This window comes from Nocardia yamanashiensis NBRC 100130 (assembly GCF_001613325.1).
Taxonomy (GTDB): Bacteria; Actinomycetota; Actinomycetes; order Mycobacteriales; family Mycobacteriaceae; genus Nocardia; species Nocardia yamanashiensis.
Genome location: NZ_BDCD01000002.1, coordinates 573216 through 629664, shown reverse-complemented (window position 1 = coordinate 629664; position 56449 = coordinate 573216). Strand labels below are relative to the sequence as shown.

Sequence of the window (56449 nt, the reverse complement as noted above, 5' to 3'; positions counted from 1 at the left end):
GGGTCCGGGCGAGTCGCCGCCGGTCGCGGCGGTCAGCCGAAGCGTTTGGCCTTGGTGGCCAGGGCGGATCTGCCGCGCGGGGTGATGCGCCAGCGGTTGCCGGGGGCGGTGGCGGTGATCAGGCCGCGCGCGGCGAGATGGGCGACGGCGTTCCGGGCGCGCCAGGTGGTGAGGGTGGCGGACTGCTGGATCTCGCGGATGGTCTGGGCGGCGCCGGGGCGCAGGGTGTACAGGACGGCGATCTCGACGGGAGTCATCGGCGGGAATGCGCTTTCGCTCGGAGGGGACGGTGACGGCCGGGTGCTTGCTCGGCGAGGCGGGGGATCTCGAGATGCCCGCCGTTGAGCAGGGGTAGGTGCAGTACCGGCGATTCGGTGGAGTGCGCGTCGCGGTAGAAGTCCCACCACGACTTGACGATGACCATCGAGCACAGCGCGATGATCAACAGAAGTGCCCATGCATCCCAAGACATTTCGATGCCTCCTCGCCGAAATCCTTTGTGGCAAATACTCGGTATCTGTCATTATTGGATTCGCCGGATTGTCATGGAAGATCCCGCGAGAAACTGGCTGGAAGTCCATTTTGAACCGGTCCGTGGTACCTCCTCCCCAGATAGCGAGGCTAAGAAATGGTCGGGTCCACAGTCCCTCGCAGAGCGTTCGGTCGGTATCTTCGCGGGCTTCGCGAACAAGCCGGAGTGACTCTCATGTCCGCCGGATTGGAAATAGACACTTCCAAGCAAACCATCCTCCGCATGGAGGACGGGCAACCGACCAAAGTCTCTACGCCCCAACTCAAAACACTGCTCGACCGTTATCGCGTCCGGCCGGAAGTCCGCGCCGAAGCGCTCCAGTTGTGGGACGAGGTACGGCAGCAAGCCAAGGCCGCACAGCTACAGGGCACCTACAAGGGCTGGTGGCAGGCATACGCCGACCAGTACGCACCGCACTTCGATCACTATCTGCGACTCGAGGATTCCGCGAACCGCATGACCACCCACCAGCTCGTGCTGGTCCACGGCCTGTTACAGACACCCGACTACCGGCGCGCGATCATCCAGGCCAGCATCCCGGATATCTCCCCCACCGACCTCGATCGGCGACTCGAGGTCGCGGCGCATCGACAGGAGCGGCTGACAGAGACCGGTTTTCGCTTCGAAGCCCTGCTCTCCGAGGCGGTGCCCCGGCATCTACCCGGCGGACCTGCGGTGATGATCGGTCAACTGCGGCGCCTGATCGAGATCGGCGAACAGGACAACATCTCGATCCGGATCGTGCCCTTCGCAGCGGGCATGCACGGCGGCCTGGTGGCCCTGTCCTTCACCCTGCTCGAATTTCCGCCGCTCGCAAGCCGTTTGGTCGAACCACCGGTCGCGTACATCGACGGCTCGGAAGGAGCGTTGTATCTCGAACACGCCGACGCGCTCGCCCGCTTCCGGCGCGCGATCACCGATATGCGCCACGTAGCATTGGACGAGGACGACACCAGAGATCTGATGGTGGCGCTAATCAAGGAGTACTCGGCATGATCGACAATCCGTCGGAAGCCCAGTGGTTCAAATCCTCCCGATCCGCCAATGCGTCGGAGTGCGTCGAGGTCGCCTTCCTCGACTCGGATGCCACGCGGGTCGGGGTGCGGGACTCGAAGGACCCCGGCGGCCCGGCGCTGGTGTTCTCCGGCGCGGACTGGGATCGGTTCCTCCGCCTCATCTGACCCTCCTGGGTGCGGCTACTTCGCAGCCGTCAGCGAGACCGCGTCGGCTGGGATCGTCTTGACCGAATGCACCGTCACGGTTTTCGCGGCGGGGTCCGGGAGCTGGAGCCGCCAGTCGTCGGCGGACCAGACGACCGTGGTGTCGGTGGCGGTGATGCTCGCGTCGGAGTACGTGGCGTAGACGGTCAATGCGGTGCGCGCCGGGTCGTAGGCGGTGATCTTGTACGCCGTGATGTGCGGGGCCACGGTCGGGTCGGTGGCGGCGGTGAGGGAGACCTGGACCCGGGCCAGGACCCACGCGTCCTTGCCGGGGCCCGGCAGCAGCGCGTTGGCGGCCAGGGTGGGCCAGACCGAGTCGGGGGCCAGGGACAGGCGGGCGCTGTGGTTGATGGCGGCGAGGGCCGCGCCCTGCGGAGTGTGGGCGTAGCCGAGGGGGACGGCGGCCAGCTTGTTGGGACCGTCCTCGCCGCCCAAAGGTAACTGGACGCCCTGATAGTTCTCCCAGCGCAGGTTCGCCGGGGCGCGCGCCGGATCCGGCGGCGGGGTCGTCGTGGCCACCTCGGCGGGATCGTTGCCGCCGCAGGCGGTCAGGGCGACGGCGGCGAGAACCGTAACGAGCAGTTGCTTGAAGTGTGCTGCGCGGGCGCGCATCGGATTCACTCCTCGGGAAACGCGTGCGGGCGAGACATATTGGGGCGCAGTATGGTTCCCCGGCGTGCGGTTGATCTTACGAGGGCTTAAGTGCCGTTCTTAAGAATTCGTGCCGACTGGCTCGTATCAGGTTGTCGGAAGACGGGTTACGAGTAAGATCTGGACCGCAAGATGATCATCGCACGGTTGTGGGGATTCATCATGGGTCATTTCGAGCATATTCGGGTGAACCACTTGCGATGCGGGCCGGTGGTGTGGAATGCCATGGGGTCAGGGGGGTTTCGGGCGAAGCGGCCCGCCGCTGTCCATTCGGGGAACGGGAATGGGAAATGACGAAGAGATTAACTTCCGTCGCGTTGTCGATGCTGCCGATCGCGCTGGTGATGAGTCAAGGCGTGAGCGCCGCCGCCCCCGGGCAACCGGGACTGGCGGTGCCCGGTGAGGGGCAACCCGGGCTGACCACGGAAAACCAGCCGGCGGCGAATACGCCCAGCCCGGCGGATTACATTCCGGACCCGCCGATTCCGGCGCCCTCACGGCCCCGGCCGAGCCAGCAGACGAATCCGCAGATGGATACGTATGTGCAGCCCAAGCAGCCGGAGCAGTCGGCGGGGGAAGAGACGCAGCCGGAAGCGCCCGCGGAGAACGCGCCCGCGGTGTTGTCGACCGATCCGCACAAGCTGCGGGTGGGGACGAACTCGGTCGAGTTGCCGGACTTCGTGGACAAGAAGACCCGCGACAAGGCGCAGGCGTACGTCGACATGGCGGAGTGGCAGATCGCTGCCGCCTACGACAGGATGGGCTTCTCGCAGAACGAGTCCGATCGGCTGGCCGCCTCGAGCTTCGGCGGCGCGGGCCTCGGTCTGGCTGCCGGTGGCATCGCGACCGTCGCGCTGGTTCCGATCGGGTGCGGGGTGGGTGCAGCGGTCGGCGCGGTCGCGGGCGGCCTGATCGGGGGAATTCCGACGGCCGGCGTAGGCGCTCCAGCTGGTGCGTTGATCGGCGGCGTGACCGGATGTCTGACGGGTGCTGCCGTGGTGGGCATTCCGGCGGTCGGCATCACCGGAACCTTCGGCGCGATCTTGGCAGGTGCTCTCGGCGGTGGCGACGCGACCAAACCTCAGCCCGCCAACCCGGAATCGATCGATCACCCGGGGGTTGTCAATGCCTCCGCCACGATCAACCCTGCGCCCGCACAGGTTTCGGCCCCCATCGTCGAAGCCGTCGCGCAGCTCGCCCCAGCTCCCGTCGCCCAGGTCATCGAACCCGTCGCGGAGCAGGTCTACACCGCGGTCGACAATTTCGCCACGCAGGTCAATCAAGTGGTCGAGCAGCAGGTCGTCCCCGTGGTGCAGCAGGCGGTGCAGGACGCGTCCGCGACCGTCGACTCCTTCCGCACGGCGGTGGAGAACATGCCCGCGCTGACCCCCGAAGCTTTCCTGGCCGCGATCGCACCCGCGCCGGGTGCGTGACCGGAACGGCACGGGAGACGCCGTGATCGAACAGGACGATGGCCTAGCCGCGCGCCCGCCGCTGCCCGCACTCGACCCGATAGCGGGCGAATCGGACAGCCCGGCGGCGGCTCCCGGCTGGGCGCAATGGCTGAACGAGGGCGCCGCACCGGTCGAATCGGCGGCGGATCGGGAATCCCGGCTCAGCGCAACCGAACTGCTGGCCGAGGATCCGATGGCCCCGCTGGTCCTGGAAGCCCGGCGGCGCGCCGCGCAGACCCAGCGCCGGCGGCAGCTGCGCGACCGCTTCCTCCTCGCGGGCGGGGCGCTGCTGACCCTGGTGGTGCTCGGCGTCGCGGTGTGGCTGACCTTCACCCCCGAAGCCGACGAACCCGTCGCCGCTCCCCCGCCGAGCCCCCAGACCTCCGCCACGGACGCCCAGCCGGGATTGAACGTGTGGTGCCCGGCGGTCAACACCCCGGACCGGGTGATCGGTTCCGGCGCGGGCGATCCCGGCACCGGGCCCGGTGCGATCATGCGGCTCGAATACGCCTGGTACGTGCAGCGCGATCCGGCGGCCGTGCGCGCACTGCTCGCCCCGGGCGCGCAGGCCGCCAGCGAAGAGGCCACGCGCACCGCCATTTCGGCGACCCCGGCGGGCACCCAGCATTGCGTGACCATCACGCCGCTGGGGTCGGATCGCTGGAACGTGAACGTCGACGAGCTGCGGCCGGACGGCTCCCGGCCCTCCTGGCAGCAGATCATGATCACCACCGTGTCCGGTGGGCAGGCTCGGATCAGCGCCATTCTGGCGGGAGGCAACTGATGAGCGCCCGCCGCCGCGTCACACCACCCGGAGCGGGAGGTGACTGATGACGCAGATCCACGATTTCCTGCGGGGCCTCGACGAACCCGGCCGGCCGGAGGAACCGGCGGTACTGTCGCGGCCCGCCGCCGCCGGATCACCCACGGACCCGGTGCCTTTGCGCGGCGGGCAAGGGCGGCTGCTCCGCGCGGCGCTGCCGTCGGCGCTGGTGCTGGGCGGCTCCGGATCGTCGGGGGCCACCACCACGGCGATGGGGCTCGCGGCCGCGGCGGCGGTCGACAGCGAAGGTGAGGTGTGGCCGGTCGCGGTCGATGCCACGCTCGGCGGCGGGGACCTCGCACTGCGCGGCTGCGATGCGGCGGCGCCGCCCGGGACGCTCCAGAAGTGGCTGGACGCACCGCATCCCGAACTCGCTTCCACGGTGGGGGCGTACGCGGGGCGGACCACTACCGGAGTGCGGATATTGAGCCGCAGCCCGGAAGCCCTGCCGCGCCGGGAATCGCTCGTCTCGGTGGCGCGGCACCTCGAAACCGCGGGGCTGCTGGCGGTTTTCGACGCGGGCGCGCCGGTGACCAGCCGGTTGGCCGCGCCGCTGCTCGCCGATCCGCGGGTCGGGCTGGTGCTGACCGTGGCGGCGCGGCCGGATGCCATCAACCGGCTGCAACCGGCCCTGCAATGGCTGGACGAGAACTACAGCGAATTCGTGGTCGGGGACGCGGTGATCGTGCTGACCGAGCAGGTGCCGGGATCGGCGGCCGCGGTGGTCGAACACGTGCGCACCCATCTCGGGTCGTGGGTACGCGAAGTGGTGAAGGTGCCGTTCGACATTCACCTCGCCGGGGGCGGGATGGTGTCGTGGCATCGGCTCGCCGCCGAGACCCGGGACGCGTACCTCGCCCTGCTGGGGGCGCTGCGATGACCACCTTCCGGGAACGGCCCGCCTCGCCGTATGCCGAGGACTACCAGGAACTCTCGTCAGCACCTACGCGCGCGACGCCGGATCCGGTCCTCCCCCAACCCAGTCCGGTCCTCCCCCAACCCAGTCCGGTCCTCCCCCACCCCGATCCGCTCCTCTCTCAACCGGGTCCCGTCCTCTCTCAACCGGGTCCGGTCCCACAACTGGATCCGGTCCTTCTGCACTCGGACATGTCCGCGCGTCATCAACCGGACCTGCCCCCTCGTCATCCCGGCGTGCTTCCAGCCGGGGTGCCCGCGGTCGCCGCGCCGCCGGTGCCGATGTGGCATCGGGCCGTGCCCAATCCCACCGGGCCGCCGCCGCTGCTGTGGCTGGTCGGGGTGCACGGCGGGGCCGGGGTGAGCAGTCTGGCGGCGAGCATGAGCTGGGCCGGGGATGCGGGGCAGCGCTGGCCGGCGCGGATCGGGCTCGGGGCCGATATGGATTCGCCGCTCGTGGTTCTGGTGGCACGGTCGCATATGCGAGGAATCAACACCTTGCAGCGGGCGCTGCTGGCGCATCAGCAGCGCGCCACCCCCGCGGGGTCCGAGGTGGTGGGAATTCTCACGGTCTCGGACTCCGCGCGGCCACTGCCCGCGCCCGTCGCCACCCGGCGCGAGGAAGCCGAACGGCTCGCGCACGAACTCGGCGCGCGCACCTGGCGGCTCGGCTGGCTGGAACCCTGGCGCGCCCTCGAACCGCACGAACTGGCGGCGTGGACGCCCGCGCAAGGCTTTTCGCCGCTCGACGACGGGGACCCCACCCGCACCCCACCGCAACCGGTTCGGCTGCTCGCCGAACAGATCCTCATCGCCGCCCGGCAGGCCGGCGCCCGGATCACCGCCCGCGTCACCGCCGACGCACCCGAGTCCCCGAGCTGAACGAGGTGCGAAATGCATCGGAAACTGTTGTCCGCGGGAACCATCCGGAACTCGGCGCTGCTCACGGCGGTCGTGTGCGCCGTCGCGGCGGTGGCCGTGGGCGGGGCGCGCGCGGACGCGCCCAGTACCCAGATCAATCTCGACAAATGCCCGGCGCTGTTCGCGTTCGGGATTCAAGGCACCGGCGAATCCTCGCCGGACGCGGCCATCACCACCGATACCGGAATGCTGTCCACGGTGTTCCGGCCCATGATGGCCGACGCCACCGAACTGGTGGCACGCGCGTACGTGCCCTATGACGCCACCTTCGGCGGGGCTACGACCAGCGGCACCACGCCGTATCTGCAATCGGTGGCCAAGGGCAAGACCACCCTCGAGTCGATGGTGAAGCAGGTGGTCGAACGGTGCCCCAGCACCCGCATCGCCCTCACCGGGTATTCGCAAGGCGCGCACGTGGCTTCGCTGTTCGCGCAGGAGGTCGGGGCGGGCAAGGGGGTGGTGTCCGCCGACAAGGTGGTGGCGGTGGCGCTGTTCGGCGACCCGACCCGCAATACCGCCGCGGGGCTGTTCCCCAGTTCGCCCGGCAAGACCAAGCCCGATGCCGCGCCCGGGACCAGCGGGAAAGCGGTGGCGGCGCTGGAGGATCCGCCGCAGTACTCGATGGGCGCGACCGGCGCGGGCATGGGCAACGACAAGAACGCGTCGGTCAGCTTCGGCAAGCTCGCCGGGCGGGTCGCCAGCTTCTGCTCCAGCGGGGACCTGGCCTGCGACGCGCCCAGTGGCGCGCCGATCGTGCGGGCGGTGGCCAATATCGCCGGGCAGGTGGAGGTTTCGGGCGGGGATCCCATCGCCTCGCTGAAATCGGTGGCGGAGGCGCTGGCCTACACCTCGATCAAGACCTTCACCAATGTGGTGAACAACGACGTCAAGGGCGAGTCGCTGGCGAATCTGTCCTACGAGCCGAAGAAGTCGATCTCCGAGCGGATCGCCGAGGCATCCTCGCCGACCACCTCGCTGGATCTGGGGTCGGCGTTCCAGGCGCTGATCAAGGTGGGGACCATCGCCATCAATTCGGTGGTGTCGGTGGTGAAGTCGGTGCTGACCGCCACCAATATCGCCGAGATCGCCACGGCCGGGCTGGCCAATCCGATCGCGGGGCTGGCCGTGCTGGGGACCAAACTGGTCAGCGCCGTCACCACGCTGGTGCCGCCGACGACGGTGAGCACGCTGGTGCAGCAGGCGTTCACGGCGGTGTCGACCAACATCACCGACAACAAGGATCTCCTGGACGTGACCACCTGGTCGCGATACTGGAACATGGCGCAGAAGCACGATTACACGGTCGCGCCGGGCGCCGATTTCGGGGAGAGCGCGACGCAGTACGCGGGACGGTGGTTCGCGGCCATCGCGCAGGATCTGTCGAGCGCCGTCGAGAGCGGGACGGTGCCGAGCGGGGGTAGCGACAAGCCCACCGGCGGGTTCGATTTCACGGGCGGGTCGACGGTCACCACCAGTGTGATGCCGGGGTTCCCGCTCGGGGGCGGGGCGACGACCTCGAGCAGCGCGCCGGATCTGTTCGGGACCACCACGCCGGGCGCGCCGTCCAGCGGGCTGCCGTTCTTCCAGAGCTCGGGCGTGCCGACGACCAGCGGGCAGCCGGCCATCATTCCGGGCACCCAGCCGCAAGCCGTGCGATGAGGCCGCGCGGGGGCGCCCGGCGGGAAAGACAGGGGGCGCGATGAGCACGCGAGAATCCGATCCGCCCGAACCCACGGGCGGCGGGGCGTACAGCGGGAGCTGGGCCGATTGGATCGAGCCCGCGCCGGAACCCGTTGCGGCGCGCGAGGATCGGTACGAGAGCCGGTACCGCGACGACGACTACGACGATTACGACGACGAGTACTACGACGACGAACCCGCGCCCGCGCGGCGGCTGGGGCGGGCCGGGGTGCATCGGCAGGCCCCGTCCGGGCGGGCGTGGGTGGCGCCGCTGCTGGGGGTGCTGGCCGTGCTCGCGGTGGTGGCGGCGGTGGCGGTGCAGGTGTCGAAAGTCACCGGGACGCAGGAGCATCCGACGGCGGTCGCCACGATTCCGGCGGGGACCTCGGCGACCACCACGACCTCGGCGGAGCCCGCGGCCGCGGCGGCCGGGAGCTGTGCCAGCGAGGTCAATGGCGGGCATGTGCGCGGGAACGGGCCGGGCAGTACGAAATCGGGGACGGATGTGATTCTCGCCCTGCAGAACCGGTACTACGTGGACCGGTCCGGGGCGAAGGTGCGGGAGATGTACGCGCCGGACGCGGCCGCGCCGAGCGTGGCGCAGATCCAGGCCGGGATCGACTCCATTCCGGCCGGGACCACCTACTGCGTGCAGATCCTGCCGGGGCCGCTGGACGGGCAGCACATCATGGTGGTGAACGAGACGCATCCCGATTCGACCCGCAAGACCTGGCCGCCGCAGCTGGTGCTGACGGTGGCGAGCGGGGACCGGACCTTGATCAGCGCCATCGTGCCGTACGAGGACGGCACGCCGCGGTGACGCGCCGCAGGGCCGGAGAAACGGCCGTTACGCTGGCGTTTTGGAACTTCCGCGGGTCGTCGGCTAATGTTCTCTCTCGCAAGCCACGGACGGAAACGCCCAGGTGAGCGGTTTGCGGATGTAGCGCAGCTGGTAGCGCATCACCTTGCCAAGGTGAGGGTCGCGAGTTCGAATCTCGTCATCCGCTCTTTCGAAGCCCCGGAACGGCCATCAGGCCGGACCGGGGTTTCGCCGTTTCGGACACGGGCATACCGGGCAATCCGACACGCGGTGAAACCACCAGGGGCACAGCACAACTCACAGAGGTTCCCGCGCGGGCATCATCGATTTGGCGGTACCTTCGTGTGGTGACGATCATGCTCAGCGCTCTCCACGACACTGTGCTCCTCCACGGCTCCGGGCTCGGTGACACCCTGGCCCAGCAGATGGGCAACCCCACGCCCGAAACCCCGCCGGTGGCCGACAAGCTGATGAAGCTCGTCCGCTACTTCACCTGGTTCGTGCTGCTGTCCGGCATCATGGCCATCACCTACGCGGGCGGCCGGTTCGCCTGGGAGAAATGGTCCGGCGGCGGCCTGGCCTCGCCGAAGATGGTGGCCGGGGCGATGATCGGCGGCATCATCGCGACCAGCGCCGGAACCATCATGAACGCGGCCATCGGAACCTAGTTTCCGGTCGCGGTTGCGCCGAGCTGTCGGTGCGCGGCGTTAGGCTCGTCGAACAGACTGGCGAACGAAGTAGGGGCCGCCTTGACGAGCAGTGATACGCGCACCGATCTCTACGGCGACCTGGGCGACGGCGTGAGCTTCGGCTTCGAGGACGTCAACCAGGTGGTCGCGGAACTGGTGGCGGAACAAGCCGTGGAACGGCCGCGCGACGGGGAGCTCATCACCTGCCGGCTGGGGCTGGACGGGGAAGCGCCCGAAACGCTCACCGTGCTCGGCTCGCGGTTCGGGGTGTCCCGTGATCGCGCCCGCCAGCTCTACACCCGGGCCGTCGGCAATCTGGTGCGCCAAACCCAGCTGACCGGTCACCCCGATCTCGACGTGTTCGGGACGCGGTACCCCGTAGGACGCGGAGACGAGTGGCTGGTTCGCACGCTGCTCGCCGAAACCTATGCCACCGATACCGATATCGCCGCCCAGGATTGGGCGTACCTGAAATTGCGCCTGGCGGGTCACGACCTTCAAGAGTGCAAGCGCATCGCCGGGTTCGTCTTCCAGCGCATCGCGGGCTGGCAGCAGAAGGGCCGCTGGCATCTGCTTCCGCCGCAGCAGCCCGAGGAAGTGCCTGCGGGCGTGTGGAATCCGTGGCTGCACCGTGTGGAGTGGGGGGCGGGCGCACCCGATGAACTGCCCGACGGCCCCGCCCGCACCGTCGATCTCACCGATGACGGCCGCGGCCGCATGTACTCCGAAAAACTCTCCCGCGAAGTAACTTTCGACACCGGCCTGCAAGCCCGCCTGTTCCGCCTGCTGGACGCCAGCGAGCGCGTGGAAACCTTCCAGGAGTTCCCCGCCCCCGTCACCTACGACATCGACTCCAGCGAACGCCTGCACCACCCCACCGTCGCCGTCCGCTTCACCGACGCCCGCACCGTCCTCATCGACGTGATCCCCCTCCCCCACACCGCCTTTCACGTCAACCGCGCGAAAGCCACCGCCGGCCGCGCCTACGCCCACACCCACGGCTGGGGCTGGCTGGTCTGGACCGGCTCCCGCCACGGCGTCACCGACCTCGCCACCCGCGAAGTCGACGCCCACACCGAGAACATCCTCCGCAACCGCCTTGCCTCCGGCCCCCTCGCCTGGCCGGAGCTACGCACCCTCCGAACCGACATCGGCCTCGACCCCCTCGACCTGGCCGGCCTCACCCTGCGCCACCAATGGCGTTGGGACCGCGGGCCGTTCCGCCTGTCCCGCTGAATCGCCGGTTGCGGCAGGCGGAGCCGGTGCGCCCGCAGTGCGCACCGGCTCCGATAGGCACCGCCTAGCGGCGGTGCGAGTCCTTTCTGGGCGGTTCGACCTTGGGGGGCTTCGGCTTGTCGGGTTGCTTACCCAGGGTGGCCAGCGAACCGTGGATGTGGTTGCCGGAGGTGATCACCGCGGTGCGGCCGTAGGTGAGGCCCAGGGCGGAGGGATTCATGTTGAAGAGCGAGGGTTCCTGCAACCAGTCGCTGGGGGAATACACGGCCTGCAGGACTTCGAGGGCTTTGCCGGGAGCGGCGCCGTGACGGCCCAGGACTATGTAGCAGGCCGAGCCGCCCTTGTCGGGGTAGCCGACGAATTTCTTCCAGGCGGCCATGGTGGCGCCGATGCTCATCAACCAGTGCGAGAAATCCTGGGAGGGATAGTTCAGCAGGTCGATGGCGAAACCGCTTACGGCGGCGATATATCCGCGGCTGCCGACACTATTGAGATCGTTCATCATGGCGGTGTAGATGGACGGATCGGGGACCAGGGAATGGGGTTCGTAGGTTTGGTAATACAGGTGCGACATGACGGGTTCGAAACTGACCGGATCGTATAGTGCGATCTGATAGCCGCCTACCGGGGCCGCTTGACCGGGGGCGATGACGGTGGGAGCGGGCGGAGTCACCGGCGGATTCGGGGTCGCCACATTGCCATTGGTGATGATGCCCCACGAAGTGCTCACATTGCCGCCGCCGGGAGCGCCGTTGGGGGTGTAGTCGGTGTTGGCGTAGCAGAGGATCGCGCCATTGGTGTATGCCTCGAGGGCTTGCGCCACCGCTACCGCTTGATTGCCGTGGAAGAGGTTGTTCAGCGGGCTGAGTGAGAACTCCACCACGGAGGGGTTCTTCATCACCTGCGAGGACCACTGCTCGAATATGCCGGAGTGGTTGTCGCCATAGCTGGGATTGAGGGAGTTCAGCAGGCCGTTGTCGCCGCCGGTGGCGTCCACCGTGACGATGCGGCTGTCGGACCAGGTGCGGCCGAGTTCGTCCCATTGGGTCTTGGATTCGGCCTTGGCGGAGGTGAACACCGCCTTGTACTCGAGCTGGATATTGGCGCTGACCTGCTGCTGGTTCATCGAGTACGAGGTCTGCACGGCCTCGTAGTAGTCGAGGCTGCCGCCCACCACGACCTGGCCGACGTAATGCGTACCCCACTTGCGGAACACCGCGAAGAATTGTTCTTGATTCTGCGGAGTGAAGGAGCTCGGGAGGTTCTTGATGTCGGGATCGTCGCGGAAATCGCTGCTCAGCCATTCGTCCGATGAATGGTGCAGATTCAGTTGCCACGCAGTGAAATCCGACTCGTAAATGCCGTAATAGTATGACTGGTCGGTATTTACGGTGCGACTGTACGCGACATTGAACTGCCCGCTGAACGCGCCGTACGAGGCCGAAGCACTGGCCTTCGTCGCGAAATGCGACTGGAACTGCTCGACGGTACTGTAAACGAAAGAGGAGACGGTGGTGTTGGTGTACTCGATCGGCTGGACATTCGTCGGCACCGAGTAGGTGATACCCGTGGGCGGATACTCCCAGTTCTTGCCGTCGGGACCTAGATCGATGATTTGCTGCGTCAGTGATCGAATACTGTAGTCGCCCAGGATATTGAATCCTGATCCGATCGCGCCAGCACCGGGAATCTGCTGCATCGTAATTATCCTTCCGGTTGCCGTCCCCGCGCCAATCGTACGAGCAGAATCCGGGCAATCCGCCGGATATTCCCTACCATAAGCGAATTCGAAGGTTTCGCGACAGTCGCCTCATCGAATGTTCACGTGTCCATTCGCGGCCGCCGAGACCGAATCCGGCGGCGTGGAGATCATTTCGCCGCCGCGTGTCCGCGTTTGCGACGCGCGTCCCGGGGCAGGTCCAACACGTCGACCTACCTCCAACTTCCGGGGAACGATCATGGGTATTGCAGAGGGCACGGCGAACGAATCATCGAGTGGGACGACGGAGCGGACCGGCGAGGTGCGGGGATGACGCCGTCGTTGCGTGGACTTGTGCTGGCGCCGGTGCGGCTTCCGTTGCTCGCGGCCGCGGTGGTGGCCGAGAAGGGGACGGATGTGGTGCGGGCCGTCGCGCCTGAGCCGGTCATCGAGCTTGTCGACGGGTTCGGGCGTGAGGCGGCGGCGTTGTTCGATCCTCGGGCGCAGCGGTGGCAGCGGCGAATCTCGGTGCGGGGAGACCGGATTCATGCCGAGGTCAAGGGGTTGCGGGGCGAGCGGGCGGCGGAAATCGGGGAGCTGTTGAGTGAGCGGCTCGGTGGGCACCACGCGGTCCGGTGGTTGCGGGTGAACGCGGTCAATGGGCGGGTGACGGTGCAGACCGAACCGGATCGGCTCGACGCCGGTGAATTGGATGACGCGCTCAGTGAACTCGAACGTAAGGCGGGCACCGAGGACATTCCGTGGAGCCGCCATCTGACCGATCCCTCCGATCAGGAACCGGTGTTCACCAGCGCCGCGCAGCTGGCGGGCGATGTCATCGGCATCGGGCTCGCTGTGGCGGGCAAGGTGATTCCGACTTCACCGGTCGCCGATTTCGTGCGCTCCACCGTCAGTCTCGTCGACGGTCAGCCCCAGCTGCGCAGAATGCTCGAGCGGCAGCTCGGCGTCCACCGCGCCGATACCGTTCTGGCCCTCGGCAATGCCGTCGGCCAAGCCTTGGACTCCCAGCTCAGCGCCCTGCTCGCCGACACCCTGCAACGCACGGTGCGCCTCGTGGAAGCCACCGCGCGCTACAGCCAATGGCGACGCTGGGACAGCCTGCTCGCCACCCCCGACCAGCCCGGTGTGGCCGAATACCACTCCCCCGCACCACGACCCGTGATCCTGCCCGCCGGACCCATCGAACAAACGGCGTCCCAGATCGGCGCCGCGGCCGCAGCCGCCTCCCTGGCCACCCTCACCGGCCGTCGCGGCACCTCCGACGCCGCCGACGCCCTGGCCGCGGGCGTGCCGCGCGCCGCCCGCGCCGGGCGCGAAACCTTCGCCGGCGTCCTGTCCACCCTCATGACCCGGCACGGCGTCCTCACCATCGACCCGCGTCTCTGGCGACGCCTGGACCGCGCCTCCGCACTGGTAGTGGACCGTCACGCCCTCCGCGGCGACCGCCCCGTCGTCCTGTCCGCCGAACCTCTCGACCCCACCTGGACCGTCGAACACGTGTGGAGCGCCTCCCAGCGCCTGTTGCGGCCCAACGGATCCGAACTCCCCATCCCACCCCCACCCGGCCGCCACCGCGAAACCCTCCGCCTCGAACCCGAAGGTTCGGATGAGGCGCACGCGGACGGCAACGCCGCGGGGGAACCAAACGAAACACCCACTGGCGACAACACTTCAGTCGGCGAGAAACGCGGCCGACGCAGCGCAGGCGGAGAACACGCGGTCCGCGTCGCGCGCGCATCCGACAACTCCGGTGTGGCGGAGGGAGATCCCGCGTGGCACCGGCTGTATGAGGGAGACGAAGTCGTCGGTCGCGCGCTGATCGGGCGGGAAGCGCATCCCGAAGCGCTGGGGCTGCTCGCGGCGGCGCGGCGAGCGGGACTGCGAGTGGTGTTGCTGGGCGACGAATCGATGAGTGAATTGCGGCGCAGCGCTGACGAGTTCGTCACGGGCGGTGGGTCGGAGACGGCGCTGGTGCGGCGATTGCAGAAGCAGGGGCATGTGGTCGCGGTGCTGAGTGGCCGGGCGCACAAGGCTTTGGGGGCAGCGGATCTGGGGATCGGCTTGGTAGAGCGCGAGGGCGGGCAAGTGCGGGTGCCTTGGCAGGCCGATGTGGTGTGCCCGGATTTGGAATGTGCGCGGCGGATTATCGCGGCGGTGGGGCCGGCGCGGGCGGTGAGTGAGCGGGGGCGGGTGCTGGCGCTGTCGGCGGCTACGTTGACCGGATTGCTGTTGGCGTCGGGGCCCGCGGGGGCTCGGCCGGTGGCGGCGACCGCGCCGTTGTCGAGTGCGACGGGGCTGAGTTCGGTGAGCGGGATGCTGGCTGGGCGCAGTGCGGCGCGGGCGAGCGATGTCACGGCCGTGCCGTTGGTGCCGTGGCATGCGTTGGAGGCCGATGAGGTGCTGGCGCGGCTGCCCCCGCCTCCGGAGGTTAGCGCCGCGCACGGTGCTGTCGCTTCCGGTGCTATCAGAACCGCGCGGTGGTTCGCTACTCCTGCAACTACTTTGGGTGAGCTGGCTACTCAAGTGCGGCGTGAGCTCGCCGATCCGCTGACCCCGTTGCTGGCGGTGGGCGCGGTGGCTTCGGCACTCCTGGGTTCGCCGACCGATGCCGTGCTGGTGGGGTCGGTGCTCGGGCTCAATGCCGTCGTCTCCGCATTGCAGCGCCGCCGCGCAGGGCAATCACTGCATCGGCTGCTGGTCGGTGAACGGCTGCTCGCGCGCCGCGTCGAGAACCCCCGGGAACGTCGCGCCGTCGAATCGGGCGGCGAGGCAGAGGAACTCGGACACGGCAGCGATCAGGGAAACCTGGACGGCGGATCGGGTGCGGTCGGTTCGATCGGGGAGCGGGAGGGGGAGGTTGCGGCGGATGGGTTGCGGGTGGGGGATGTGATCGTGCTGCGGGCGGGGGCTGTGGTGCCGGCTGATGCTCGGTTGCTGGCGGCGGAGGGGCTGGAGGTGGACGAGTCGGGGTTGACGGGTGAGTCGGTGACGGTGGAGAAGGAGGTGGGGGCGACTCCCGGGGCGGCGCTGGGGGATCGGAGTTGCATGGTGTTCGAAGGGGGCGTGGTGGTGAACGGTCAGGCGCGGGCCGTGGTGGTCGCGGTGGGGGCGGGGACCGAGGCGGGGCGGGCGTTGGCGGCGGCGGGGGCGCCGCGGGGCGGCGGGGTGCAGGCGCAGTTGAAATCGCTTTCGTCGCAGGTGCTTCCGCTGACGTTGGGTGGCGGGAGCGTGGTGGCGGCTGCCAGTTTCCTGCGCGGATTGCCATTGCGGCCCGCGCTGGCGGACGGGCTCGCGGTGGCGGTGGCGGCCGTGCCCGAGGGATTGCCGTTGGTGGCCACGGTGGCGCAACTGGCCGCCACCCGGCGATTGTCGCGGCACGGGGTGCTGGTGCGGTCGAGCCGGACCATCGAGGCATTGGGGCGGTTGGATACCGTGTGCTTCGACAAGACCGGGACGCTCACCGCCGGGCGATTGCATCTGGACGCGCTGGCCGACGCGGACGAGACGTGGGATACCGAGAACGCTTCGGGCTCACCGCAATCCCGCCGGTTGCTGCGCGCGGCGGCGCGCGCCTGCCCGCACGAGGACGACGGGCCGACCCACGCCACCGACCGGGCCGTGGTCGATGCGGCGGACCGCCTGCTCGGGGCGAAGGCGGCGCACACCTGGGATCCGATCGAGGAGGTCCCGTTCGAGAGCAATCGCGGGTATGCGGCGGCCGTGGGGCACACCGCCCACCACATCCGCCTCGCGGTGAAGGGCGCGCCCGAAGTGCTGCTCCCCCGCTGCACCCAGGTATTGCGCGCCAATGGCGAAGGCGACCGGGTGATCACCGCGTTCGACGCCGAGCAGCGCGCCGACGCCGAAGCGGCCGTGCAACGCCTGGCCGAACGCGGCCTGCGCGTACTGGTGGTGGCGCGCCGCGATTTCCCGCGCGCGCCGGCCGAAGTCGCCGAGGAGATCGAGCAATTGACGCTGCTGGGATTCATCGGTCTCGCCGATACGCCGCGTCCGCAGACCCCGGATCTGGTGGGGCAGCTGGCGCGCAACGACATCAGCGTGCGCATGATCACCGGGGATCATCCGGTCACCGCTCGCGCCGTGGCCCGCCAGCTCGGCATTCCCGCCGATGAGGTGGCGACGGGCGCGGACATCGACGCGCTCGATGAAGACGAGCAGACCGAATTTATCGACCGGGCAACCGTTTTCGCTCGGGTTACGCCCGAGCACAAGGTGCGCATCGTCACCGCGTTGCAGCGCCGAGGGCATGTGGTCGCGATGACCGGCGACGGGAGCAATGACGCGGCGGCCATTCGCAGCGCGGATATCGGTATCGGTCTCGCGGCGCGGGGTTCGGTGGCGGCACGCGAGGCGGCGGATCTCATCATCACCGGTACGCCCGTCAGTGATGCGGACCGCGGCGGCGAATCCGCCGATCCGGCAGACGATCTCGACCTCACCGTATTGCTCACCGCGCTCGTCGAAGGCCGCGGCATGTGGCAGCGCGTGCGGGACGCCATCGGAGTCCTGGTGGGCGGCAATGCGGGCGAGGTGACCTTCACCGTGCTGGGCACCCTGCTGTCCGGGAAGGCGCCGATCGGCACCCGGCAGTTCCTGCTGGTGAACCTGCTGACCGACCTCGGCCCCGCCATGGCGGTCGCGCTGTCCAGCACTCGAACCAGTGCGGACGCCGCCGAACCCGCCGACACCGGCAGCGAATTGGGCGAACTGCCCCGCCCGGAACTCGGCGGCGATTTCCTGCGCACGGTCGCCGTACGCGGAGCCTGTACGACGGCGGGGGCGGGTGCGGCCTGGCTGCTGGGCCGCGCGACCGGCACGCAGCGCCGCGCCGCCACCATGGCGCTGGCGGCGCTCGTCTCCACGCAGCTCGGCCAAACCCTGGTGATCGGCCGCCACAGTCCCCTGGTGTGGGTGACCGCGGCCGGGAGCACCGCGCTGCTGGCCGAAATCATCATGACGCCGGGCGTGAATCGATTCTTCGGGTGCGTAGCGCTGGATCCGGTGGCGTGGGCGATCGTCACCGGTTGCGCGGTCGGCGGCACCATCGGCGCGGTCTACGCGGGACACGCGCTGGCGGCGTGATGGTGCGCGCCGGCCTCGCGGGCGCTACGCGGACGGGCTCGCGATCAGGCACCACAGGCCGATCAGCGGGTCGAGGTCGCACCAGCCGCCGGCGACGGGTTCGCTCGTCACCGGCTCGGCCGCGGGGGTTTCGAGGGGGACGGGGGCGGCCGCGGCGGTGGTGGCGCCAGCGACGAGGGCCGCGCCGATCGTGCAGGCGGCGAGGGAAACGCGAATAGTGTTGCGAACTGCCATTATCTGAAATCCTCACTAGGTCGAACAGCCGGGAATCGATCTTCGGCTCGAACGCTCCCACCGTAGGAGCGGGAGTCGGGGATGGGTATCGGGCGGATGCCCTATCGAGATCAGTCCGGAGAGGCGCGTCAGGTCAACCGCCCGGCACATAGTTTCATTTTGTTGAAAACCATTGCACTCTAACTGATTCCATCGCCGCGATCGGGAACACGCGCGAATGCGGGCGGGTTGCCACCGGCATGACTATCGGAATTGCGCTCGCCCCCGCGAACGCCGGCAACTATGTCGATGCCACCGTGACCCAGGCGCGCACGGTGCACGAACTCGGCGTCGGATCGGTCTGGTTCGGGCAGCGGATGGACTACGACTCCCCCGTCCTGGCCGCGATCGTCGGCCGCGAAATCCCCGGACTCCAGGTCGGCACCTCCGCCATCCCCGTCGTCGGCCGCCACCCCCTGATAGTCGCCTCGCAAGCCCAGACCGCCCAAGCCGCCACCCACGGCCGCTACCACCTAGGCCTGGCCGTCGGCTCGGCGCTCGTCGCCGGAGCCTTCGGCACGCCGTTCGACCATCCCATCGCCCGCCTGCGCGAATTCCTCACCGCGATAACGCAACTCCTCGACGCCGGAACCGCCGACTTCCACGGCGAACTGCTCACCGCCACCCCGACGCTGCCCACAGCGGTCCCCGGTGCCAGCCCCCGCACCCCCGTCCTGGTAGCGGCGATGGGCCCGCAAGCATTGCGCGTCACCGGCGAACTGGCCGACGGCATCCTCCCCTACCTGGCCGGCCCGAAAACCCTGTCCGAGCACATCATTCCCGCCATCACCCGCGCATCGGCCACCACCCCGCGCGTAATCGCCTTCGTACCCGCCGTGGTCACCGCCGACGCCGAAGCCGTCCGCGCACAGGCCATCGACAAACTCGCGTTCTACGAACAGGTCCCGTCCTACCGCCGAGTCATCGACCTCGAAGGCGCAACCCGCGCAGCCGAACTCGCCCTCATCGGCGACGAGGAAACCGTAGCGGCAGGCATCCAGCACTACTTCGACGCCGGAGCCACCGAAGTAGTCTTCACCAGCACCAACCTGAGCACCCCCGAAGACGAACACCGAACCTGGGCCCTGGCAGGTCAACTCGCCGCCGACCGCACCGCCGCGACAGCATCCGCCTGAGGACGCTCGTCACGGAGCCTCAAGTCAGGCGGCGGGTGGCGAGTTCGGCGTGGGAGATGCGGCGCAGGGCGGCGAGGATCGGTTCGTAGAGGGCGGTGCCCAGGACCGCGTATTCGATTGCTTCCGAAGGGGTTTCGACGGGGAGGTGGTCTATGTCGTAGACGGCTATGGACATGATGTGGGGGGCGTAGACGTGCAGGCGGGCTTCATCGAGGGGGAGGCCGGCGGCTTCGGCGGCGGCCAGGCCTAGTTCGAGTTGGGCTACCGCGGGGTAGTCGTCGGGGACGGAGTAGCCGAGGGAGGTCAGGATCGCCCGGGCTCGGGGGTAGACGGGGTCGGGGGTGGATTCGACGGCGGGCGGGAGGGAGGCGGTGGCGACGGCCAGGGCGTCGAGGAGCGGGAGGTCCTGCTGGTCGATCACCTCGGTGATGGATTTGATGCGGGTCATCGGGACGCCGAGGTGGGAGAGGGCCTTGATGAGGGCGATGCGGCGGAGGTGGGGCTCGCCGTAGACGGCGCGGGTGGCGCTGGTGGCTTCACCGGGCATGAGCACGCCGGTGCGCAGGTAGAACTTCACCGTCGGTAGCGGGACGCCGGATTGCGCGGCGAGTTCCGAGATCTGCATCGGCGGGCTCCTTCTTCGACGGGTCTTGACATTGGATACTAGTACTATCCAATATTGGATAGCAGCACTATCCAATGCTTTCCGGACCCTCGGGGGAACCATGTACGCCTCACTCATCGACGCGAAAATGACCATCGCCCTGGGCGCGACGATCATCTCGGTCGCCACCATCGCCTTCGGCGGAACCTTCCTGCTACGGGTGGTCACCGGCGGGCAGGAAGCCAACGACCTGCAGAAATCGTTCTTCCGCGCCGGCCACGCACATGCGGGCGTGCTGGTCATCCTCGGACTGCTGCTGACCGTGGTGGGCAATGCGGCGGGCGCGAGCCCGGGCTGGGCCAACGGCGGCGCGCTCGCCGTCCTGGTCGCCGCCATCCTCATGCCCGTCGGATTCTTCCTCTCGGTCCTGGGCCGGAACCCGGTGCGGCCCAATCGAATGATCGTCAGCCTCTGGGCCGGTGCGGCACTACTCGTAACCGGCGTGCTGACCTCGGGAATCACGATCCTGGCGGCGGGGATCGACCGGATGTGACCGCCGGCCGCGCCTACCATCGAAGTTCATGAGCATTCATGCCGATCGCCCGAATTCCGGTGTCCTCGTCGTCGACGCCCAGAACGGCGTGGTCGGCAACGCTCACCAGCGCGATCTCGTCGTCGCGGCCATCGGCCGACTGGTGGACAAGGCGCGCGACGCAGGGGTTCCTGTCGTCTGGATCCAGGACATCGGCGAGGACCGCGCTCCCGGCACCGATCCGTGGCGCATAGTCCCGGAATTGCTTCCCGCAGCGGACGATCCGCGACTCGACAAACGCTACGGCGACTCCTTCGAAGACACCGACCTGGAAAAGACCCTCGAACGCCTGGCCATCGGCCGCCTGTATATCGCCGGCGCCCAATCCGACGCCTGCATCCGATCCACCCTGCACGGCGCATTGGTTCGCGGGTACGACACGATCCTCGTCGCCGATGCCCACACCACCGAAGACCTCACCCAATGGGGCGCGCCCTCCCCCGACGCCGTCATCCGCCACACCAATCTCTACTGGGAATACACCACCACGCCGGGCCGAAGCGCGGGCGTCGTCACCGTCGACGACCTCGAATTCACGCCTTGACGGGTGCCGGGTGTCAGGTATCGGCGTGCGCGGCAGGGTATTCCGCGTGGATGTCGCCGCCGAAGAGTTTCCAGTAGAAGGCGTTCATTCGGGCGGCGGCGGGGGCGTAGCGGGTCAGGAGGGCGGTTATCGGTTGAGGTACTTCGGAGGGGATATGGCCTGTGGCGCATTGGGTTACGTATTCGTTGCGGGCTATCGGGGGTGTGCCGGGAGGGGTTATGACACCGCAGATGTCGGTGACGAGCCAGTTGACCAGGCGCATGGCGGCGTAGTCGGCGTCGTGGGTTGCGTTGCGGGTGACGAAGTCTTGTTCGGCGGGTGAGAGGGTGAAGTTCGGGGAGGTGGCGAGGCCGAAGTCGGTGAGGTAGAGGCGGTGGCCGTCGCTGCGGAGGTTGCCGAAGTGGCCGTCCATGTGGAGGAGGGCGGTGTCGGTGAGGAACTCGGTGATGGTCGAGAGTTGTTGTGCGAGTTGGGGGGCTTTGGATGTGGGGTTGTCGCGGAGCCAGTCCTCTATGGGGAGTGGGATGTATTCGCTCAGTAGGAGGAGGCTCGAGGTGGCGGCGGCCAAGGCTTCGAGGCGGGTGCGGACGGCGGGGCTGTTGCCTTGGAGGGTGACTATCGCGTCGATGTCCTCGTGTTCGGCGGCGATCGGTGGGCGGCCGGGGAGGATGCGCCAGTGGTAGAGGAGGGGGAAAGCGGTTGCGCGGGAGGCGAGTACGGCGTTGGTGACGAGGATGTTGGTGGACAATTCGCGCCACGCGTTGAAGCTGGGGCCGCCGATGCCGTATTGGCAGAACGTGGGGAGATTGAAGAGGTTGGCGGTGGAGCCGCGGTGGGTTAGTTCGAGGTCGGACAGTGGGATGCGTTTGGCGAATAGAGGGGTGCCGTCGACGTGGATAAGTGTCGACTCGCCGCCTACGCCGACGCCGATCGGTTCACCCGCGTGCAGCAGGTGGGTGAGTTGGGAATCGTTGCGGGAAGCGAGAAGAGCTGAGAGTTGCCGGTGGTGTTCGGGCCGCACCTTCATCACACGATCTTGCCAGCGGTGGAGTTTTGCTCCACTTTTTGCGGCCGACCGTCGGGAAACTGACTGGAACCCCGGAAAAGTGGAGGAAAACTCCAATGCCTGCGGATTAGGGTGGAGCGATGGCGGGTGTGAAGACGGTACAGGTGACGTTTGATTGTGCTGAGCCTGAGCGGGTTGCGCTGTTCTGGAGTGAAGCGCTGGGGTACGAGTATCAGGGGACTGCCTGTGTTGACCCGGCGGGGGTGGGGCCGCGGCTTTACTTTCAGAAGGTGCCGGAGGGGAAGGTGGTCAAGAATCGGGTGCATCTCGATATTCGGGTGGGCACGGGGTTGGTGGGTGAGGAGCGGGTGGCTACGCTCGAGAAGGAATGTGCGCGGCTGGTGGCGATCGGGGGTACGCGGGTGCGGTTGTTGCCTGCCGATGGGGTGGATGAGGCTTGTCTGGTGATGCAGGACGTGGAGGGGAACGAGTTCTGCCTGGATTGAGGCGATGAATTTCGGGGGACGGCGTCGTCACATCGTTTGGATCGCTCATACGACAGGAGTCCAGACATGGTCAGACCGTTTCGTTTCGGAGTTGTCGCGCCGCTCATGACCGATGTGCCGGCTTGGCGGGATCGGGCGCGGCGTATCGCCGACAGTGGGTATTCGACGTTTCTGGTGGCTGATTTCCCACTCACGCAACCGGCGCCCGCGCCCATGCTGGCCACCGTCGCGGCGTTGACCGATATGCGGGTCGGCACCTGGGTGTACGCCTCACCGTTCCGCCCTGCCTGGCTGACCGCGTGGGAGGCGCATTCGCTGACGGTGCTGACGGACGGTCGCTTCGAGATGGGGATCGGGACCGGGCGGCCGGGGATCGAGGACGAGTTGCGGGATCGGGGGATTCCGGGGGTGCCGGCGCCGCACGCGCGCTTGGCGGGGGTGCGGCAGACCGTCGAGGCATTGCGGGAATTCGATGGGCCGGATCGGCATACGCCCGTGGCGATGGCCGTGCAAGGTCCGAAAGCGCGGGCGCTGGCGGCGGAGGTCGCGGATATCGTGACGTTCGCGCTCGGGGATCAGCCCCGGGACGAAGTAGCGCTACTGGCAAGCGAATTCCGCGGCGACGAAGGTCCGGAGCTGGCGCTGGCCGTGCCGGTGATCGGCGATTACGTCGCACCGCATATGGCCCCGCCCACCACCGACCCCGCCGCCCTGCGCGCCGTCGATGCGCTGACCGTGCTCCCGGAGGACCCGGCGGCCGCCATCGAGGAAATCCAGCGCAGGCGCGAGGAGATCGGCTTCTCCTACTTCGTCTTCGGAGCCGACTACGCGGAAAAGTTCGCTCCGGTCGTCGCCAAGCTCGCGGGCTAGGGGTTGTAGATCTCCACGTAGGCGTTGGTCGCGACGGCGAAGACGCCCGGGCCCATGCCGGTGCAGGCCGCGTTGACGGTTTGGCCGTTGGGGGTGAAGGGATAGCTGAGGACCTTGTAGGGCCCGATGGCGTAGAGCGGGAAGGGACCGCTGGCGTAGAGGCCGACGCAGTCGAGATGGAGGACGTAATTGGAGCCGCCGTCGGGGGCGCAGGTGGCGGAAGCGTCGAAAATGCCCTTGGAGACGGTGCAATCCTGCGGGGCGGCTTGCGCGGCGGGGGCGGCCACGACAGCCAAACCCAGGGCCGAGACGCTCATGGCGGCGACGCTCGCGGCGGTGACCAGTGACTTGCTCATGAAGCTCCTTCGGTTCGTACGGTGTGCAGAGCCGGGACCGGCGGAAGGGCCGGGCCGACCCGAACACTAGGAATCGAAACGTTCCAGGGGCTATCGGGTAAACGCCCTAACTTGCTACAAACCGCAGGACATCAGCGGGTTTCGTAGCGGGTGCGGGCACGGTCGTGAGCGGTGCGGAGGAGGTCCCGGACAGCGGCGTCGGTGCGGGGGCCGGGGTTCACGATAGCCAGCCAGCCCGCGCCGGCGTAGATCGGATGCGGGTGGAGGGTGTCGGGGACGCTGGGGTCGCCGGGCACGGACTCGCGAGGCGAATGGCCGGTCGCGGCGATGAAGGCAGCGCGACCGGCATGGATATTGAGGCGGAACGCGCCGGGACGGTGCAGGCCGGAGGAAGCGTCATCGGGGTAGTCCTTGGTGACGATGGTGGCGAAAGGCTGAGTGGCGGTAGGGGTTCGGCCGTCGGGGGCGTAGTAGAAGAACACGTCACCCCAGGCGATCTCGGGGGAACCGTCGCCGGGAACGGGGCGCAGCGTCAGGACGCCGCCGAGGGCTTCGAGGTAGTCGATGATCTCTTCGATGGTCACGAGTTCAAGGGTTACATTGAAGTGCTTGTGGAGACTTGGAGCGCGTTGAAGTGGGGTGAGGTGGCGAAAAGTCGCAACCCGGGTGGTCTGCGCACCGCCGATGTCGCGCGGCTGTCGGGGTATTCGGTGCAGCAGATCCGGAACCTCGAACGGGACGGAGTATTGCCGATAGCGCACCGGACCACGTCCGGGTACCGCAGCTACGGCGAGGCGCAGGTGCATGCGGCCCGGGCCTATCGGGAACTGGCGGCCGGCACAGGACCGGTCGAGGCGAAGCGGATCATGCGCGCCGTGCACACGCGGCCACTGCCGGAGGTGCTCGCGGCGATGGACGCGGCGCACGCCCGGCTCGACGGCGAACGGCGGGAGCTGGCGCTGGCCAAGGCCGCCGTGCACGCCATCTCGGCGGAGACCATCGCCGACGTGCGGGCCGCGGATGCGATGAGCATCTCCGAACTGGCGGACGCGCTCGGCATCCGGACTTCCACGCTGCGGCATTGGGACGCAATGGAACTCGTCACACCCGATCGGGGCGCGACCCGGCAGGCGCGCAACTACACCCCCGGCCAGGTGCGGGAAGCGCGCATCGTGCACCAGCTCCGCCTGGCCGGCTACGGCATCACCGCGCTGCGGGCGCTCATGCCCGAACTGCGGGCGACGCGCGACAAGGGCAGCGCACTGGCCGCCCTCGACGCCCGCGATGCGGGGCTGGCGGCGCGCTCGCTCGCCCTGCTCGCCGCCGGCGGCGCCTTGGCCGCTCTGCTCAGCGCAGCAGCAGACCCGCCGCGATGAAGGTGACGATCACCAGCAGCGCGAACCAGGAGATCAACTGCCAGTGCATGATCGCGGCCTTCTGACCGCGCACGGTGAGACGCAGGGTGGCGTCCACGCGATCGTGATCGGCCAGGCGGCGGCGCACCTGGGCCAGATCGTCGGCCTGATCCTGCGCCGCCTGCTCGGCCCGCTCCAGCCGATGCGTCATGCGCAGCAATTGCTTGGACTTGTCGCGGGTGGTCTTGCGCGCCAGCGCCAGCGCGGTGCGCTGATTCATGAGCTCCTGACGCTGCCGGGCGATGACCGCGGCCTGGGTGCGGGTGTGACGTTCCCAATCAGTCACCGTCGCCCAACCTCCCGTGTGTTCGTCGCGGAAGCCGTACGCCAACTCCTCCGCGGCCCAGCCGGTAATGAATTCGCGCAGCTCGCAGCTGGTATCCCGGGCGGTGGCGACACCACCCGGACCGGCGACCAGCAGGCCGCCGACCACGCGATATTCGCACGCCTCCGGCGCGAAATCGACCACGGCCAGCGCGGGCAGCTGCGAGGTCCAGAACCCGGGCGGGCAGAGCCAGAGCACTTCGGTGCAGCCGCTCTCGCGCAATTGCACGGTCAGGTCACGGGCGCGCGCCAATTCCGGTGCGGCACTTGTCACCTGGATGGCGCAGACGCGATCGCCCTTGCGCCACAGCAGATCCGGCGTGTGCGCGCCGAACTCGATATCGACCTGGGCGTCCACCACCCCGGCCGCCAGCAGCCGGCCGCGTAGCCAGTATTTGAAGGCCAGCACGTCCCAGCGGCAATCCGGACAACCCGGTTCCCGGCAGCAGTCACCGGGCGCATGGCCGCGCGAATCCGCCACCACCGCCGGTCGATTCGGTGTCGGATCGGCGAGCGCCACCGACTGCCCGCGCGGAACTTCCACTCGCCTCGTGCTCACACGATCACCGCCCCAGCCACTTCACCATGGGCCGCTTCCGATGACTCCGGAAACCACCTAGCCCACGCATTACCTCCAGAGTGCCGCAGCAACCAGGGGACTATGCACGAAAGCAGCAAGATTCGTTATCCAACCGCGAGCGGTACGTAATCAAGGCCGGAGCGGTTTGTAATCGTAGCCCGAGATGCCGGACCGCAGTGGCGCGGCTAACCTTTCGGGATGCTCGACGCGCAAGCCCCGAACCCGCTGCTCCGCGCGGCGCGCGCCGCCAATTCGGTGGCGTTCGCGCTGCAAGGTTTCTTCCTGGCGGTGGTGCTCACCGAACTGCCACAGCAGAAGGACGAATTCGGGCTCACCGACACCATGATCGTGGTAGCGGTGGCAGTGATCTCGCTGCTCGCGGGCGCGGGCAGCATCACCGCCGAGCGGCTCGCGCTGCGCTGGTCGAGCCGGACCGCGCTGCGGATCGGGCTCGGGTTGATCGCGGTGGCGGGCGTGGGAATCGCGTTCGCGCCCAATCTGGGTGTGCTGTACGCGGCGCTCGGGGTGTACGGCGTGGCGGTCGGCATCGTCGACGCGGGCACCAATATGCAGGCGGTATTCATTCAGCACGGCTATGGGCGGTTCGTGCTGTCGTCGTTCTACGCGGCGTGGAGTGCGGGGTCGATTGTCGGAGCGCTGTTCGTCGCGGCCCTCGAAGCCCTGGATGTGTCGCTGTGGGCGTCGATTCTGGGCGCGGCGGCGGTGGTGGCGGCTGGGGCGCTGCTCGTGGGGCCGCGCCTGCTCGGGACCGATGAGGCGGAAGCCGCACCGGCCGAAGCGGAATCGGCCCGGTCGGTACCCACCAAGATCTTCCTGGTGTTCGGCGTGGTGATCGCGCTGGCCTTCGCGATCGATCTGGCGGTCGGGAACTGGTCGGCGCTGTACCTGAAGGACGAACTGCTGTCCTCGTCCTCGACCGCCGCGCTCGCGCTCGCCGCGTACCAAGGAGCGTCGCTGATCGGGCGGCTCACCGGCGACCTGTGGGTCCGGCAATTCGGACCGCGCCTGGTGGTGCGAGTGGCGGCCGTCGTCGGAGCGGTCGGCATCGCGCTCGTCGTGGCCGCGCCCGGACCGGTGGCGGCGATCATCGGCTTCGGCATCGCCGGAATCGGACTGCCGATCATCGCGCCATTGTGCTTCAGCGAGGCCGGGCAATTGACCAGCGGACGAGAACTGGACGCCCTCATCGCCCGCCTCAATCTGTTCAACTACGCGGGCACCCTGGTGGGCGGCGCGGTGGTGGGCGCGGTCGCCGACGCCGCGAACATGCGCGCGGGATTCGCGATTCCCCTCGCCTTCGCGATCATCCTGATCGGCTTCGCCCGCATCTTCCACACCCGGGCGAGCGCCGCGGAGATGTCCGCGCGCCCGAGCGCCGAACTCGCCTGACTCACCGAACACCCGCCACCGACCCCGTTCGAGTCACCGCTCCCCAGGCTTGCTCGGCCGCGCCCGAGCCACGACTCCCCCGGCACGCGCGGCTCGGAGCCGCCGCAACCGGATCGCGAGAGCCGGCCCGCAGTGAACCTGATTGACTGGACCGGGTGAGCCCACTCCCCGTCACCGTCACACTGGCCGAAGCGCAGGACGCGGCGGCCCTGAGTGACGTCGCCGCCATTACGTTTCCGCTGGCCTGCCCGCCCGGAATGCCGCAGGAGGACAGTGCGGCGTTCATCGCGAAGACGCTGTCCAAGGAGCGGTTCGAGGACTACCTCGCCGATCCCGGCCGGACGGTGTTGAAGGCCGTGGCCGACGGGGAGATCGTCGGCTACGCCATGCTCGTCGCCGACGCACCCGCCGATCCTGATGTCGCGGCCGCGATCACCCTGCGGCCGGTGGCCGAGCTCAGCAAGATGTACGTGCTGCCCGGACACCACAGCGGTGGGGTGGCCGGGCCGCTCATGCGGGCCGCGCTCGACGCCGCACGCCGAGCCGGGAACGCCGGGGTGTGGCTGGGCGTCAACCAGGAAAACGCACGCGCGCAACGCTTCTACGGTAAGCACGGGTTCGAGGTGGTCGGTACCAAGACGTTCCGGGTGGGCTCGCAGGTGTGCTCGGATTACGTCATGCAAGCGCAGCTTTGACGCACGCGCAGCGGGGATACACCCGGGCATCCGTCGACCGCGCGCGCATTCGTCACCCCGGCATGCTCCACCCCGCCTTCCCGGCGCGCTCCGCCCCGCCATCCCGGCGCGCTCCGCCCCATCATCCCGGCGCGCTCCGCCCCATCATCCCGGCGTGGTCCCCCTCGTCATCCCGGCGTGCTTTCAGCCGGGATCCACAGCGTTTCGAACCGTGTGGATTCCGGCTAAAGGCGTGCCGGAATGACGGGGGACGGCGGACGGGAGGCAACGGGGGCGGGGAGGGCTGGGGTCAGGCCGAACGGGGCAGCGGTTCGGCGGGATCGATTCGGCCGTCGCGCAGTTCGAGGCGGCGACCCTCGAAGCGGGCGCGCATGCGGCGGTCGTGGGTTACCAGGACTACCGCGCCCGGATAGGTTTCCAGGGCCTGTTCCAGGTCTTCGACCAGGGCCGGGGAGAGGTGGTTGGTGGGCTCGTCGAGGAGGAGCAGGTCGGCGGGATCGGTTACCAGCCTGGCCAATTCGATGCGGCGGCGTTGGCCGTAGGACAGTTCGGCTATGCGCAGGGACAGTTCGGACGGGCGGAACAGGCCGAGGGACAGCAGGGTCTCGGCGTGCTCGTCCGGGTAGCCGATCTTGCCGGAGGCGAAGGCTTCCAGGACGGTAAGAGTTGCGGGCCAAGGGGATTCCTCCTGTCGCAGGTGGCCCACTCGGCCGCGCACGGCGACCGTGCCCGCATCCGGGGTGAGTTCGCCGGACAGCAGCTTCAGCAGGGTCGTCTTGCCCGCGCCGTTCGGGCCGGTCACCAGCAGCCGATCCGAGGGGCCGATCCGCAGGTTGTCGAGACGAAGGCGGGAATCGACCACCGCATCGAGCACTTCGGCGATCGGCGCGGGTGAAGTGTCCCGGATCGGCTCCGCAGAGGCGGCACGTGACCGCTCGCCGGCCGCGGGTGCGGACACCGAGTCCGAGACCGACGACGCCTCGGTCGGGGATGCGGGGCGCGCCGCCATGATCGATGCCGCGAAGTGCAGCGGATCCGGCGGCGGGGCAACGGGTTCGGAGGTCAAGCGTGCAACCCGTTCCTTGGCGTTGCGTATCCGGCCCATCGCGCCATGGTCGCGACCGCGTGCCCGGAACGGTCCGGCCGCGAAGACCGCCAAGGGCAGTTTGCGCGGGATCGCGTCCAGGCGGGCCACATTCGACTCGGCGAGGCGTTTGCTGCGGGCCAGTTCGGCTTTCCAGCGCTCGAATTCCAGGTGCTGCCTGCGGCGTTCAGCGGCCTTGGCGGTCAGGTAGCCCGCGTAGCCGTTGCCATGGCGGGACACCCGGCCCGCGTCGACTTCCAGGACGATCGAGGTGATGCGGTCCAGGAACACCCGGTCGTGGGTGACCGCGACGACGGTGCCGCGATGCGAACGCAGGTGGCGCTCCAGCCATTCGACCGCGGAGTCGTCGAGATCGTTGGTGGGCTCGTCGAGCAGCAGCAATTCCGGCGACGAGGCCAGGACGCCCGCGAGGGCCAGGCGGCGGCGTTCGCCGCCGGAGAGAGTGCCCAGTGCGCGGGTGCGGTCCAGGCCCGGCAGGCCCAGGCCGTGCAGCGCGGCTTCCACCCGCGCTTCGGCCTGATATCCGCCGCGTGCCTCGAAGCGTTCGAGCAGGCGGTCGTAGCGGGCCAGGCGATCGGCGAGCGGACCGGGGGCGACCAGCGCCTGTTCGGCCGCGCGGAGCTGGAGTTCCATTTCGCGAATGTCCTTCAGCGCCACGTCGATCGCGTCCGCGACGGTCGCGGTGGGCGGCAGCTCCAAGGTTTGGGCCAGGTAGCCGATGCCGCCCGGGAACTGCACGATCAGCTCGCCGTTGTCGGGCAGGTCGCGGCCCGCGATGAGCCGCAGCAGGGTGGATTTGCCGGAGCCGTTGTCGCCGACGATGCCGGCCTTCTCCCCCGGGCGGATGGACAGGGAGACCGCGTCGAGCACGATGCGGTCGTCGAAACGGCGGGTGACCTCGGCGAGGGTGAGCTGGGAGACGGTGGGGCGAGGGAGGGTAAGCAAGGGAGCCTCCTGTTCTCGGCATGCCGGGACGCACGGATGCGCGGCTACAGCCGGATGGGTGGGGAGTTCACGCGAAAGACACACGCCCGCAGGCGGTTGCGTGGGGATGACGGATCGGCGCGGAGCAAAGCTCAACGCGGCGACCGGATTACATCAACAAGGTTCCCATGAGGTTTACGAAGCTATCCCGGCGGTGCGCGGCCGTCAACCGCGATTCAGGTCACATCCCGAAGGTTGACAAGTTCTGCTTGTTCAGTCAATACTGAACACATCGCACCTACAGAACATGATGTAGGTGGCAGCGAAGGAGTAAGAGATGACCGCCCCCGCAATCCGCGTCGCAGGTCTGACCAAGCATTACGGCAAGAACGTCGCGCTCACCGACCTGAACCTGGAGGTCGCGCCGGGCGAGGTGTTCGGCTTCCTCGGCCCCAACGGCGCGGGGAAATCCACCACCATCCGCATCCTGCTGGACCTGATCCGGCCGACCGCGGGCCGCGTGGAGATCTTCGGCATCGAACCGCGGACCGGCGGGGCGGAACTGCGGCGGCGTATCGGCTATCTGCCCGGCGAACTCACCCTCGAGGGCCGCAATACCGCGCGCGATCTGCTGGGCTTCCTCGCCGATCAGCACGGGAACGTGCCCGCGGGGCGGATCGAGGAACTGGCCGGGCAGCTGGACCTGGATCTGGGCAAGAAGGTCGGGGCGATGAGCAAGGGCAACAAGCAGAAGGTCGGCATCGTCGCCGCCTTCATGCACCGGCCCGACCTGCTCATCCTGGACGAACCCACCTCCGGGCTGGATCCGCTGCTGCAGCAACGGTTTCTGACGCTGGTCGAGGAAGCCAAGGGCAACGGCCAGACGGTGTTCATGTCCTCGCACATCCTCAGCGAAGTGCAGCAGACCGCGGACCGCGCCGTCATCATGCGCGCCGGGCGGCTGCTGGGCACCGAGAACGTCGAGGACCTGCGCAGCCGCGCCCCGCGCTCGGTCGAAATCGTGTTCGGGGAAACGGTTTTCGCCGACGACTTCGCCCGGCTCGGCAACGTCAAGGATGTCGTGGTGGACGGAAACACCCTGCGCTGCACCACCGAAGGCGAAGTGGACGCACTGTTCAAGACGGCCGCCAAGTACCAGCTGGTGAGCGTGCTGTCCACCGAACCCGATCTCGAAGAGCTCTTCTTCGACCTGTACGAACGCCGCTGAACCCTCCCCGCCAGCATCGAAGTCTTTTCCGCACAAAGGAATCCGTCATGACCCGCTCGGTTTTCACCCAGACTCTGAAGGAACAGCGGCGCGCGCTCATCGGCTGGTCGGCCGGCCTGGCCATCGTGCCGATGATGTACCTGCCGTCCTACCAGTCGCTCAAGGACCAGGGCTCGCTGAACATCAAGCAGAACGATATGTACACCGCGATGGGCATGAGCGATTTCGCCAGCGCCACCGGGTATCTCAACTCCACCATCTTCTCGCTGATGGGTCTGCTGCTCGTCGTGATCTTCGCGGTCACCATGGGCGCGCGCACCGCCGCACAGGAGGACAGCGGCACCCTGGATCTGCTACTGGCGCAACCGATCAGCCGCGGTTCGCTGCTGCGGCAGCGGTTCGCCGCGCTGGCCGTGCAGATCGTGATCGTCACCGCCGTGCTCGGACTCGGCGTGCTCGCCGGAGCCAAGGCCGGCGGACTGGACGTCCCGGCGGGCAATATCCTCGCCGCCGTCGCCGGACTCGGACTGCTCGGATTGGCCGTCGGCGCACTCACACTCATGGTCGGCGCGGTCACCGGCAAGCGGGCCATGACCCTCGGCCTGGCCGCGCTGCTGGTGGCGGGCGGCTACCTCGCCAACAGCCTGGGCGCGCTCGTCGACGGGGCCACCTGGTTGCAGCGGCTGTCGCCGTTCCACTACGCCATCGGCGACGCGCCGCTGGTGAACGGCTGGAACGCCGGTAACCTCGCCGTCCTGCTGGCGCTGGCCGCCGCCGCGATCGCGGTGGCGCTCACCGTCTTCGACCGCCGCGATCTCGCGGTCTGACCGTCCCCTCGGGGTGGGTTCGCCGAACCCACCCCGATTTCCCGTATCCGAGGAAGGAATACTGCAGCCATGACCAGCGCAACCCCCGAACAGCCCACGCCCACCGACGCCCAACTGGCCTTCGTGGAGGATTTCGCGCTCGTACTGGAACGCATGGGCCTGGTCCGCATGGTCGGCCGCACCGTCGGCTGGCTGCTGGTCTGCGATCCCCCGCAGCAGACGTTCAACCAGATCGCCGAGGCGCTGCAGGCCTCCAAGGGTTCGATCTCCAGCGCGCTCAAGACGCTCACCACCATGCACTGGGTGGACAAGACCACCCGCCCGGGCGATCGCCGCGACTACTACTCGGTGCGCCCCGGCATCCTGCCCGAACTCACCAAACGCCAGAGCGGCATGTACGACACCCTCACCCAGATGACCTCGCGCGGGCTGGCGCTGTTCGAGGACCCGAACGGCGAGGATGCGGCGCGGGTGCGCGATATGCACGAGTTCTTCGTCTGGATGGGCAAGGAGCTGCCCGCCCTGCTCGACCGCTGGGATGCCGAACAGGGCGCGAAATAGGCTGTCAGGACAGCATTTTCGCCTTCAGGGCGGCGATGTCCGCGGCGGTGAGTTTCAGGCCGTCGCGGACGTAGTTGTCGAAGCTGCCGTAGGTCTGGTTCACCTGGTCGAACGCGGCGTCCAGAGCTGAGGGGACGACGCCGTTGAGGGCGTCGCCCGGCGCGGCATCGCGGTAGTAGTTCGACAGCAGGTAGTCGTACATGACGGTGTCGCGGTCCACGCCGAGGATGGTGAGCAGGACCGCGGACATCCAGCCGGTGCGGTCCTTGCCCGCCGTGCAGTGGTAGAGGACGGTGCCGTCGGTGGTGTCGATGATGTTGTGCAGGATCGAGGCGAAGCCCTCGTTCGCGCCCGGAGTGGTGATGAAGGCGCGGTACAGGTCCGCGCCGGCGCTGAAGGTGGACAGCATGACCTGGGGCGGGGCCTGGCCGATCACGTCGTCGAGATTGAGCACCGCACCCGCCGGTACCCGATCGGGGGCCATGGCGACCTCGTAGCCGGTGCGCAGGTCGTCGTCGAATTTCAGGTTATGGGCGGTGAGCCAGGCCAGGTCGAGATCGGTGGCTTTGGACAGTTCGCCGGTGCGGAAGACCAGGCCGGTGCGGACTTCCTTGCTGTCGGTGGTGCGGTAACCGCCCGCGTCGCGCGCGTTCTGGACGCCTTGCAGCGGCAGTGCCCGGTCGCCGACGCCGACCACTACGGCGGGAGTCGGGGCCGGGGGATCGACAGCGGCCGCGGTTCCGGTAATGCCGAAGCCCAGGGCCACCGCGAGCAGGGCGGCGGGCAGAAGCGCACGACGACGAGGCATCACACCATCTCCTTGATCAGATCCGAGCGTGGCAAATCTCTAGCGACGTACCGTCCGATCATCCCGGAAACGCCGAGCGCGCCGGGCGGCAGGGCCACCCGGCGCGCACCGGAAACGCGAATCAGCTTGTCAGGCGAGCAGTTTCGCCTTCAGCGCCGAAATATCGTCGGCGGTCAGCTTCAGGCCGTCGCGGACGTAGTTGTCGAAGCTGCCGTAGCTCTGGGCGGCCTGATCGAAGGCCGAGTCCAGGGCCGCGGAGATGACGCCGTTCATGGCATCGCCGTCCTTGGCGTCGCGGTAGTAGTTGGAGAGCATGAAGTCGTAATAGACGGTGTCCTTGTCGACTCCGAGAATGCTCAGCAACACCGCCGAGGTCCAGCCGGTGCGATCCTTGCCGGCCGTGCAGTGGAACAGGACCGCGCCGTCGTTGTGGGCGATATCGCGCAGCACGGACGCGAACGCCTCGTTCGCGCCCGGGGCGGTGATGAAGGCGCGGTAGAGGTCGGTGCCCGCGGACAGGGTGGAGGCCATCACCTGCGGCGGGGCTTGGCCGATCACGTCGTCGTGGAAGGCGGTCGCCCCGGCCGGGATCTTGTCCTTGCCCATCAGCTGCTGCTCGTAGGAGGTGCGCAGATCGTGCACCGAACGCACGTTCTTGCCCGTCAGCGCGGCCAGATCGGCATCGGTGGCCTTGCTCAATTCGCCGGTGCGGTAAACCAGCCCGGTACGCACGGTGTGACCGTCGGCGGTGCGGTAACCACCGGCGTCACGGGCGTTCACCACGCCCTGCAGAGCCAGCGAACGGCCATCGGTGTTCACCACTACGGCGCTGGTCGCGGCGGGCGGCTCGGCGGCGAACGCCAGGGCCGGGGACGCACCGAAAGACAGGGCGGCGGCCATGACCACCGAGGCCCCGAGCATGCGGGGTCGAATCACGCGAACTCCCTTCAACAGACGCCCGGCGGGGTGCGCCGGGCAGGCGGCCCGCGACGATCACGGGACGCGAAACTCGGTTCCCCCCTGAGTCGTTCCGCCGCACACGAGGGTGCGCGGCGGAATCGACGAGGCGTGCTTCAGGATGCGGTGGCCGCCGGGACCTCGAAACGAGACAGGGCCAGCAGGCGGGAGATGGCGCGCAGGTACTTCTTCTTGTAGCCGCCGTCCAGCATTTCCTGGGTGAAGATCTGATCCAGCTTCGCGCCCGACACGGTCACCGGGGTGCCGGCGTCGTAGAGACGGTCGGCCAGCACCACCACGCGCAGCGCTGCGACCTGATCCGGCACGGTGTGCAGGCCCGAGATGTAGACCGCGGACACGCCGTTGATCAGCGCGCCGTAGCGCGACGGGTGCAGGGTGCTCAGATGCTTGAGCAGCTCGTCGAAATCGTCGAGCGTGGAATCCGGTGTGGCGGCGGCCTTTTCGACCAGCAGCGCGGGCGAGGTCGGCTCCGGGGCGGGCGGCAGATCACGGTGGCGGTAGTCCGGGCCATCGACGCGGATGGTCTCGAACAGCGAACCCAGCTTCTTGATCTCGCGCAGGAAGTCCTGGGCGGCGAAACGGCCCTCGCCCAGCTGGCCCGGCAGCGTGTTGGAGGTGGCCACGATGGACACTCCGCGCGCGGTCAGCTCGGTGAGCAGGCGCGAGACCAGCATGGTGTCGCCCGGATCGTCGAGCTCGAACTCGTCGATGCACAGCACGCTGTTCGACGACAGCCGCTCCACCGAATTGTTGAAGCCCAGCGCGCCCACCAGATTGGTGACCTCGCCGAAGGTGCCGAAGGTCTTGGGGCCGGGCACGGAGTGGAAGATCGAGGCCAGCAGGTGGGTCTTGCCCACGCCGAAGCCGCCGTCCAGGTACAGGCCGATGCCGGAGACCGGCTTCTTCTTGCCGAAGAGGCCCTTCTTGTCCGCGGCCTTGCGCAGCTTGGCGACCTGGTTCGCGAACTCCTCGGCCTTTTTCACCGCGGCAGCCTGGGTAGGCTCCTTGGGATCCGGGATGTACGAAGCGAAGCTCACCTCGTCGAAGGTGGGCGGGGGAACCATCTGGGCCACCAGCTGGTCAGCCGGAACCTCCGGGTGGCGATCGACGAGGCGTTGTTGCACGCAAATAGCCTAGAGACGTGGTGTAGTGGCTTCTCATGCAGCGTATGCCAATTGCGACCCAGCTCACAGATCTCACCCATGACGACCTGGTCCGGCTGTACGCCTACCCCGCCAAGCTGAGTGCGCCGTGGATCCGGGTCAACTTCGTGACCAGCATCGACGGAGCGGTGAGCATCGACGGGCGCTCGGGCGGGCTGGGGACGCCGGCGGACAAGACGGTGTTCCGGCTGCTGCGCGATCTGGCGGATGTGGTGCTGGTCGGGGCGGGGACCGCGCGGGCGGAGAACTACGGGGCGGCGCATACCGACGAGCGCTTGCGAACCCGGCTGTACCACCACGGTTTCGGCGGCGATCCCGATGGCGCGGCGCCGCGCATCGCGGTGGTGACGGCGAGCGCCGCGCTCGATCCGACCAGTCGGCTGTTCACCGATACTGGGGCCCGGCCGATCATCATCACCACCGCCGACGCGCCCGCCGAACGCAAACGCCTGCTGACCGACGCCGGGGGCGAAATCGTGGAGGCGGGCGAGACCTCGTGCACCGTCACCGCCATCCGCGACGCGCTCGCCGCACGCGGACTGCCGCGCGTGCTGTGCGAAGGCGGCCCCGCGCTCTTCGGCGAACTGCTCACCGCGCACGCCGTCGACGAACTCTGCCTCACCACCTCCCCGCTGCTGGTCGGCGGCACCGAACGGCGAATCGCGGTGTCCCCCAACGCCACGGCCACCCCCATGAACTGCCGGCATCTGCTCGTCGACAGTGACGGCACCGTGCTCACCCGATGGGAACGCGCCCACACCCAGAGCTGAAACCGCTTGCCGGACCTGGCAGGCTGTAGCGCATGCGCTGGACTCGGGCCGCTCTGCTGGCGTCGACACTTTCGATCCTGGTGACCACCGGCTGTGGTGCCGGACCCTCGGACCGTCCCGCCGTCGCGGTGGAACGGCCGCATCAGGCCGGGGCCGTGGAGACGAACGCGCCGTCGAAACCGGAGCAGCCCGCGCCCGAAGTGCCCAAGACCGAATTGAACTGGCACGACTGCGCGACGCCGACGTTCAACCTGCTCGCCCTCGGCGCGCCGCCCGCGGGGCTGATCCTGGAATGCGCGGAGTACACCACGCAGGTCGATATCGCCGGGACCGTGGCGGGGAACTTCCGGACCGCGGCCATGCGGGCCCGCTACGACAAGACGCCCAAGGACGCCGCGCCGCTGGTGCTGACCTCCGGCAACGACCGGTCCTCGACGGCCACGCTGGCCGGGCTGGCGGCCGGACCGACGGCGGCGCTGCTGACCTCGCGGCCCATCGTGGCGGTGGACCGGCGCGGCATCGGCAGTTCGCAGGCGGTCAACTGCATGACCAACGAGATTCGCCGGATCATCAACGACCAGGGGCAATTCACGCGCGGCGCAACCGATCCCGTGGACGCGGTGGGCGAGGCCAGCCAGGACGCCACCATCGCCTGCCTGGACTTCCTCTCGCCCGCGCAGCAGACCTTCGACGCCGCGCACGCCGCCGACGATATCGAGCAGCTGCGCAAGCAGTGGCAGGTCGATCACATCGCGCTGCTGGGCACCGGCAGCGGCGCGAACGTGGCGCTGAGCTACGCGCGCAAGTACGGGGATCATCTGGCGCGGCTGCTGCTGGATTCGCCGCAGGCCGTCGGGCTGGACGCGGTCGGGCGCGCGGAACTGACGGTGAAGGGTGCGGAGGCGGCGCTCACCGCGTACGCGCAGCGTTGCACCGCCCTGAAATGCGCGCTGGGCGCTGATCCGCGCGGCGCGGTGGCCGAACTGGTGAAGCGGGCCGGAAACGGCGAATTCGGCGATCTGTCGGCCGCGGTGCTGGTGACCACGCTGAGCGGGTTCCTCGGCAATCCGCTTGCCGTGCAGAACAACACCGTCACCGAATTCGCCGATGCGCTGGCCGCGCTGGGGCGCGGGGATCGGGGGCCGTTGCAGCCCTATGTGCTGAAAGCCAATTCGGCCATCGCCAGCGACGGTGAGTACGTGAACCGGTGCAGCGACAATTCGCAGCCCGCGTCCTCCGCGCGCGCCAAGGAACTCTCCGGCACCTGGGGCAACCAGTACCCGGTCTTCGGCCGCGTCACCGCCATCGGACTGATGGCCTGCTCGGCGTGGCCCGCCGCCGCCGTCATGCCCCTGCCCGAAAAGTTCGACAAGCCGGTCCTGATCCTCGGCGGCAACGCCGATCCGGTCACCGGCCAGGACGGCCGCCCCTCGGTCAGCGGCGCCCTCGGCACCGCCGGCGCCCGCACCTCCACCGTGGTCTGGCAGGGCTGGGGCCACCCCAGCTTCTCGCACTCCGGCTGCGTGCAGCAGAACATGGTCGACTACCTGAAGGACGCCAAGCTCCCCGCCGACGGAACCGCCTGTCCCGCCTAGCGCCCCACCATTCGAGTTCATCCCTGTGCCGCGGGGCACGTTTTCGGCGGGTCCGCGCAACCTCGAGCGCGGTTTCCGGTGTACCGTGCCCGAGTGTTCCTTCGCCAGCTCGAGCCCCGCACCGCTCGCACCACCGCCGAGGTCCTGAACTTCGCCTTATGGCCGTTCGCGATCCTGACCGTGATCAACCGGGTGTTCATCAAGGCTGTCAACGGGTACATCACCAATGACTTCCGCCCCGTCTACGACGCGTCGTTGAACTTCCTCAACCATCGCGCCATCTACGGGGCGAACTTCAACTCGACCGATCCGCACTACCTGTACCCGCCCAGCGGGACGCTGCTGATCGCGCCGCTGGCCATCGTCGACCCGGAGAAGTCGCGGTGGCTGTTCATCCTGGTGAACGCGGCGGCCATCATCCTGGCCGGGTATCTGCTGCTGCGGCTGTTCAACTTCACGCTGAACTCGGTGGCCGCGCCCGCGCTGCTGCTGGCCATGTTCATGTCCGAAACCGTCACCAACACCCTGGTTTTCACCAATATCAACGGCTGTCTGCTGCTCGCCATGGTGGCGTACTTCCACCTGCTGCTGAAGCGCAAGGATCTATGGGCCGGGGTGGCATTGGGATTGACCATCGCGGTCAAGGGGCCGTTGCTGGCGCCGCTGCTGTTCATTCCGCTAGTGCGCGGGCAGTGGAAGGTGTTCATCACCGCCCTGGGCATTCCGGTCGCATTGAACCTGGCGGCCTGGCCGCTGATCGTGGACTACAAGCAGTTCTGGTCGCACACCTGGCCTTACATCATGGAGTCGCGGGACTACTTCAACAGCGCCATCGTCGGCAATGCCGGGTACTACGGCGTCGCGGACTGGCTGACCTGGACCATCCGCATCGCCATGGGCGTGATGGTGCTGGCCATCCTGTGGATCCTGTACCGGTACTACCTCGAGGACGAGGTGTTCTTCGTCTGCACCACCTCCGGCGTGCTGATCGCCGGTGTGCTGCTGCTCGGCTCGCTCGGCCAGATGTACTACTCGATGTTCCTGTTCCCGCTGCTCATGACCGTGGTGCTGAAGAATTCGACACTGCGCAACTGGCCGGCGTGGGTGGCGGTGTTCGGGTTCATGTCCTATGACAAGTGGCTCTCGGATCGCTGGCAGTCGCCGGGCCGCACCCTGGAATACCTGCGCGTCACCTTCGGCTGGGGCCTGCTGCTCATCGTCATCTTCTGTGTGCTGGGCGAGCGCTACCTGACCGCGAAGCGCGAAGGCCGGTTGCAGGCGGGCAAATCCCTGGATCCGGCGTGGATGCATCCGGAGCAGCGGGAAGCGCCGGTCACGAGCAATGGCCGTGCGCGCCATGCCGAACCGGTCGCACAGGGCACCGGACACTGATCGCGGCGAAGTATTAGCGTGGGGGCATGAGTTCCGATGCCGATACTTCGCAACCGCGAATCCAGCTCACGCCGCAGGAGTGGCGCGCCAAGCTGAGCCCCGAGGAGTACGCGGTGCTGCGGGAGGCGGGCACCGAGCGGGCGTTCACGGGTGAATACACCGATACCGAGACCGAGGGCGTGTACGCCTGCCGGGCCTGCGGGGCCGAATTGTTCCGCAGCACCGAGAAATTCCATTCGCACTGCGGGTGGCCGTCGTTCTTCGATCCGGCCGATTCGGACGCGGTGATCCTGAAGGCCGATGATTCGCTCGGCATGCGGCGGGTGGAAGTGCTGTGCGCCAACTGCCACAGCCATCTGGGGCACGTGTTCGAGGGCGAGGGATATCCCACGCCCACGGACAAGCGCTACTGCATCAACTCCATCTCGCTGCGCCTGCACCCCTCGGACGAGGCAGCGAAGTAGGTCGCAGGAATCCTACGGAGCGAACGCGATTCCCCGCATGCCCCGAATTGTCCGGGCATGCGGGGAGCAAACTCAGGGCAGCGAGGCGATCAGCTGCTCGATCTCCACGCGCGGACCGGTGAAGAACGGAATCTCCTCGCGCACATGCAACCTCGCCTCGGTGGCGCGCAGATCCCGCATCAGATCCACGATGCGATGCAGCTCCGGGGCCTCGAAGGCGAGCAGCCACTCGTAGTCGCCGAGCGCGAAGGACGCGACCGTATTGGCGCGCACATCCGGGTAGCCGCGGGCCGCCTTGCCGTGATCGGCGAGCATCTTGCGGCGCTCCTCGTCCGGCAGCAGGTACCACTCGTAGGAGCGCACGAACGGGTACACGCAGATGTAGTTGCCCGGCTCCTCGCCCGCCAGGAACGCGGGGATGTGGGACTTGTTGAATTCGGCCGGGCGATGCAGAGCGGCATTGGACCACACCGGGTTCGAGGCCTGGCCCAGTTCGGTGGTGCGGCGGAAATCGGCGTAGGCGGCCTGGATCTCCTCGATCTTCTCCGCGTGCCACCAGATCATGAAATCGGCGTCGGCGCGCATGCCGGCCACATCGTAGATACCGCGCACGATCACGCCGCGCTCTTCCAGAGAATCGAAGAACTCGCGGGCCTCCTTGACGGCGGCCGCACGGTCGTCGCCGAGCACACCGGGCTCCACTTGGAACACCGAGAACATGAGGTAGCGGATGGTGTCGTTGAGGGCCTTGTAGTCGAGTCGCGCCATGGCACCCATCGTGCCACCCGGGGGCCGCGGGTCCGGCGGCGCACCCCGGCCAGGGCCGGTGCGGCCAGACGTTCCAGCAGCAGCAGACCGTAGAGCAGCAGCAGCCATTCGATGACGTACAGCAGCGGGAAGACGGACGCGGCCACCGACCACACCTTCGGAACGGCCTCGGCCAGCCGCGCGATCATCGCTCCCCTTCCCCGGCACCGGCGGCGCCCAGCGTTCAGAAGCGATATCGCGCGGCCGCGCGGGCGTGTTCACAGCGGGCGGTCACGGACCGGCAACACGGGGTCAGGGGCGGGCGGACCAGGAGGCGATGAGGCGGCGCAGGCCGTCGCGGAAGATGTCGTCGCTGACGGTCAGGCGGGCCACCTCGTCGAGATGGGTACCCAGCACCGGGAATTCGTCCGGGTCCAGGGCGGCCAGGGCCGAACGGGCGCGCAGCAGTACCGATTTGCGGTCGCGGTGTTCGATGAGCGCGGCGCAGCCCAGGGTGTAGAGGTACATTTCGCGGTAGGCCAGCAGGGCGTCCTGGACGCTGAGGCCGGCGGCCATATTGTCGGCCAGCTGCGGTTCGGTGAGGCGGGACAGCAGGCGCGGGCCGAACCAGGAGCGGGAGCCGCGCAGCAGCACCAGACCGGGGCGGGTGCCGAGCAGTTCGTACCAGGCGGTAAAACGGTTTTCGGTCACCTCCGCCCAGGTCCCGGAGCCGGCGGGGATCTCGGGCAGGTGGTCGGCGAGGTGATCGGCGAGCAGGTCGAGCAGGCCCGCGAAATCTCCGCCACCCCGGCGCACCACCGTGGTGTGCGACACGTCCAGATAGTTCGCGATGGCGCGGAAACTCAGTTCGGCGCCGCCCTTTTCGCTGATGATGGCCAGTCCGGCGTGCGCGATGGCCTCCGGTGTCGCCTCGTCGAGCGACTTCGACTTCCTGGGCATGTCACCAGCGTAAGTTACAGTGTAACTATCCGATACCGCGGGCCCGGAGTGTCGCCCGGGCTGTCCGTATCGTCCGAATCCGCATCGAAGCGAAGGAAGTGCAGTGCATCCGACTTACGCAGACGTGAAAGCGGCCGCCGACCGAATCGCGGGGCACACCCGTCCGGTGGTGCTCACGCCTGCCGACCCGGGCACCGTTCCCGCACCCGGCGGCGGACAGGTGTGGTTCGCGCTCGAGCATCTGCAGTACACGGGGAGCTTCAAAGCTCGCGGGGCCGCCAATTTCATGCTGGCGCATCAGGAATCGGGTGACCTGCCCAAAGTGGGCGTGACCATCGCCTCGGGCGGGAACGCGGGCGTGGCCTGCGCGTGGGCCGCCGGGCTCGTCGATGCCGCCGCCACCGTCTTCCTTCCCACCGCCGCGCCGGCGGTGAAGGTCGAGCGCCTGAAATCCCTGGGCGCGCAGGTCATGTCCGGCGGCGCGGCCTATGCCGACGCGGCCGCCGACTGCGAGCGCTACGCAGCCACCACCGGAGCCCTGCGCTCGCACGCCTACGACGATCCGTACATCGCCGCCGGCGCGGGCACGCTGCTGGACGAAATCGTCGCGCAGCTACCCGGTCTGGACACCGTGGTAGTCGCGGTCGGCGGCGGCGGACTCTTCACCGGGGTGGCCGTAGCCGCCGCCCACCACGGCATCCGCGTGATCGCCGCCGAACCGGAGAACTGCCGCGCCTTCAACACCGCCCTCGCCGAAGGCCACCCGGTCGACGTCCCCATCGACTCCATCGCCGCCGATTCCCTCGGCGCCACCCGCACCTCCGAAATGGCCCTGGCCGCCGCCGCGCTCGCCGACGTCCGCTCGGTCCTGGTCACCGACGAGCAGATCATCGCCGCCCGCAAACTGCTCTGGACGAACCGCCACCTCCCCGTGGAACACGCCGCCGCCACCGCCCTGGCCGCCCTCCGCTTCGGGGCCTATGTGCCCCGTCCGGGCGAGCGAGTGGCAATCGTCCTGTGCGGCGGCAACACCGACACCACAGACCTACTCCCCCGCTGACCCGTCCGCCACTTCAGGCGCGCGATGGGGCCGCTCGAGGTACGTGGTGGAGCGGGGCCCGTTTAGGCAGATCTACTCAGGGGGTCGAGTAGCCGGGCTCATCCGGCGGGGCGCCCTTGTTCAGCAGGATCGAACGCGTTGCCAGTTCTCCGACGCGGAAGGTCCCCTCATGAATCGGTCATTGCTCGTCATCAGCCAGATCGTGGTCGTTCTGCTCGCCATCGCGGTGCGGATGCTCGCGCCGGGGTGGTGGTTCGTCATCATCATCATGAGCTTCGGGCTGGTTGCCGCCATCTCACTCGCACCGCTGCTGCTGGCCGCCATCATGGCCACCGTGTTCGCGCCATCGTTGCGCCCGCACACTCTCGTCACCCTCGTTGTCGCCGATCTCGCGGCGCTGTCCTTCGCGCTCACCATGACCGACTTCACCGATCAGTCCGACGATCACCTGGTCCCCTTGGCCGCGTTGGTGACGGGGGACGGGAACGTCTCCGCTTCCGCGGCAAGCATTTTCGACTCGGTCGCGGGGTGGTCCTTCATCGTCGGCATCGTCGCAGGTATCGCCGTGGCGGTCCTATCCGTTGTCGATCATGTTCGTGCCGGGCGGGCGGACCGGGCGCGGCAATTCCTCACGCCGGCGGTCGGGTGAGGTGTGGTCGATCGAGGTCGGGTCAGCGGTGGCTGAGGTCGTCGAGGATGCGTGCTGCGGCGGCGGTGCCGGTGGCGGCGCAGGCGGGGACGCCGACGCCGTCGAGGTAGGAGCCTGCCAGGGCGAGGGCGGGGAGATCGGCTGTGGCCGAACGGAGATCGGCGATTCGGGTGGTGTGGCCGGGGGCGTATTGGGGGAGGCCGCCGGGCCAGCGTTGGACTACCGCTTGCAACGGGTGGATCGTTGCGCTCGTGACGGTGACGAGGTCTTCGCGGGCGGCGGCGATGAGTTCTTCGTCCGACCAGGTCAGAGGGGTGGCTGCGCCGTAGCGGCCGAAGGAGGCGCGGACCAGGGCCACGTCGCGGGATGCCAGGTGGGGCCATTTGCGGCTCGACAGGGTGAAGGCCTTGGCGCGCAAGGGCTCTCCGGTGGCGACCAGGATGCCGGAGTTCTCGGGGAGATCGGTGTCGGCGGGGAGAGCCATGGCGACCACCGCGGAGGACGCGAGTTCGATGCCGGTGAGCAGTTCGGTTGCGGCGGGGGCGATCTCGGCGAGGAGCGATGCGGTGACCGGGGCCGGGGTGGCCAGGATCACAGCGTCGACCGGGCCTACCGGGTTCAGGTGCCAGCCGGTGGGGGTGCGGCGGAGTTCGGTTGCGGTGGTTTCGGTTTCGATCTTGACGTCGGCGGCGGTGCGGAGGGCTTCCAGGAGGACGCCGTAACCGTCGCGGATACCGCCGAAAACGGGGGTCGTGGAGGGGGCGGGCAGGGCGGTGGCGATGGCCGCGGTGAGGCTGGGGGCGCCGCCGTCGAGGGCGGCGGCGAGGGTGGGGAGGGCGGCGCGGACGCCGATCGTATTGGCAAGTCCCGCATAGACTCCGCCGAGCAGCGGGTCGACGCTGCGGTGCACGACCTGTTCGCCGAAGCGATCCCCGACCAGGGCCGCGACCGAGATGTCGTCGCCGGGCGACCAGTGCAGGGGGCGTTGGGGTTCCGTGGCGATGCGGGTCAGGGTGTCGGCGTCGACGAGCCCGGTTACCGCTTCCGGGCTGGCGGGGATGCCCATGAGCGTGCCTTCGGGCAGCGGGTGAGAGGTACCGCCCGACCAGATCAGCGGCCGCCGTCCGGCGGGGTACACCAACTGGTCTTCGATGCCGAGTTCGCGCATGAGCGAGGGGATTTCGGGCCGGCGGCCGACGAACGCCTCCGCACCCAGATCCACCGGATCACCGGCCAGCTCACCGGTGCGCAGGATTCCGCCGATGCGGGCGCGCCGTTCGATCAGGACCAGATCCGCGGCTGATCCCAGCGCCTGACGCAATCGATACGCGGCAACCAGTCCACTGATTCCGCCACCGACCACCGCGATCCGCATCGAGCACTCCTCGTCACTCCGTGATCGCCGCGGCCCGCTCGAGCGCCGGGCCACAGCATCACAGCCCGCACCTCACCGTCGAGCCGCTACACCGCCAACCTACTCCCGGCCGGGAGTGTGACCTGCGCCCGGTATGCGGTGATCCCCCGCCACCGCCGTGAGTCGCCGAACCCCGGCAGCAAGCGTGACTGCCCCGCCGAGTCCGCGGCGACAAGACCTGGTGGCGGGACCACATCGCGGCCTCATCCGATGCTGCGCACCCCACGAACGACAGCGGCCCGCGTCTGGTGGACGCGGGCCGGTGCGGTGGATGAGCAGCGCCGGTTACAGCGGTGCGGGAAGGCTGTGGATCAGGGCGACCGTGTCGGTGATGACCGTCGGGTCGGTGGCGGGGAGGACGCCGTGGCCGAGGTTGAAGATGTGCCCCTTCGCGCCGAGGGTGATGGCCTCGTCGGCTTCATGGGCGATGCGGCGAACCTCGGCTTCGATAGCGGCGGGGCCCGCGAAAAGAACCGCCGGATCGAGGTTGCCCTGCAACGCTTTTCCGGGACCGACGCGGCGGATGGCGTCGGTGAGCGGGATGCGCCAGTCGACGCCGACCACGTCCGCGCCCGCTTCGCCCATGGCGCCCAGCAGTTCTCCGGTGCCGACGCCGAAGTGGATGCGCGGAATGCCCGCTCCGGCCAGTTCGGTGAAGACGCGTTCGGAGTGCGGCATCACGTATTCGCGGTACTGGGCGAGGGACAGCGCCCCGGCCCAGGAATCGAAGAGCTGCACCGCGTCCACGCCCGCGTCGATCTGGGCGCGCAGGAATTCGATGGTGATATCGGTGAGCACCCCGAGCAGCTCGTGCCAGGTGGCGGGATCGGCGAGCATCATCGCCTTGGTGCGTTCGTGATTCTTCGACGGCCCGCCCTCGACCAGATAGGACGCGAGGGTGAAAGGCGCACCGGCGAACCCGATGAGCGGAACCTGATCGAGTTCGTCGAGCAGCAGTTTGATGCCCGCGGTGACCGCACCCACTTCCTCGGCCCGCAGCCGCGGCAGCGCGCGCACATCGGCGGTGTCGCGCACCGGGTTCGCCACCACGGGGCCGACGCCCGCCACGATATCGAGGTCGATGCCCGCCGCCTTGAGCGGAACCACGATGTCGGAGAACAGGATTGCCGCGTCCATATCGTGGCGGCGGATCGGCTGCATGGTGATCTCGCAGACCAGCTCCGGATCGAAACAGGACTGCAGCATGCCGATTCCCGCGCGCAGTTCCCGATACTCCGGAAGAGACCGACCGGCCTGTCTCATAAACCACACCGGACGCCGATGCGGAACGCCACCCTTCGCGGCGACGAGGAAGGGTGCGTCGGTCAACTGGCGGCGGCTGTGAGTGCTCATCACGAGCCATCGTAAAGGGGCATGACGGCGCGCCTCGCACGACTCCGGCCCCCGGCGGTCTACCGTTGCCTTCCGTGACACCGCTCGACTTCCGCGACGGCGCCGCACCGACCCCGGAACCCGAAGAACCCCCAAGGTTTCGCGCCGCGGTCGATGCGATGGGAACCGCAACCGTTCACCCTCGGATCGAGCTCGCTCCGATCCGCCCGCCCCAGCGCCTGGCTCCTTACTCCTACGCGTTAGGTGCGGAAGTCACGCGACCCGACACCAATGTGGTGCCCGTCGACTCCGACGGGGACGCGTTCGGGCGGCTCATCCTGCTACACGACCCGAACGGGCAAGAGGCCTGGCACGGGGTGTTCCGGCTGGTCGCCTACATCCAGGCCGACATCGATTCCGCGCTCGCCGCCGACCCGCTGCTGCCCGAAGTGGCGTGGAGCTGGCTGGTGGACGCGCTCGAATCGCGCACCGGGTACACCGCGCTCGGCGGGACCGTGACCTCCACCAGCTCGGTGCGCTACGGCGATATCGCCGGGCCGCCGCGCGCGCATCAGCTGGAACTGCGCGCGTCCTGGACGGTCGGCGACACCGAGATGCGCCCGCACGTCGAAGCCTTCGCCGAAGTCCTCGCCTACGCCTCGGGCCTGCCGCCCGCCGGCGTCACCCGGCTGGACGTGCGGCGCGGCGGCGCGGACGACGACTAGGTCCCGCCGCCGCTCCCGCCGTTCGTGGTGGTCAGTGTGATTTTCCCCTCCGCGACAGGGCGTCCGGACGCGGATGAGAACTTCTGTACCGCAACGAAACCGGCGGCGGGCACGTACGATTCCGAACAGCGCACAGCCGCGTGCCGGTCAGCCGATTATCGACGGGACGCGGGCCCATTCCCGCCCTACCCGTAAAGTTCAAGACCATGTCCGTACCAGAAGAACCCGAAGCCACCGTCGCGGTCCCCTTGCTCGCGCCAGTGGACGGTGTGCCGCCGGTATTGGACACCCCCGCCGAAATCGCCGACGCCGCGCGCCGCTTGGCCGCCGGCACGGGTCCGCTGGCGGTCGACGCCGAACGCGCTTCCGGGTTCCGCTACTCCAATCGCGCCTATCTGATCCAGTTGCGGCGCGCGGGCGCGGGCAGCTTCCTCATCGATCCGGTGCCGGTGGACGAAGCGCTGACGCCGCTCGCGGACGCCATCAACGGCCTCGAATGGGTGCTGCACTCCGCCGATCAGGATCTGCCCGGGCTGGCCGAACTGGGGCTGTACCCGGCGCGGCTGTTCGACACCGAACTGGGCGGGCGGCTGGCCGGATACGAGCGGGTCGGTCTGGCCGCCATGGTGGAACGATTGCTCGGGCGCGAACTGCGCAAGGGGCACGGGGCCGCCGACTGGTCCACCCGCCCGCTGCCCGACGAATGGCTGAACTACGCGGCCCTCGATGTGGAGCTGCTCCTCGAACTGCGCGACGCGGTCGCCGTCGAACTCGAACACCAGGGCAAAACCGATTGGGCCGCCCAGGAATTCGAGCATGTGCGGCTGGCCGAACCGTCCGCGCCGAAAGCCGATCGCTGGCGCCGCACCTCCGGGATTCACACCCTGCGCCGCACGCGGCAGCTCGCCATCGTGCGTGAACTGTGGACCACGCGCGACCGCCTGGCCCGGCTGCGGGATGTGGCGCCCGCCCGCATCCTCCCCGACTCGGCGATCGTGTCCGCCGCCACCGGCGAGCCCAAGACCATCGCCCAATTGCGTGCGCTGCCCATCTTCGGCGGGCCGCGCCAGCGCCGCTACTCGCGCGAATGGCTCGGCGCGGTGGAGCGCGCCCGCGCGCTTCCGGACAACGAGCTGCCTCCGCTCACCCAGCCCTTCGACGGGCCGCCCCCGGTGAATCGCTGGGAACGCCGCGATCCGGCTGCCGCGGCCCGCCTCGCGAGCGCCCGGGCCGCCATGACCGAGCTGTCCAACGAGGTGTCGATTCCGGTCGAGAACCTGCTCACCCCGGATCTGCTGCGGCGCATGTGCTGGGACGGGCTCCCGCTGACCGCCACCAACGGCGATGCCCCGCGGCTCATCGACGACTATCTCGCCGCCGGGGGCGCTCGCCCGTGGCAGCGTGAACTCGCGGTCCCCCGGTTGGCCACCGCCCTCTATTCGTCGCCCAAAGTCTGACCATTCGCGCCCCACGTCCGACCTCGGCTCGGACCCGGGGGATTCGCGCACCCGCCGGAACCCGCGCGGTCGGACATCGCGAAATGCGCCGCGTCACTGGACCGTTTGCCGACGGCCGGGCGAAAGGCCCTGCGGCACGGACGAGGCCGACGGCGACCGTGTGTTGCGCGCGAAATCACCAACCGCCCAGTTCGGCTCCTCTATGTTCTGATCATGAGCGCGTCGCAGGTCCACGCGCCGGCTACCACCCCGGGCCGGCGGCTTTCCTACCCCATGTTCGCCGTGATCGTCCTCGCCTACCTCGCGATCATCCAGGGCGGCGGGATTCTGATGAAGCATCTCAGCGGCGAGGACGACTTCCTGTCCACGCGGGCGGTCTGCTACGGCATGATCATCCCGCTCGGCGCGGCCCTGGCCTTCACCTACGGCGTCATCGCCTATCTGGGCTGGTTGCGGCCGGTATTGCACGACGACCGCCCCACCCAATCGTGGGTGCGCGTGGTGCCGATCGTGTTCGCCGTGGCCATCGCCGGCGGTATCGGCTACAGCGCCCTCGCTGAGAAGGGCTGGCTGTACGTTCTGGTCCTGCTCATCGCCACCCAGTTCGTCGGCTGGGGCGAGGAGGGCATGTTCCGCGGCATCGGCGTCGTCACCCTGCGCGCGCACGGCCTCACCGAAGGCCGCGTCGCGCTGTGGTCCAGCCTGGTCTTCGGCGCGGTGCACCTGACCAACGCCCTCACGCACGGCGCGTCCGCGCTGCTCCAGGCGATCATGGTCAGTCTGGCCGGCTATTTCTTCTACCTGATCCGCCGGGTCAGCCGCGGCAACGTCCTCAACTCCATCACCCACGGCCTCTTCGACTTCACCCTCCTCAGCGGCACCGCCGTCCTGGCCGACCAGACCTTCTACCCGGGCACCCTGCTGCCGATCCTGCTGTATCCCGTCCTGGCGATCGTTCTGCTGGTCCGGCGCAAGCACATCGAACCCGCGCACTGATCCGGCACCGGATCGGCGGGAGGTTTTCAGCTCGGGGCCGGCGGCGCGAAACCGTCGAAAATCTGCCAGGCCAGCGGGGTCAGTGCGATCCCGGCGAGTACGGCCGCGGCGGTACCGCGCGCCCAGCCGAGCAGGGCTGCCGGCAAGGGCCGGCGCACGAAACGGGCGGGTACGGCGAACAGCGCCGGCACGATGAGCAGCACGGCGGCGACGCAGACGGTGACGCCGGTTCCGGGCAGGTAGGACTCCGGTGTGGCCAGTGCCATGGTCGACAGCAGCCAGCCGCCCGGAATGCCGACGGTGGCGGCCTCCCAGGAGATGAATCCGGCCGGGCGGTCCGAGTCCGGGCGCGGCGGCGAGAGGCCGCGCCGCCGACCGAGGTCCGGACGGACGACGGCGATCGCCGGCACCAGCACCAGCCAGGCGAGAGAGGGCACCGACCAGAGGCAGCCGAAAGGGAAGGCCGCCAGGCCGCTCAGCGCGCCGATCGACAATTGCCGGGGCCGCCCCGCGAACGCCGCCGCGAAAAGCGGTAGGGCGAGCGAGAGATACAGCAGCATCGGCCCATCGAAGTAGGCGATCAGTTCCGCGCCGAAGGCGATGGCGACCGCGGCCGCGTAACCGATCGGACCGAAGAGCGGAACTCGTTGTGCGGCATCCTGTTCCGAAACCGTCAGTTGCATGTTCTCCCCCGCCCCGGGCCCGGCCGTAAAGGTGTCAATCTGCCTGGTGACCGGTCCCGGCGGCAAACCGTTTTTCAGTGTTCGAAGTGGGGTGGGCGGCGGTCCTTGCGGGCGCGGATGGCTTCGTCGAAGTTGTCGGTGGTGAGGCGGACGTAGAGCTGGGCCATGCCCTCGTGCTGCATGTGGGATTCGAAGCTGCCAGCTTCCAGGCCGGACCAGAGCATGCGTTTGGTGAGTTCGGCGCCGACGCGGCTCCAGCGCAGGATCTGGTCGGCGGTGTCGTAGGCGGTTTCCAGGAGTTTGTCGCCGGGGACCACGCGGGAGACGATGCCGATGCGTTCGGCTTCGGTGGAATCGACGTCGCGGCCGGTGAGCATGATCTCGAAGGCGCGGGTGGAGCCGATGGCGCGCGGCAGGGTGTAGCTGATGCCGAGTTCGGCGGAGGTGAGGCCGTTGTTGATGCCGGCGGCGCGGAAGTAGGCGTCCTCGGCGGCGATGCGGATGTCGGTGCCCATGGCCAGGCAGAAGCCGCCGCCGATGGCCGCGCCGTTGATGGCGGAGATGACCGGCTGGTGCATGCGGCGCAGGGTGAGCATGACGTTGTTGAGCAGGTCCATGGAGCGGCGGGCCACCGTGGTTTTCGTCAAGCCCTCCACCCCGGGGACCTTGCCGGCGTGCTGCAGGTCCGCCCCGGAGCAGAAGCCGTGGCCCGCGCCCGTCAGCACCACCGCGCGCACCTCGTTGTCCGCCGCGACCGCTTCCAGGGTTTCGCGCAGCGGGATCATCACGTCGAATGCCATGGCGTTCATGCGATCCGGGCGATTGAGGGTGACCAGGGCGATGCCCGGGCGCGGCTTGTCGACGAGGACGAATGTCATGCGGACTCCTGACCGGAAAACTGTAACCGGTTACAGAATCTACGCGAGAACCCCCGTGCGGCATATGAAAAACGGGCGGCACCCGAGGGTGCCGCCCGCATATCGCGAAACCTGATCACCGGCATGCCCGCCCGCTCGCCGGTCCGTCGGCCCTTGGAGCCCGCCGACCCCGGGGCCCGCTGACTCCAAAGCCCGCCGGCCCTGGAGCCCGTTCGCTCTCGGGCTGAACTCCAGAGCTCGAGCTACTCCGCGAGCGCGCGCTCCGCCGAATCCGCGACGGGTGCCGCCTCCGCTTCCGCCATCGCCTTGTCCGCCTCGGCGCTGTCGCCGAGCCAGCCGTGTACGCGGCGGGCGATATCGCCGGGGGTGAGGCCGAGTTCCTGGCGGACCTGAGTGATCGAGGCGTGGTCCAGGAAGCGCTGCGGGACACCGATATCGCGGGTGGGGACGTCCACGCCGGATTCGCGCATGCGCGCCGAGACCGTGCTGCCGATGCCGCCGTGCAGGCCGCTGTCCTCCAGGGTGACCACCAGGCGGTAGTTCTCGGCCAGCTTCACCACGGTGTCGGAGACCGGCAGCACCCAGCGCGGGTCGATGACGGTGACCGAAACACCTTCGGCGGACAGCAGATCCGCGACCTTCAGCGCCAGGTCGGCGAACGCGCCGACCGCGACGAGCAGGACGTCGCCGTGCGCGGACTGGGCGGACCCGGCCTGCGCATCGGGCAGGCGCAGCACGTCGACGCCGTCGCAGCGTTCGACGGCCGAGATCTCCTCGGCCACAGCGCCCTTGGGGAAGCGGATGGCGGTTGGCCCGTCGCTGATGTGCAGCGCCTCGCCGAGCTCCTCGCGCAGGGTGGCAGCATCGCGCGGGGCGGCGACCCGGATGCCCGGGATGATACCGAGCACCGACAGATCCCACATGCCGTTATGCGAAGCGCCGTCGTCGCCGGTGATGCCCGCACGGTCCAGCACCAGCGTGACCGGGAGCTTCAGCAGCGCCACGTCCATGAGCAGCTGGTCGAAGGCGCGGTTCAGGAACGTCGAGTAGATGGCCACGACCGGATGCAAGCCGCCCAGCGCCATACCGGCCGCGGAGGTGATGGCGTGCTGTTCGGCGATACCGACGTCGAACATGCGCTCGGGGAAGCGATCCCCGAACGACGACAGACCGGTCGGCCCCGGCATGGCGGCGGTGATCGCCACGATGTCGTCCCGCTGCTCGGCCTGCGCGATCAATTCCTTGGAGAACACCGAAGTCCAGCTCGGCCCGGCCGAACTGCTCACCGGCTCACCGGTTTCCGGATCCATCTTGCCGACCGCGTGCATCTGATCGGCTTCGTGCTCCTCGGCGAGCTTGTACCCGCGCCCCTTCTGGGTGACCACGTGCACCACCACCGGACCGCCGAAGTCCTTGGCGCGCCGCAGCGCACCTTCGAGGGCGATCGTGTCGTGCCCGTCCACCGGGCCCACGTACTTCAGCCCGATATCGCCGAACAGCTCCTGCGGCGCGACGGCATCCTTTATCCCGGTCTTGATGGCGTGCAGCATCGAATACGCCGAATCCCCGACCCGCGGAATGCTCTGCACGATCCGCTTGGTGGCGTCGAGGGCGTGCTCGTAGGCGGGCTGCATGCGCAGTCCGGCCAGCCGATCGGCCAAACCGCCGATGGTGGGCGCATAGGACCGCCCGTTGTCGTTGACCACGATGACCACCGAGCGATCCTGCCCGGCGGCGATATTGTTCAACGCCTCCCAGCACATGCCGCCGGTCAGCGCGCCGTCACCGACGACCGCCACCACCGACCGCTTCTGCCGGGTCAGATCGAACGCCTTGGCCAGCCCGTCGGCATAGGACAGCGAGGCCGACGCGTGCGAGGACTCGACCCAGTCGTGCGCGCTCTCGGCGCGGCACGGATACCCGGACAGCCCGCCCTGCTTGCGCAGGGTGTCGAAGCCGTCCTTGCGGCCGGTCAGGATCTTGTGGACATACGACTGGTGACCGGTATCGAAGATGATCGGGTCGGCAGGCGAGTCGAATACGCGATGCAGCGCGATGGTGAGCTCGACGACACCCAGGTTCGGCCCCAGATGCCCGCCCGTCGCCGCGACTTTGCGCACCAGGAACTCGCGAATCTCCTCCGCCAGCTCGCGCAGCTCCGGTACCGACAGCCGGCGCAAGTCCTCGGGCGTGTCGACCCGGGAAAGCACTCCCACGGCTATTGCTCCCTCCGGATGTCTCCTGTGTTTGCAACAGTCTACGGAGCCCCGCCCGACCCCCGACGCCAGGAACGAAACCCACCTGCGACATCCGCAAGGAATGTGAGGCTTGGCACACTCTACCCGGATACAGTGGCGCGGTGGCACCTTCCGCACCGATCTTCGACGGCTCCGGGCTTGCTACCAGCGGCGTTGTGGCGCGCTTGATCGACGAAGTGTACGAATTGTGCCGATCCGACACCTCGGGCGCGCTCGCCGACTACATCCCGGAACTGGCGGCGGTGCAACCGGATTCGTTCGGCGTCTGCCTCGCGACGGCGGACGGGCGGGTGTACGGGAGCGGAGATCTGGACACCTGCTTCACGATTCAGTCGATCTCGAAACCGTTCACCTACGCACTGGCGCTGGCGGATCGGGGACTGGACGCGGTCTCCGAACGCATCGATGTGGAGCCGTCCGGGGAGCCGTTCAACGAGATCAGCCTGGATCCGCGCACGCAGCGGCCACGCAATCCGATGATCAATGCCGGGGCGATCACCGCCGCGTCGCTGATCACCGGGCGGGACGCGGAGGACCGGTTCACGCGAATCCGGCGCAGCTACAGCCGATTCGCGGGGCGGGAACTGCGCCTGAACGAGGAGGTGTACGCCTCCGAGGCGCGGACCGGGTATCGCAATCGGGCCATCGGGTATCTGCTGCGCGGGGCGGGCATCATCGATATCGATCCGGACGAAGCGGTCGACCGGTATTTCCGGCAGTGTTCCATCGACGTCACCTGCCGTGATCTGGCCATGATGGCGGCGACCTTGGCCAATAACGGGGTGAATCCGCTCACCCGGGAACGCGCGCTGTCGGGGCCGCTGGTCGAGCAGGTGCTCTCGGTGATGACCACCTGCGGCATGTACGACGCGGCGGGCGACTGGGTGACCACGGTCGGGCTGCCCGCGAAAAGCGGTGTGGGCGGCGGAATTCTGGCGGTGCTGCCCGGGCAGATCGGGATAGCGGTGTATTCGCCGCGATTGGACGAGCACGGCAGCAGCGTGCGCGGGGTGAAGGCTTGCCGGGAGCTTTCGACCCGATTGGGCTTGCACTTCCTGCACGTGTCGCGGGCCGCGCGCACCGCCATTCGCGCCGCGTATTCGGTGGCCGAAGCGCCGTCGCGGTTGCGGCGGGAGCCCGAGGAGCTGGCGGTGCTGCGCCGGTTCGGGGATCGGGCGCGCATTTTCGAACTGCACGGCGACCTGTTGTTCGCGGGCGCGGAATCCACGGTGCGGGCGGTGGAGCACACTCCGGGCGAACTGGCGGCGCTGGTGCTGGATCTGCGCGAGGTCGGGGATGTGAGCGCCATCGCCATCCGGATGCTCGACGATCTGCAATCCGAACTCGCCGCGGCGGGCACCCGGGTGGCGCTGGTCGATCCGGACGCCAAGCTCGGGCGGCTGGTGTCGAGTCTGGATCCCGCCGATCCGCAAGGGCGGGTGTTCATCGATCGCGATGCCGCCACCGAATGGTGCGAGCAGATCATTCTGGACGAGCACACGCCCGAGGACGAGCGCACGCCCGCCGCCTACGCGGTGGCCGAGCATCCGGCGCTGGCGGCCATGCCGGAGGACGAACGGCTGCTGCTGGCCAAGGAATTCGAGACGCGGACGGTGGCGCGCGGGGAACGCATCGTGGCGCACGACAGTCCGCGCTGCGGGTTGTTCCTGATCCTGTCGGGGCGGGTGCGGTTCACGTTCGACGATCGCGAGCATCGGCGGCATCGCCTGGTGACGTTGAGCGCGGGTATGTCGTTCGGTGAGATGTCGATGCTGGCCGGGGTGCGGTTCGCCAATGACGTGTACGCGGAATCGGCCGTGCGGCTGGCGGTGCTGCCGCCGGACCGGTTCGATCTGCTCACCGGGCAGGCGCCCGAGGTGAAACTGGCGCTGCTGGAACGGCTGGCCGCTGCGGCCTACGCGCAAGCCGATGCCGCCGTCCGGGCGCTGGCCGCGCACGGCGGCATCTGAGGTCAGTGGCCCCCGGCGATCACCTTCGGATTCACGTAGGGGCGCAAGGGCGACAGTCCCTTGTAGGTGTCGATCATGAAGCGGCCCAGGGCCGCATGCGCGGCGACGATCGGATTGGTGCCGCCGTAGTTGCCCGCGTCCGGCGCTCGATCGGCGAAGAACGAGAAGGCCAGCAGCGGTGCGCCGTTCTCGTCGAACATCACCCCGGTCTCGTGCCGGCGATCATCGGCCGCACCGAATTTGGTGGCGAAACGCGCCCGTTCGCCCGAGGACATGTAGCGGCGGACGCCATCGGTGTAGCCGACGCCCGACCAGCTCATGACGCGCAGGATCGCCTGCGTCGAATCCTTCGACAGCAGGGTCCCCGAGGCCAGCCGGTACAGCAGGTCGTTGTTCTCCCGGGGCGTGGTCACGCCCAGATAGAACCGTTCCTCCCCCGGAATCACCTCCACCCGGGTCTTCTCGAACCCCAGCTTCGCCAGATTCCCGTTGATGGTCTCCCCCGGCACGAACCGCGCCAGCAGCCGCACCGCCGTATTGTCCGACACCTGCAGCATGGAAGTGAGCAGACCGGCGACGGTCACCTGATCCCCGAACGCCGGCTGATTCAGATAGATCCCACTCCCCTCCATGATGCTCGCCTCATCGAGAGTCGTTGTGTCCGTGAGCCGTAACCGCCCCGCATCGACCTCGGCCATCACCCCCGCCATCACCGCCAGCTTCTGCACGCTGGCACCCTCGATCACGAAATCCGCGTCCTCGTCGACCACGGCCGTCCGCTCCCCCGACCCCAGCTCCGTCACATACGCGTGCCACCGCCCACCCGCCGCCCTGGCCACCGCCCGGAATTCCGCATCGAACGCCCCGCCCGCCGCCGACGGTTCCGCCCCCGCGACCCCCGCCCCCAACAACCCGCCCGCCGCGATCGTGCTCGCCGCCAACAGGGTTCGCCTGGTGATCTTTTCCACCCGCCGAAAGCTAGCCGTGCCGAACAGGATTCAGCAAGCAAACGGGCAATGTTGGCGCGACCGGCCGCTCGAGCGCGCTTCGGTATCCTGGAAGGCGTGACGGAGCGCAAACCGCCCGATCTCACCTTCGAGTCGTGGATCGACAAGCAGATCCGCGAGTCAGCCGAGCGGGGCGAATTCGATGATCTGCCCGGGGCCGGGCAGCCGATACCGCCGGGACCGGTGGATGACGGGTGGTGGCTGCGGTCCGCACTCAAACGTGAGGGGCTCAGCGCGGACGCCCTGCTACCCGAGTCGATAGTGCTGCGCCGCGACCGCGAACGGCTCCTGGAGAACGTGCGCGGCATGCGGTCCGAACGCGAAGTGCGAGAAGCGGTCTCCGAACTCAACGACCGCATAGTGCGCTGGCTGCGGATGCCCAGCGGGCCGCCGGTACCGGTCGCGCCGGTGCGGGTGGAAGAC

The 56449-nt window shown here is 68.6% G+C and carries 55 protein-coding genes and 1 tRNA gene (1 of these 56 running past the window's edge); 34 read left to right on the top strand and 22 right to left on the bottom strand.

The window, feature by feature from the left end; genetic code table 11:
* Positions 1-32: 32 nt before the first annotated feature.
* Together NY1_RS03025 and NY1_RS03020 are read right to left on the bottom strand one after the other, a co-directional pair.
* Positions 33-257: a hypothetical protein gene (locus tag NY1_RS03025; RefSeq protein WP_067707660.1), complete on the bottom strand. Its 225-nt coding sequence runs from the start codon at positions 255-257 to the stop codon at positions 33-35.
* Entirely contained in the window at positions 254-472 is a 219-nt protein-coding gene (locus NY1_RS03020; protein WP_157575227.1) for a hypothetical protein, read from the bottom strand. Before NY1_RS03020 ends, NY1_RS03025 begins: the two co-directional genes overlap by 4 nt.
* Before the next feature lie 156 nt (positions 473-628).
* Here NY1_RS03020 and NY1_RS03015 point away from each other — a divergent pair, with 156 nt between their 5' ends.
* Positions 629-1528, top strand: coding sequence for a helix-turn-helix domain-containing protein (locus NY1_RS03015; protein ID WP_084534577.1), 900 nt, complete (start codon positions 629-631; stop codon positions 1526-1528).
* Positions 1525-1713: a DUF397 domain-containing protein gene (locus NY1_RS03010; RefSeq protein WP_067707651.1), complete on the top strand. Its 189-nt coding sequence runs from the start codon at positions 1525-1527 to the stop codon at positions 1711-1713. The genes NY1_RS03015 and NY1_RS03010 overlap by 4 nt, the downstream gene beginning before the upstream one ends.
* 15 nt (positions 1714-1728) lie before the next feature.
* Here NY1_RS03010 and NY1_RS03005 read toward each other — a convergent pair whose 3' ends face one another.
* Positions 1729-2364, bottom strand: a complete 636-nt coding sequence (locus NY1_RS03005) for a DUF8175 domain-containg protein (RefSeq protein WP_067707649.1) — start codon at positions 2362-2364, stop codon at positions 1729-1731.
* A 329-nt stretch (positions 2365-2693) separates the two neighbouring features.
* Between NY1_RS03005 and NY1_RS03000 the strand changes: the two genes are divergently transcribed.
* From NY1_RS03000 to NY1_RS02955, 9 genes are all read left to right on the top strand, one after another.
* Complete coding sequence (locus NY1_RS03000) at positions 2694-3836, top strand: hypothetical protein (RefSeq protein WP_157575225.1); 1143 nt, start codon at positions 2694-2696, stop codon at positions 3834-3836.
* A 22-nt stretch (positions 3837-3858) separates the two neighbouring features.
* Positions 3859-4641: a DUF8176 domain-containing protein gene (locus NY1_RS02995; RefSeq protein ID WP_157575223.1), complete on the top strand. Its 783-nt coding sequence runs from the start codon at positions 3859-3861 to the stop codon at positions 4639-4641.
* A 46-nt stretch (positions 4642-4687) separates the two neighbouring features.
* The gene (locus NY1_RS02990; RefSeq protein WP_067707640.1) at positions 4688-5560 is read left to right on the top strand and encodes a MinD/ParA family ATP-binding protein; all 873 of its coding nucleotides are present in this window, start codon (positions 4688-4690) and stop codon (positions 5558-5560) included.
* A gap of 227 nt (positions 5561-5787) precedes the next feature.
* Positions 5788-6477 carry a hypothetical protein gene (locus tag NY1_RS02980; protein ID WP_157575221.1) on the top strand — a complete coding sequence of 230 codons (690 nt, stop codon included), beginning with the start codon at positions 5788-5790 and terminating at the stop codon, positions 6475-6477.
* Between the two features lie 12 nt (positions 6478-6489).
* Complete coding sequence (locus NY1_RS02975) at positions 6490-8175, top strand: cutinase family protein (protein ID WP_067707633.1); 1686 nt, start codon at positions 6490-6492, stop codon at positions 8173-8175.
* A gap of 40 nt (positions 8176-8215) precedes the next feature.
* Positions 8216-9016 carry a DUF8176 domain-containing protein gene (locus tag NY1_RS02970; RefSeq protein WP_067707631.1) on the top strand — a complete coding sequence of 267 codons (801 nt, stop codon included), beginning with the start codon at positions 8216-8218 and terminating at the stop codon, positions 9014-9016.
* Between the two features lie 114 nt (positions 9017-9130).
* Positions 9131-9203, top strand: a tRNA-Gly gene (locus NY1_RS02965).
* Positions 9204-9363: 160 nt separating this feature from the next.
* Entirely contained in the window at positions 9364-9684 is a 321-nt protein-coding gene (locus tag NY1_RS02960; RefSeq protein WP_157575219.1) for a hypothetical protein, read from the top strand.
* Between the two features lie 81 nt (positions 9685-9765).
* Entirely contained in the window at positions 9766-10941 is a 1176-nt protein-coding gene (locus NY1_RS02955; protein ID WP_067707629.1) for a hypothetical protein, read from the top strand.
* A gap of 64 nt (positions 10942-11005) precedes the next feature.
* On the opposite strand, the gene NY1_RS02950 is transcribed toward NY1_RS02955, so the two are convergent.
* A complete protein-coding gene (locus NY1_RS02950; protein ID WP_067707626.1) occupies positions 11006-12640 on the bottom strand; it encodes an MAC/perforin domain-containing protein in 1635 nt (544 codons plus the stop codon).
* Positions 12641-12970: 330 nt separating this feature from the next.
* On the opposite strand from NY1_RS02950, the gene NY1_RS02945 reads away from it, so the two are divergent.
* Positions 12971-17764, top strand: a complete 4794-nt coding sequence (locus NY1_RS02945; protein ID WP_157575217.1) for a cation-translocating P-type ATPase — start codon at positions 12971-12973, stop codon at positions 17762-17764.
* A gap of 24 nt (positions 17765-17788) precedes the next feature.
* On the opposite strand, the gene NY1_RS02940 is transcribed toward NY1_RS02945, so the two are convergent.
* Positions 17789-17998, bottom strand: coding sequence for a hypothetical protein (locus tag NY1_RS02940; RefSeq protein WP_067707620.1), 210 nt, complete (start codon positions 17996-17998; stop codon positions 17789-17791).
* 239 nt (positions 17999-18237) lie between these two features.
* Here NY1_RS02940 and NY1_RS02935 point away from each other — a divergent pair, with 239 nt between their 5' ends.
* On the top strand, positions 18238-19173 hold the full coding sequence (locus NY1_RS02935; protein ID WP_067707618.1) for a TIGR03564 family F420-dependent LLM class oxidoreductase: 936 nt from the start codon (positions 18238-18240) through the stop codon (positions 19171-19173).
* Between the two features lie 19 nt (positions 19174-19192).
* Here NY1_RS02935 and NY1_RS02930 read toward each other — a convergent pair whose 3' ends face one another.
* A complete protein-coding gene (locus NY1_RS02930) occupies positions 19193-19798 on the bottom strand; it encodes a MerR family transcriptional regulator (protein ID WP_067707615.1) in 606 nt (201 codons plus the stop codon).
* 100 nt (positions 19799-19898) lie between these two features.
* Between NY1_RS02930 and NY1_RS02925 the strand changes: the two genes are divergently transcribed.
* Positions 19899-20330 carry a hypothetical protein gene (locus tag NY1_RS02925; RefSeq protein WP_067707612.1) on the top strand — a complete coding sequence of 144 codons (432 nt, stop codon included), beginning with the start codon at positions 19899-19901 and terminating at the stop codon, positions 20328-20330.
* A 28-nt stretch (positions 20331-20358) separates the two neighbouring features.
* Positions 20359-20913: an isochorismatase family protein gene (locus tag NY1_RS02920; protein WP_067707609.1), complete on the top strand. Its 555-nt coding sequence runs from the start codon at positions 20359-20361 to the stop codon at positions 20911-20913.
* A gap of 13 nt (positions 20914-20926) precedes the next feature.
* Here the strand turns inward: NY1_RS02920 and NY1_RS02915 are convergent, their stop codons facing one another.
* Positions 20927-21940: a serine/threonine-protein kinase gene (locus NY1_RS02915; RefSeq protein ID WP_067707606.1), complete on the bottom strand. Its 1014-nt coding sequence runs from the start codon at positions 21938-21940 to the stop codon at positions 20927-20929.
* Positions 21941-22059: 119 nt separating this feature from the next.
* Between NY1_RS02915 and NY1_RS02910 the strand changes: the two genes are divergently transcribed.
* Both NY1_RS02910 and NY1_RS02905 read left to right on the top strand, forming a co-directional pair.
* Positions 22060-22425 (top strand): VOC family protein, encoded by a 366-nt coding sequence (locus NY1_RS02910; RefSeq protein WP_067707603.1) that lies wholly within the window; start codon positions 22060-22062, stop codon positions 22423-22425.
* Positions 22426-22491: 66 nt separating this feature from the next.
* A complete protein-coding gene (locus NY1_RS02905; RefSeq protein WP_067707601.1) occupies positions 22492-23295 on the top strand; it encodes an LLM class flavin-dependent oxidoreductase in 804 nt (267 codons plus the stop codon).
* Here NY1_RS02905 and NY1_RS02900 read toward each other — a convergent pair.
* Together NY1_RS02900 and NY1_RS02895 are read right to left on the bottom strand one after the other, a co-directional pair.
* Entirely contained in the window at positions 23292-23651 is a 360-nt protein-coding gene (locus tag NY1_RS02900; RefSeq protein WP_084534575.1) for a hypothetical protein, read from the bottom strand. The genes NY1_RS02905 and NY1_RS02900 overlap by 4 nt on opposite strands.
* Before the next feature lie 131 nt (positions 23652-23782).
* A complete protein-coding gene (locus NY1_RS02895; protein WP_067707599.1) occupies positions 23783-24235 on the bottom strand; it encodes a DUF6194 family protein in 453 nt (150 codons plus the stop codon).
* Positions 24236-24262: 27 nt separating this feature from the next.
* Here NY1_RS02895 and NY1_RS02890 point away from each other — a divergent pair, with 27 nt between their 5' ends.
* The gene (locus tag NY1_RS02890) at positions 24263-25027 is read left to right on the top strand and encodes a MerR family transcriptional regulator (RefSeq protein WP_439955990.1); all 765 of its coding nucleotides are present in this window, start codon (positions 24263-24265) and stop codon (positions 25025-25027) included.
* Here NY1_RS02890 and NY1_RS02885 read toward each other — a convergent pair.
* Positions 24999-25949, bottom strand: coding sequence for a hypothetical protein (locus NY1_RS02885; RefSeq protein ID WP_233038698.1), 951 nt, complete (start codon positions 25947-25949; stop codon positions 24999-25001). The two genes, NY1_RS02890 and NY1_RS02885, sit on opposite strands and share 29 nt — an antisense overlap.
* A 219-nt stretch (positions 25950-26168) precedes the next feature.
* Between NY1_RS02885 and NY1_RS02880 the strand changes: the two genes are divergently transcribed.
* Together NY1_RS02880 and NY1_RS02875 are read left to right on the top strand one after the other, a co-directional pair.
* Positions 26169-27380, top strand: a complete 1212-nt coding sequence (locus NY1_RS02880; RefSeq protein WP_067707597.1) for an MFS transporter — start codon at positions 26169-26171, stop codon at positions 27378-27380.
* A 155-nt stretch (positions 27381-27535) separates the two neighbouring features.
* Positions 27536-28075, top strand: coding sequence for a GNAT family N-acetyltransferase (locus NY1_RS02875; protein ID WP_067707595.1), 540 nt, complete (start codon positions 27536-27538; stop codon positions 28073-28075).
* Between the two features lie 289 nt (positions 28076-28364).
* Here the strand turns inward: NY1_RS02875 and NY1_RS02870 are convergent, their stop codons facing one another.
* Entirely contained in the window at positions 28365-30125 is a 1761-nt protein-coding gene (locus tag NY1_RS02870) for an ABC-F family ATP-binding cassette domain-containing protein (protein ID WP_067707592.1), read from the bottom strand.
* Between the two features lie 316 nt (positions 30126-30441).
* Between NY1_RS02870 and NY1_RS02865 the strand changes: the two genes are divergently transcribed.
* From NY1_RS02865 to NY1_RS02855, 3 genes are all read left to right on the top strand, one after another.
* Positions 30442-31332, top strand: a complete 891-nt coding sequence (locus NY1_RS02865; protein ID WP_067707590.1) for an ABC transporter ATP-binding protein — start codon at positions 30442-30444, stop codon at positions 31330-31332.
* Positions 31333-31379: 47 nt separating this feature from the next.
* Positions 31380-32159: a DUF2705 family protein gene (locus NY1_RS02860; RefSeq protein WP_067707587.1), complete on the top strand. Its 780-nt coding sequence runs from the start codon at positions 31380-31382 to the stop codon at positions 32157-32159.
* Positions 32160-32228: 69 nt separating this feature from the next.
* Complete coding sequence (locus NY1_RS02855; RefSeq protein ID WP_067707585.1) at positions 32229-32720, top strand: GbsR/MarR family transcriptional regulator; 492 nt, start codon at positions 32229-32231, stop codon at positions 32718-32720.
* A gap of 4 nt (positions 32721-32724) precedes the next feature.
* Here the strand turns inward: NY1_RS02855 and NY1_RS02850 are convergent, their stop codons facing one another.
* From NY1_RS02850 to zapE, 3 genes are all read right to left on the bottom strand, one after another.
* Positions 32725-33528, bottom strand: coding sequence for a tyrosine-protein phosphatase (locus tag NY1_RS02850; RefSeq protein ID WP_067707583.1), 804 nt, complete (start codon positions 33526-33528; stop codon positions 32725-32727).
* 129 nt (positions 33529-33657) lie between these two features.
* Positions 33658-34464 carry a tyrosine-protein phosphatase gene (locus tag NY1_RS02845; protein WP_233038692.1) on the bottom strand — a complete coding sequence of 269 codons (807 nt, stop codon included), beginning with the start codon at positions 34462-34464 and terminating at the stop codon, positions 33658-33660.
* Between the two features lie 137 nt (positions 34465-34601).
* Entirely contained in the window at positions 34602-35630 is a 1029-nt protein-coding gene (gene zapE, locus NY1_RS02840; RefSeq protein ID WP_067707576.1) for a cell division protein ZapE, read from the bottom strand.
* Between the two features lie 35 nt (positions 35631-35665).
* Here zapE and NY1_RS02835 point away from each other — a divergent pair, with 35 nt between their 5' ends.
* The 4 genes from NY1_RS02835 (at position 35666) to msrB (ending at position 39890) form a co-directional block, all read left to right on the top strand.
* Positions 35666-36439 carry a pyrimidine reductase family protein gene (locus NY1_RS02835; RefSeq protein ID WP_067707574.1) on the top strand — a complete coding sequence of 258 codons (774 nt, stop codon included), beginning with the start codon at positions 35666-35668 and terminating at the stop codon, positions 36437-36439.
* 32 nt (positions 36440-36471) lie between these two features.
* Positions 36472-38034, top strand: a complete 1563-nt coding sequence (locus NY1_RS02830) for an alpha/beta hydrolase (protein WP_067707572.1) — start codon at positions 36472-36474, stop codon at positions 38032-38034.
* Between the two features lie 93 nt (positions 38035-38127).
* Positions 38128-39426, top strand: coding sequence for a glycosyltransferase family 87 protein (locus tag NY1_RS02825; protein ID WP_084534573.1), 1299 nt, complete (start codon positions 38128-38130; stop codon positions 39424-39426).
* Positions 39427-39452: 26 nt separating this feature from the next.
* A complete protein-coding gene (msrB, locus tag NY1_RS02820) occupies positions 39453-39890 on the top strand; it encodes a peptide-methionine (R)-S-oxide reductase MsrB (RefSeq protein ID WP_067707568.1) in 438 nt (145 codons plus the stop codon).
* A 72-nt stretch (positions 39891-39962) separates the two neighbouring features.
* Here msrB and hemQ read toward each other — a convergent pair whose 3' ends face one another.
* Positions 39963-40658, bottom strand: a complete 696-nt coding sequence (gene hemQ / locus NY1_RS02815) for a hydrogen peroxide-dependent heme synthase (RefSeq protein WP_067707567.1) — start codon at positions 40656-40658, stop codon at positions 39963-39965.
* 291 nt (positions 40659-40949) lie between these two features.
* Positions 40950-41597, bottom strand: coding sequence for a TetR/AcrR family transcriptional regulator C-terminal domain-containing protein (locus NY1_RS02810; protein WP_067707565.1), 648 nt, complete (start codon positions 41595-41597; stop codon positions 40950-40952).
* Between the two features lie 103 nt (positions 41598-41700).
* Here NY1_RS02810 and NY1_RS02805 point away from each other — a divergent pair, with 103 nt between their 5' ends.
* Together NY1_RS02805 and NY1_RS02800 are read left to right on the top strand one after the other, a co-directional pair.
* Positions 41701-42657: a serine/threonine dehydratase gene (locus NY1_RS02805; protein ID WP_067707564.1), complete on the top strand. Its 957-nt coding sequence runs from the start codon at positions 41701-41703 to the stop codon at positions 42655-42657.
* A gap of 169 nt (positions 42658-42826) precedes the next feature.
* Positions 42827-43306, top strand: a complete 480-nt coding sequence (locus NY1_RS02800) for a hypothetical protein (RefSeq protein ID WP_067707562.1) — start codon at positions 42827-42829, stop codon at positions 43304-43306.
* Between the two features lie 22 nt (positions 43307-43328).
* Here NY1_RS02800 and NY1_RS02795 read toward each other — a convergent pair whose 3' ends face one another.
* Positions 43329-44681, bottom strand: coding sequence for a protoporphyrinogen oxidase (locus NY1_RS02795; RefSeq protein WP_067707557.1), 1353 nt, complete (start codon positions 44679-44681; stop codon positions 43329-43331).
* 324 nt (positions 44682-45005) lie between these two features.
* Entirely contained in the window at positions 45006-46073 is a 1068-nt protein-coding gene (gene hemE / locus NY1_RS02790) for a uroporphyrinogen decarboxylase (protein ID WP_067707541.1), read from the bottom strand.
* A gap of 74 nt (positions 46074-46147) precedes the next feature.
* Between hemE and NY1_RS02785 the strand changes: the two genes are divergently transcribed.
* The 3 genes from NY1_RS02785 (at position 46148) to NY1_RS02775 (ending at position 49230) form a co-directional block, all read left to right on the top strand.
* Complete coding sequence (locus tag NY1_RS02785) at positions 46148-46777, top strand: DUF3000 domain-containing protein (RefSeq protein ID WP_084534572.1); 630 nt, start codon at positions 46148-46150, stop codon at positions 46775-46777.
* A 206-nt stretch (positions 46778-46983) separates the two neighbouring features.
* Positions 46984-48234 carry a ribonuclease D gene (locus NY1_RS02780; protein WP_067707532.1) on the top strand — a complete coding sequence of 417 codons (1251 nt, stop codon included), beginning with the start codon at positions 46984-46986 and terminating at the stop codon, positions 48232-48234.
* 213 nt (positions 48235-48447) lie between these two features.
* Entirely contained in the window at positions 48448-49230 is a 783-nt protein-coding gene (locus tag NY1_RS02775; RefSeq protein WP_067707531.1) for a CPBP family intramembrane glutamic endopeptidase, read from the top strand.
* 26 nt (positions 49231-49256) lie between these two features.
* Here the strand turns inward: NY1_RS02775 and NY1_RS02770 are convergent, their stop codons facing one another.
* The 3 genes from NY1_RS02770 to dxs all read right to left on the bottom strand — a co-directional run bounded on the left by NY1_RS02770 (position 49257) and on the right by dxs (position 53001).
* On the bottom strand, positions 49257-49913 hold the full coding sequence (locus NY1_RS02770; protein ID WP_067707530.1) for a hypothetical protein: 657 nt from the start codon (positions 49911-49913) through the stop codon (positions 49257-49259).
* A 74-nt stretch (positions 49914-49987) separates the two neighbouring features.
* A complete protein-coding gene (locus tag NY1_RS02765; RefSeq protein ID WP_067707529.1) occupies positions 49988-50791 on the bottom strand; it encodes an enoyl-CoA hydratase in 804 nt (267 codons plus the stop codon).
* Between the two features lie 242 nt (positions 50792-51033).
* Positions 51034-53001, bottom strand: a complete 1968-nt coding sequence (dxs, locus tag NY1_RS02760; protein ID WP_084534571.1) for a 1-deoxy-D-xylulose-5-phosphate synthase — start codon at positions 52999-53001, stop codon at positions 51034-51036.
* A gap of 149 nt (positions 53002-53150) precedes the next feature.
* Between dxs and glsA the strand changes: the two genes are divergently transcribed.
* A complete protein-coding gene (glsA, locus tag NY1_RS02755; RefSeq protein WP_233434170.1) occupies positions 53151-55019 on the top strand; it encodes a glutaminase A in 1869 nt (622 codons plus the stop codon).
* Between the two features lie 2 nt (positions 55020-55021).
* On the opposite strand, the gene NY1_RS02750 is transcribed toward glsA, so the two are convergent.
* Entirely contained in the window at positions 55022-55987 is a 966-nt protein-coding gene (locus tag NY1_RS02750; RefSeq protein ID WP_157575213.1) for a serine hydrolase, read from the bottom strand.
* Positions 55988-56083: 96 nt separating this feature from the next.
* Between NY1_RS02750 and NY1_RS02745 the strand changes: the two genes are divergently transcribed.
* Positions 56084-56449 carry the 5' portion of a DnaJ family domain-containing protein gene (locus NY1_RS02745; RefSeq protein ID WP_067707941.1) on the top strand. The gene runs 144 nt beyond the window's last position, so only the first 366 of its 510 coding nucleotides appear in the window; it begins with the start codon at positions 56084-56086; its stop codon lies off the right edge, out of view.

Bases quoted from the DNA above. Each gene is read 5' to 3' on its own strand.
- NY1_RS02945 (WP_157575217.1), top strand. From the start codon at position 12,971: ATGACGCCGTCGTTGCGTGGACTTGTGCTGGCGCCGGTGCGGCTTCCG.
- NY1_RS03015 (WP_084534577.1), top strand. From the start codon at position 629: ATGGTCGGGTCCACAGTCCCTCGCAGAGCGTTCGGTCGGTATCTTCGC.
- NY1_RS02855 (WP_067707585.1), top strand. From the start codon at position 32,229: ATGACCAGCGCAACCCCCGAACAGCCCACGCCCACCGACGCCCAACTG.
- NY1_RS02800 (WP_067707562.1), top strand. From the start codon at position 42,827: ATGAATCGGTCATTGCTCGTCATCAGCCAGATCGTGGTCGTTCTGCTC.
- NY1_RS03025 (WP_067707660.1), bottom strand. From the start codon at position 257: ATGACTCCCGTCGAGATCGCCGTCCTGTACACCCTGCGCCCCGGCGCC.
- NY1_RS02835 (WP_067707574.1), top strand. From the start codon at position 35,666: ATGCAGCGTATGCCAATTGCGACCCAGCTCACAGATCTCACCCATGAC.
- hemE (WP_067707541.1), bottom strand. From the start codon at position 46,073: ATGAGCACTCACAGCCGCCGCCAGTTGACCGACGCACCCTTCCTCGTC.
- NY1_RS02765 (WP_067707529.1), bottom strand. From the start codon at position 50,791: ATGACATTCGTCCTCGTCGACAAGCCGCGCCCGGGCATCGCCCTGGTC.
- NY1_RS03010 (WP_067707651.1), top strand. From the start codon at position 1,525: ATGATCGACAATCCGTCGGAAGCCCAGTGGTTCAAATCCTCCCGATCC.
- NY1_RS02860 (WP_067707587.1), top strand. From the start codon at position 31,380: ATGACCCGCTCGGTTTTCACCCAGACTCTGAAGGAACAGCGGCGCGCG.
- hemQ (WP_067707567.1), bottom strand. From the start codon at position 40,658: ATGGCGCGACTCGACTACAAGGCCCTCAACGACACCATCCGCTACCTC.
- NY1_RS02975 (WP_067707633.1), top strand. From the start codon at position 6,490: ATGCATCGGAAACTGTTGTCCGCGGGAACCATCCGGAACTCGGCGCTG.
- NY1_RS02980 (WP_157575221.1), top strand. From the start codon at position 5,788: ATGTCCGCGCGTCATCAACCGGACCTGCCCCCTCGTCATCCCGGCGTG.
- NY1_RS02940 (WP_067707620.1), bottom strand. From the start codon at position 17,998: ATGGCAGTTCGCAACACTATTCGCGTTTCCCTCGCCGCCTGCACGATC.
- NY1_RS02810 (WP_067707565.1), bottom strand. From the start codon at position 41,597: ATGCCCAGGAAGTCGAAGTCGCTCGACGAGGCGACACCGGAGGCCATC.
- NY1_RS02905 (WP_067707601.1), top strand. From the start codon at position 22,492: ATGGTCAGACCGTTTCGTTTCGGAGTTGTCGCGCCGCTCATGACCGAT.
- NY1_RS02770 (WP_067707530.1), bottom strand. From the start codon at position 49,913: ATGCAACTGACGGTTTCGGAACAGGATGCCGCACAACGAGTTCCGCTC.
- NY1_RS02900 (WP_084534575.1), bottom strand. From the start codon at position 23,651: ATGAGCAAGTCACTGGTCACCGCCGCGAGCGTCGCCGCCATGAGCGTC.
- NY1_RS02925 (WP_067707612.1), top strand. From the start codon at position 19,899: ATGTACGCCTCACTCATCGACGCGAAAATGACCATCGCCCTGGGCGCG.
- NY1_RS02950 (WP_067707626.1), bottom strand. From the start codon at position 12,640: ATGCAGCAGATTCCCGGTGCTGGCGCGATCGGATCAGGATTCAATATC.
- NY1_RS02970 (WP_067707631.1), top strand. From the start codon at position 8,216: ATGAGCACGCGAGAATCCGATCCGCCCGAACCCACGGGCGGCGGGGCG.
- NY1_RS03020 (WP_157575227.1), bottom strand. From the start codon at position 472: ATGTCTTGGGATGCATGGGCACTTCTGTTGATCATCGCGCTGTGCTCG.
- NY1_RS02935 (WP_067707618.1), top strand. From the start codon at position 18,238: ATGACTATCGGAATTGCGCTCGCCCCCGCGAACGCCGGCAACTATGTC.
- msrB (WP_067707568.1), top strand. From the start codon at position 39,453: ATGAGTTCCGATGCCGATACTTCGCAACCGCGAATCCAGCTCACGCCG.
- NY1_RS02990 (WP_067707640.1), top strand. From the start codon at position 4,688: ATGACGCAGATCCACGATTTCCTGCGGGGCCTCGACGAACCCGGCCGG.
- NY1_RS03005 (WP_067707649.1), bottom strand. From the start codon at position 2,364: ATGCGCGCCCGCGCAGCACACTTCAAGCAACTGCTCGTTACGGTTCTC.
- NY1_RS02780 (WP_067707532.1), top strand. From the start codon at position 46,984: ATGTCCGTACCAGAAGAACCCGAAGCCACCGTCGCGGTCCCCTTGCTC.
- NY1_RS02880 (WP_067707597.1), top strand. From the start codon at position 26,169: ATGCTCGACGCGCAAGCCCCGAACCCGCTGCTCCGCGCGGCGCGCGCC.
- NY1_RS02910 (WP_067707603.1), top strand. From the start codon at position 22,060: ATGGCGGGTGTGAAGACGGTACAGGTGACGTTTGATTGTGCTGAGCCT.
- NY1_RS02850 (WP_067707583.1), bottom strand. From the start codon at position 33,528: ATGCCTCGTCGTCGTGCGCTTCTGCCCGCCGCCCTGCTCGCGGTGGCC.
- NY1_RS02915 (WP_067707606.1), bottom strand. From the start codon at position 21,940: ATGAAGGTGCGGCCCGAACACCACCGGCAACTCTCAGCTCTTCTCGCT.
- NY1_RS02920 (WP_067707609.1), top strand. From the start codon at position 20,359: ATGAGCATTCATGCCGATCGCCCGAATTCCGGTGTCCTCGTCGTCGAC.
- NY1_RS02930 (WP_067707615.1), bottom strand. From the start codon at position 19,798: ATGCAGATCTCGGAACTCGCCGCGCAATCCGGCGTCCCGCTACCGACG.
- NY1_RS02830 (WP_067707572.1), top strand. From the start codon at position 36,472: ATGCGCTGGACTCGGGCCGCTCTGCTGGCGTCGACACTTTCGATCCTG.
- NY1_RS02775 (WP_067707531.1), top strand. From the start codon at position 48,448: ATGAGCGCGTCGCAGGTCCACGCGCCGGCTACCACCCCGGGCCGGCGG.
- NY1_RS03000 (WP_157575225.1), top strand. From the start codon at position 2,694: ATGACGAAGAGATTAACTTCCGTCGCGTTGTCGATGCTGCCGATCGCG.
- NY1_RS02795 (WP_067707557.1), bottom strand. From the start codon at position 44,681: ATGCGGATCGCGGTGGTCGGTGGCGGAATCAGTGGACTGGTTGCCGCG.
- NY1_RS02865 (WP_067707590.1), top strand. From the start codon at position 30,442: ATGACCGCCCCCGCAATCCGCGTCGCAGGTCTGACCAAGCATTACGGC.